Source organism: Salinivibrio sp. ML290, from assembly GCF_001995695.1.
Classification (GTDB): domain Bacteria; phylum Pseudomonadota; class Gammaproteobacteria; order Enterobacterales; family Vibrionaceae; genus Salinivibrio; species Salinivibrio siamensis.
On sequence record NZ_MUEY01000015.1, the window covers coordinates 1 to 57,671 of the forward strand.

Genomic DNA, 57,671 nt, shown 5'->3' on the forward strand with positions numbered 1-57,671 from the left:
AGTAGGACATCGCCAGGCTTTGAATACAATTGATTAAAGCCAAGAGATATAAGTCTTTAGTCATACAGAATTGGTGCGGAGTGGTAGTTCAGTTGGTTAGAATACCGGCCTGTCACGCCGGGGGTCGCGGGTTCGAGTCCCGTCCACTCCGCCACTACTTAGAAACCCTAGCTGAAAAGCTGGGGTTTTTTGCGTTTAAGCCCCAGCATCATTGTGTTGGGGCTTTTTGTGTTTATCGCATGACATCGAGTAGGGCGTTGAGTAAAGGCTCTTTTGCGCGGGAAGCTTTACAACAAAGGCCCAGTTCGAGAGGTTGTACAATTTCTTGGCGTAATCGCTCAACCTTGTCTTTTACTGGGCTGTTATCAATCACTACATCGGGCGCGACACCAATACCACAGCCCAATGCCACCATACTGACAATCGCCTCATGGCCTGCTATTTGTGCGTAGACGTTTGGCTCGATACCTTTACTGGTAAACCATTGATCAGCGAGTTCGCGCGCTGTCCCTGCTTCGGGCAAGATTAATGGTGTGTGCTGCCAGTCAATGGCTTGTAGGTCAATGCCACTGCTGGCCATTGCCGGTGCGATAACCGACAAACTGACTGTATCAATCGGTTGAAACACCAAGCTGGATGACAAGCGTTTGGGTTTAGCGGCAATGGCAATGTCGGCGCTATTGTCTTGCACCTTCTCTTCTGCTTGGGCGGGATCGCCAGTCAGAAGCTGTAGCTCGATATTTGGGTATTGTTGACGAAACCGCGCGAGGAGCTCAGGTAAATGGCTATAGCTTGCAGTGACCGAACAAAAGAGCGTGAGCTTACCGCCGAGCAAAGAGGCATGTTCATTGATACTGGCTTTAGTCGTGTGCCAAAGCTGAAGAATATCGCGTGCGACGGGAAGCAGCGTTTTACCTGCTGGGGTGAGATCGACCGCTTTATTGGTGCGAATAAACAGCGGCTGACCGATATCTTCTTCAAGACGTTGGATGATTCGGCTCAAGGCTGAGGGGCTGACGTGCATCGCTTGTGCGGCCCGGGTGTAGCTTTTGGTGTCACAGAGATGGAGGAAGCCCGTGAGTTGCTTTGCATTCATGATTTTATTGTTGCTTTAATTGCAATGTTATATTGTGAATATATCACTTTAGGCAATATAGTGGTTAGGGTAGTATCAAAAATACGCGGTGAAAACACACCCAATCACGGATTTGAATCAATGGAGCACCCCATGGCGAACTACTTTAATACCCTGAATTTGCGTCAACAATTGGAACAATTAGGCGTATGCCGATTTATGGATCGTGACGAATTTGCCACCGAGGCCGAATTTCTCAAAGGTAAAAAAGTGGTGATTGTCGGCTGTGGTGCGCAAGGGCTCAACCAAGGCTTAAACATGCGCGACTCGGGTCTTGATGTGGCTTATGCACTGCGACAGGCTGCCATTGATGAAAAGCGTCCTTCTTATCAGAACGCGGCTGAGAATGGATTTGAAGTGGGTAGCTACCAAGATTTGATCCCACGGGCAGACTTGGTGATTAACCTTACACCAGATAAACAGCACTCCAACGTCGTCGAAACCGTGATGCCACTGATGAAAGAGGGCGCCGCGCTCGGTTACTCACATGGTTTTAATATTGTCGAAGTCGGTCAGCGTATCCGTGAAGACATTACTGTGGTTATGGTGGCACCTAAGTGTCCGGGTACCGAGGTGCGTGAAGAATATAAACGCGGCTTTGGTGTGCCGACGCTGATCGCTGTCCATCCAGAAAATGATCCTAAAGGTGAAGGCTTTGAGATTGCGAAAGCGTGGGCAGCTGCAACCGGTGGCCACCGTGCTGGCGTACTTGCCTCTTCATTCGTGGCAGAAGTGAAATCCGATCTGATGGGCGAGCAAACCATCCTGTGTGGGATGCTGCAGGCAGGCTCGGTCGTTTGCTATGAGAAAATGATCGCAGAAGGTGTTGATCCAGGTTATGCGGGTAAATTGATTCAGTATGGCTGGGAAACCATTACTGAAGCGCTAAAGTTCGGTGGCATCACTCACATGATGGATCGCTTGTCCAATCCAGCGAAAATCAAAGCCTTTGAGTTGTCGGAGTCGCTTAAAGAACTGATGCGCCCCCTCTATAACAAACACATGGACGACATCATCGCTGGCCATTTCTCCGCGACCATGATGGCCGATTGGGAAAACGGCGATAAAGACTTGTTCACATGGCGTGAAGAAACCGCACAGACCGCGTTTGAAAACTATCCCGGGTCGGATGTAAGCATCAGTGAGCAGGAATTCTTTGATAACGGCATTTTGATGGTAGCTATGGTGCGTGCAGGGGTCGAGCTTGCTTTTGAAGTCATGGTGTCATCTGGCATTATCGAAGAATCAGCGTATTACGAGTCATTGCATGAATTGCCTTTGATTGCCAATACTATTGCGCGTAAGCGCTTGTACGAAATGAACGTGGTCATTTCCGATACGGCTGAGTACGGTAACTACTTATTCGCAAACGTGGCGACACCGCTGCTGCGCGAACACTTTATGCCAACAGTGAGCGCAGATGTGATTGGTAAAGGGCTTGGAGAAACCTCTAACCAGGTCGACAACGCCACCTTAATCGAGGTCAATGACCGTATCCGCAACCACCCAATTGAGTATATCGGTGAGGAATTGCGCGGCTATATGACCGATATGAAACAAATTGCGCTCGACAAATAAAAGCGCGGATCGTTTGAGATAACGCGGAAGAGAAGCCTGGCCTGAGGGTCAGGCTTTTTTATATCTGCGTGGGTTATTCTTGGTTATCTGTCGATTGACCCACTTTTGCTTCCATGGCTTCCAGCTTGGCTTCGAGTTCTGTGAGCTTTTGACGGGTGCGCAGTAACACCTGGGTTTGTACATCAAACTCCTCACGGCTTACTACATCCAGCTTAGTCAGTTGGCCTTGGATGGCTTGGCGCACACGGCTTTCCATATCCGTGCCTAACTCTTTAACAGGCTGAGGCATGGCGTCGTGAATTTGCTTGGCCATTTGCTCAAGTTTTTTGGGGTCAAACATGGAATACTCCTTTATTAACTGTCTTTATTCTATGTAAATACGCACAGCTTGTCGAAAGGATGATAAAAGAAAAGGGCCCGAAGGCCCTTTGGGTTAGTGTGATGCGCGATAGTCTTCATCGAGCTTATCAAGTTCATCGTCTTCGACAAACACAGGCAGTGGTTTGTGCTTGCTGGCCAGGTAGGTGTAAATCACTGGCAGAACGAATAGCGTGAATAACGTACCGATAGCGAGACCCGCTACGATCACAATCCCGATGCTAAAGCGTTGCTCGGCGCCTGCGCCGGTGGCGAACATTAGCGGGATGAGGCCTGCAATCATCGCGGCAGTGGTCATTAAGATCGGACGCAGACGAATTTTGGCCGCTTCTTTTACCGCGTCCATTCGGCTGGCTTGATGATGCAGTTGCTGCTCTTTAGCCACCTCACAGATCAGAATACCGTGTTTGGTAATCAGACCTATCAAGGTTATCAACCCGACTTGTGAGTAGATGTTCATTGATGACAGCCCCCACGCGAGTGCAATTAAGGCACCACAAATCGCAAGTGGCACAGAGACCAAGATCACCAGTGGGTCGAGCAAGGATTCAAACTGAATCGCCAGTACCAGATAAATGATCGCTAAGGCGAACAAGAAGGTGGCATACAGCGCGCTGCCTTCTGTCACGTATTGGCGAGACTCACCGAGGTAATCGTGCTGATAGCCTTTAGGCAATTCTGCTGCCTTGCTTTCGAACCAATCCACCGCGGTACCCATGGTGACACCGGGCGCAGATACCGCACTGATGGTCGCAGCGTTTAGCTGATTAAAGTGCGGGAGTGAGCGAGGCTCCGCGGTGACTTCAATGTCAATCAGCGAGCCCAGCGGAATGGAATCGCCGTTGGCCGCACGAACATAGTAGCTCTCAATGGACTCAGGGTTGAGGCGATATTTACGCTCCACTTGCGGGATCACCTCATATGAGCGGCCATCAAAGTCGATACGGTTGACGTAGCCATCCGCCATCATGGTGCCAATGGTGGCGCCAATATCACGCATCGTCACGCCATATGACCCAGCTTTGTCTTTATCAATGCTGATATTCATGGTGGCCGAATCAAAGTTAAGGTTCAGCTCCGAATAGACGAAGTTCGGGCTAGATTGTACCTCGGACATAATTTCGGCGGTCACTTGATAGAGACTTTCGAAATTATTCGGGGTCGTCACCACAAATTGGATCGGCAAGCCGGAGGAGGCACCGGGCAGTTCTGGCATTTCAAAGGTGGTGACCTTCATACCCGGAATGTCTTTCACTTCGTCAGCCATGCGTTTTACCACTTCGGACTGACTGGCTTCCCGCTCACTCCAAGGCACCAGTGAGGCGATACCAAACGCTTGATTCGATTTCGGCACCCCAGAAAAGACCTGAGAAAAGGCCACTTCTGGTTGTTCGTCGAGCTTTTGGTTCACTTCCGCCATGCTGTTTTGGATGTAATCCAGGTTAGCCGTCGAGGGCGCCGTCCCCATCATGACGACCACGCCTTTATCTTCCGATGGTGCGAGTTCACTGGGGATAAAATTAAATAGCACGGGTAAAGAGGCAAAGACGATGACCGCAAAAGATACCACCACAGGACGGCGTTGCATCACCTTACTAAGAAGATGAGCATACTTGTCGGTCATTCCATCCAAGAAGCGGTGAACGGCAAGCTCAAAGCGACTTGGCTTGGCGTTGGCTTTCAGCATGGTCGAACACATTACCGGTGAGAGTGTTAATGCGACAATCCCGGAGACAAACACAGCCCCAGCAAGCGTTAACGCAAACTCTTTAAACAGCGAGCCGGTGATCCCGCCCATCATGGCGATAGGGGCATACACCGCCGCCAATGTCAGTGTCATGGAGATAACCGGCACGGCAATTTCCCGTGTACCAATAATGGCCGCGCGGAAAGGGGACTCTCCCAGCTTGATATGGCGGTCGATGTTTTCCAATACCACGATCGCATCGTCGACCACCAAGCCGATAGCCAGCACCATCGCCAGCAGGGTCATCAAGTTCAGTGAGAAGCCAATCATTTCCATCACCAGCGCCACACCAATCAGGGATAGCGGAATGGTGATAATAGGGATAATTACCGCGCGGAATGAGCCCAAGAACAGGGTGATCACCACCAACACGATCAGTGCCGCTTCAATGATGGTTTTGATCACCTCATTGATGGACTCATTGATTGCATTAGATGAGTCATACAGCACATTCATCTCGATATTGCTTGGCATGTTGCGCTCAACTTCCGGCAACATATCCATGACGTCAGCGGCAATATTGATGGGGTTAGCCGACGGGGTAGCATTGATCGCGGCGACAACCGCCTCAGAGCCATTGGCCAGTGCACGTACCCGATCATGGCTTTTCTCGAGTGAGACCTTAGCGATGTCTCCGAGGCGTACGACACGACCATCTTGGGTATCCACCACCAAGTTACTCAGTTCTTCAGGAGTGGAGACCTGGGTATCGGCACTGCCGTTATAGATCATAAAGGTACCAATCGCCTGACCGGTGGCCGACTGGTAGTTGTTGGCATCAAGCACGGACATCACGTCGGTGGCCGCCAGCTTAAATGCCGCCATTTTCTCCGGATCGAGCCACACGCGAAGGCCATACTTCACCCCGCCGTAAAGGTCGATTTTGGAAACGCCATCCACGGTAAACAGCTGAGGTTTGACCACGCGTTCGAGGTAGTCGGTGATCTGACTGGAGTCGAGCTCGGGTGAGGTAAAACCAACATACATCACCGCGGTGGTCGAACCGGTCGACATCGATACTGACGGATCTTCGGCTTCAGCGGGGAGCTGAGCACGCACCGAGTTTACCTTGGCGAGAATATCGGCCAAGGCGGCATTAGGGTCGGTATTAAGCTTCATATTGACCGTAATGGTCGAAGAACCAAGCACCGACTCTGAGGTCATAAAGTCAATATTATCAGCTTGGGCCACGGCTTGTTCGAGTGGCGTCGTAATGAAGCCCTGAATCAAGTCGGCACTGGCGCCATAATAGCTGGTTGTGATGGTGACCACGGTATTGGTCATCTCCGGGTATTCCCTGACTTGCATCTTAAATAAAGATTGCAGGCCGAGCAGCGCAATCAGAATACTGATTGACGCGGCTAGCACGGGGCGCCGGATAAAAATATCAGTAAAGCGCATCACATCCTCGTCTTACAATTGAGGTAATTGTTCTGGTGGTGTGAGAGCGTCGTTTTCGACGATTTTCACTTTGGAGCCATTGCTTAATCGCACTTGGCCGGAGGTGACGACCTGATCGCCAGGTTGCAGACCTTCGATAATGCGTGCTTGATGGCCACGACGCTCACCGACTTTGAGCACTTGTTGGAACGCGCGTTTTTCCCCTTCTTCTTCGCGGATCACGTACACACTTTCCCCGTACAAGGTGAAATTAATCGCGGTTTGATCAATCACGATTTGCTCTTCAATGGTGGGCAGAACGATATCGGCACGGGCAAACATCCCTGAGCGCAACTGACCATCGTTATTCGGGATGTTCGCTTCCACCTTGATAAGACCACTCTGGCTGTTGACCGCAGGCTCAATGGCACTGATAGAGCCGATGAATTCCTTTTCAGGATACGCGTCGACAGTAATGCGCAACGGCTGGCTCAGACGGATTTTAGAAATATCTGTTTGTGGCACGGTAAAGCGCAGCTTCATCACCGAGGTATCCTCGAGGCGAGCAATATCCGTACCTGGCTGCAAGTATTCACCTAAGAAAACATCACGCAGGCCAATCACACCATCGAAGGGTGCTTGGATATTACGACGGGCAATGGTGGCTTTCAGTGCGTTAATGTCAGCTTGTAGCGAACGATAATTGGCCTCGGCTTCATCCAGCGCTTCTTTAGAGATAGAACCTTTAGCAAACAGCCCTTGGTAGCGTTTAAACTTGGCTTCCGCCGCCGGTAGGCGCGCTTGGGTGCTGGCTAAATTGGCTTTTTCAACGCTCGAGTCGAGCTCGACCAGGTTTTGCCCACGCTCAACGGTTTGGCCAGACTCAAAATTAATCACATCGACGACACCGGCAATTTGGGTGGTTAAGGTGATCCCTTGGTTAGGCTCAACAAAACCAATGGCGTCAAGCGTTGGTGTCCAAGGCTCAGCCTCAACCGTCACCGCGGTGACTGGGTGGGTGGGCTCTGGCATGTTTGCCATATACTCTGCAATCTTTTGCTGCTTGAACAGGTTAAAGCCAATCACACTGCCAAACAGCAGCAGCGCGAGGATAACCATAAAGAAAAACCATTTTTTCATCGAAGTAAGCTCCGAACGTCGTTAGTGAAGAGAAATTGCATCCCAGCAAGCGTGGATCGCATCTGCGATAGCATGACTGTCCAGGGTTATAACACCCCGAACCTGTTTGCGAGCTAAACAAAAAGCGGGTTCGAGTCCCAAGGTGATTAATACCTCATCATCGAGGGGCTTGAGCACGCCTTGTTGCTTACCTTCTTGAAAGACTTGATAAAGGTCGGAGAAGGCATCTCGCTCCCGCTGAGCGTGTAACTGGTCGTCCCGTGGCAGCGCATCAAACTGGTCTCGAGACAATAGCAGATGATCGCGTTGTAGCATCATGGTCCAAGTATTGCGCCATAAGCGTTCAAACTGACGTTTGAGTGTTGGCTCATCCTTGACCCCTTGCTGGATATGGGTCGCACACTGCATCATCAGGTGTGAAGACAGTTGGCGAAGCAAATCATCCTTGTCTTTGAAATAGCGATAAATGGTCCCTGCAGCGACGTGTGCTTGTGTCGCCACTTGTTGCATTGAGACTTTATCGAGCCCGACCGTCGCGATTAATTGCTCGGTCGCGGCAAAGATTTGCGTACGTTTGTCCATAGATAATGCACCAAGCAATGAATGAACGTTCATTCATTTTAGAGGGTTTTTCGCGCAAATGACAAGCATAAAGTGTAGCAAGCAAAATGCACTCTGCTGCGGTGAGATAGACATCAGTTGGATTCGCTCTACAATGCTCATTCAACCACTGATGAGGTGTTGTCACCATGAAACTTAACCCCGCGCAATCCGATGCCGTACGACATATCTCTGGACCTTGCTTGGTCTTGGCAGGGGCCGGCTCGGGAAAAACACGTGTCATTACCCATAAAATTGCCTATTTGGTTCAGCAATGTGGCTATAAAGCGCGCCATATCGCTGCGGTAACCTTTACCAACAAAGCGGCACGCGAGATGAAAGAGCGGGTAGAACAAAGTTTAGGAAAGCAAGAGTCGCGTGGTTTGATGGTGTCGACCTTTCATACCTTGGGCCTCAATATCATTCGGCGAGAATATAAAACCTTGGGGCTCAAGGCAGGCTTTTCGCTGTTTGATGATCAAGACCAATTAGCTTTGTTAAAAGCCCTGACCGAACAAGAGTTGGATAACGATAAAGATTTGCTCCGTCAGTTAGTGCATACCATTTCCAACTGGAAAAATGCCATGTTGGGGCCGGATGAAGCACTGGCTCAGGCGCAAGGCGAGCGTGATCAACTGTTTGCCGCCTGTTACGCGCGCTACCAAAAACAAATGCGTGCGTATAACGCGCTGGATTTTGATGATCTCATTTTGATGCCGGTCGCGCTACTTAGCCAAAACCAAGCCGTACGCGAGCGGTGGCAAGCGCGCATTCGTTATTTATTGGTCGATGAATATCAAGATACCAACACCAGTCAATATCAGTTAGTGAAGCTGCTAGTGGGTGAGCGTGCACGTTTCACGGTGGTCGGGGATGACGATCAGTCAATTTACTCGTGGCGAGGGGCTCAGCCGAAAAATCTGGTGTATCTTCAGCAAGACTTTCCGCGTTTGCACGTGGTGAAGTTGGAGCAAAATTACCGCTCAACCAGTCGCATCCTCCGCGCGGCCAACATCTTGATTGCCAATAATCCCCATGTATTCGAAAAGACCTTATTTTCTGCTTTACCTGATGGCGATATGCTCAAAGTATTGACGGCCAATAATGAAGAACATGAGGCGGAGCGCGTGGTCGGCGAGCTGATAGGCCATCGTTTTCTCGGACGTACCCAATACAAAGATTACGCCATCCTTTATCGCGGAAACCACCAATCGCGTTTAATCGAAAAAGCGCTGATGCAAAACCGCATTCCTTACAAGATCTCGGGTGGGACGTCGTTTTTCTCACGTGCAGAAATCAAAGATATCATGGCCTATCTGCGCCTGCTCACGAACCCCGATGATGACAACGCGTTCTTGCGAGTCGTTAACACGCCACGACGTGAGATTGGCCCTGTGACGTTAGAGAAACTCGGCAGTTATGCCAACCAACGCGGAAAGAGCTTGTTTGCGGCAAGCTTCGAGCTCGGGCTAAGTCAGCATTTATCGGGACGTGGTTTGGCGTCGCTACAAGCGTTTACCCGCTGGGTGGTAGAATTATCCGATCAAGCCGAGCGAGGCGATACCGTGGCGGCGGTGAGGGCGCTTTTGCGTGACATTCACTACGAAGAGTGGCTGTACGAAACGTCTTCAAGCCCTAAAGTGGCTGAAATGCGGATGAAAAACGTCTCACAGCTTTATAGTTGGATTGTCGCCGACTTAGAAGGTGATAACCCCGATCAGGTCGAACGCAGCTTAAGAGAGGTGGTTCAGCGCCTTACACTACGTGACATGATGGAGCGGGGGGAAGACGATGATGACGCAGACCAAGTCCAGTTGATGACCTTGCATGCCTCCAAAGGGCTCGAATTTCCTTATGTCTACCTGATTGGCATGGAAGAAGGTTTATTGCCGCATCAGTCGAGCATTGATGAAGACAATATCGATGAAGAGCGGCGTTTGGCTTATGTCGGACTGACCCGTGCGCAAAAGGCGCTGACCTTTGTAGTGTGTCGAGAACGGCGTCAATTTGGTGAAGTGATTAAACCTCAGCAAAGCCGTTTCCTGGAAGAGCTTCCTTTTGACGATGTGGAGTGGGAGTCGCAAAGAAAGCCTGTTTCACAAGAAGAGCGGATGGAGAAAGGGCAAGCCGCGATCGCCAACCTAAAAGCCATGCTGGATAAAAACAAATAACGCCGCAAGGGCGGCGTTATTGTCACACTGGCAATGCGCGGCGGTATTAAAGTGCGTCGAGCATGTGCTCGATGGCCGCCACAATCTCATCATCCGAGCAATCCATACACGTCCCTTTGGCAGGCATCGCATTAAAGCCGTTGATAGCGTGCGTGGTCAGCGTTTCCATGCCTTTATCGACACGTGGCCCCCAAGCGGCGGCATCGCCTGTTTTGGGCGCGCCGGCTGCGCCTGTGCCGTGACACGCGGTGCAGTAGGTGTTGTAGACCTGCTCGCCGCTGCGTGGGCCACTCGGCTCTGCGGCGGCGGTTTGCGTTGGCGCTTCGCCGTCAATATACACATCACCAACCGGGGCAATGCGTTCAGCAATAGCGGCTTTTTCTTGCTCAGACACTTCTAGCGCTTGCGCAGCAGAAGCAAATAACAGGGCCGCCACGGTGGCAACCATAATTTGACCTAGACTTTTTCCCTTTGCGCTCACAATGACACTCCCACATTACTGGTGGCTTAACGCCTTTTTTATCTTATTTGCCGCCAACCTAAGGGGGTGAATCAATCAAGGGTGATTCGGTTGCGGCCTGTCAGTCTCGTCTTAACGGATTTGCCAACGTTGCTGGGTTAACTCCGTGTAAAGATTAGGTGATTATAGCGCTTTAGATTGTTACGTTAAACCGTTATAGTAGAGACCTTACTGACGATTTCTACGCAATTTGTTGAAAAAGAGACCAGTCAGTAAAAAAATTAAAAAAAGTGCTAGACGGCTGGTGGTGATATCCGTAATATTCGTCACCGCCAACGGGGCAAGCGCCCGTAGCTCAGTTGGATAGAGTGTTGGCCTCCGAAGCCAAAGGTCACAGGTTCAAATCCTGTCGGGCGCGCCATTCCGGGGATAAAGGAAATTGGCAAAAAATCAGTGGTGGCTGTAGCTCAGTTGGTAGAGCCCTGGATTGTGATTCCAGTTGTCGCGGGTTCAAGTCCCGTCAGCCACCCCATTATTTTCGCTAACAGCGAATATGTCGGTGAATAGCGCAGTTTGGTAGCGCATCTGGTTTGGGACCAGAGGGTCGGGGGTTCGAATCCCTCTTCACCGACCACTATTACAAACCCTAGCCTAACGGCTGGGGTTTTTTTGTTTGGCCCCTATGAACATGTCTTCCCCCCCCCTTCAAGCTTCCCTGTTATGGGACGGCTTTATATCGCTTTGCGAGTACGTGTTGATGATTCTTTTCTCTACGTGGCGACGTTGAGAGAGGATAAAATGCAGAAATTAGAACTCTATCAAGATTCTGATAGATAAAAAGTCACCAATCAGCAATAAAAACCACACCTTTTGATGTGACTGCTATACCTATCATTGTGTGGTTCAAAAAACTGCCTTTCATTTATTAAGTAATCAATTAACTCGACAAATGCGTTTTTTTTGGTGCTTATCGCTGTCATTGTTTACACGCTGTTAAATAACTTTGCTTTATTCTATGCGCGATTTGCTTTAAAACAGGGGAAAGCGTAATACCTTATATCTTTATGATATGAAGTGTATTTTTTGTTTGACGCTTGGGTACACAATCGTAGCCAAGTGAATGAATATTCGAGCCGACTGTGTCATTATGGCATTTTCTGCTGTGATGTTGATTTTTTGTGAAATGTTTGCCAGATTAAATCCGCATCTCTCCGAGGCAAGATCATATCACCTTGTTTTGGTAAGGAAGTCGATCGTCACCTAAGACGATATCAAGGATGAAAAATGTCACTGCTAGAAGTAAATAATCTACGAATAGAGTACCCGTCTCGCCATGGCGTTCACGCCGCCGTGACGTCATTGTCATTAACGATTGAGCGCGGTGAGATTGTAGGCGTGGTGGGTGAGTCTGGGGCGGGCAAGTCCACGGTCGGTAATGCCGTGATTGATTTGCTCAGTCCGCCGGGTCGCATTGCCAGTGGCGATGTGTATCTGGACGGTAAAAAAATCTCCGGGCTAACCCCCAACGAAATGCGCAAAGTGCGCGGTGATAAAATTGGGTTTATCTTTCAAGACCCGATGACCTCCCTGAATCCGCTGTTTACGGTCGAGCAGCAGCTTACCGAAACCATTTTGACCAACTTGAATGTGACGCAGCAACAGGCCTATCAGCGCGCGCTTAATTTAATGGAGCAGGTGGGGATCCCTGAGCCAGAGCTGCGCATCAAACAATACCCCCATCAGTTTTCCGGCGGGATGCGTCAGCGCGTGGTGATTGCGGTTGCGCTGGCCGGGGAGCCGGATCTCATCATTGCCGATGAGCCGACCACGGCGTTGGATGTGTCCATCCAAGATCAAATCCTTAACCTCATCCGCGACTTATGCCAAAAGAAAAATGTTGGCTGTATGCTGGTCACCCATGATATGGGCGTGGTCGCCAATGTGACCGACCGTGTCGCGGTGATGTATCGTGGTGATTTGGTGGAGCTAGGCACCACCCAGCAGGTGTTAGGTGAGCCTCAGCATCCTTACACGCAAAGTCTCATTTCAGCGGTGCCACGCTCTGATATCAAGCTGGACCGCTTTCCGCTGGTCAATTATATCGAGGAAGCCGGTGAAACCCTTGAGCTTGATGTCAAGAATCACTGGCTGGGGCAAAGCCAAGATCAGCGCGCTTACAGCGGTCCGCTACTGCAGGTGAAAGATGTGTCCTTGCGCTTTATTACTAAGGATTCTCTCTTTGCGAGCCGCCGCGAATACGTCCAAGCCTCTGATCATGTCAGCTTTGACGTGGTTGAGGGGGAAACCTTTGGTCTTGTCGGTGAGTCGGGCTCAGGAAAGTCGACCATTGCGCGCGCGATCACCGGGCTTTATCCGCCCAACACGGGGCAAATCATTTTTGAAGATATCGATCTGACTGCGATTAAAAACGAACGCGCCCGACGTCCTATCCGTCGCCAAATGCAAATGGTGTTTCAAAACCCGTATTCATCCATGAACCCACGGATGAAGATATACGACATTATCGCTGAGCCCATTCGTTTTCACCGTTTGGCCGAAAGCGAGTCTCAAATCCGCCAAATCGTCGGCGACTTGCTTGATCACGTTGGCCTGGGTCGCGGCGCAGGGATTAAATATCCGCACGAGTTCTCTGGGGGGCAACGCCAGCGTATTTCGATTGCTCGCGCATTGGCGACGCGTCCGCGTTTACTGATTTGCGATGAGCCGACATCCGCGTTGGATGTGTCAGTACAAGCGCAAATTTTGAACCTGCTCAAAGATCTGCAGGACGAGCTCAATCTCACCATGTTGTTTATCAGTCACGATTTGCCGGTGATTCGCCAAATGTGTGACCGCATTGGTGTGATGCGCAAAGGCCAGCTGTTAGAAGTGGCACCGACAGAGCAACTGTTTACTAACCCACAACACGAATATAGCCGTCAGCTTATCTCATTGATGCCAGAGTTTAAGGGAATGAGCACGGAAGGTTTGCAACCGGCATAGCACGCTATGTCGACGCGGCATTGCGCCGCACCTCATCCATGATGCAAACACAGCAGGGGGCAACCCCTACGCATAAAGGAGCTATGCAATGAAAACAATGAAGAGCAAGATTGCCGTGGCGCTTATGGCCGCCGGCCTGAGCGTTAGTGCCGCGGCTGCAGATATCACCGTCGCGTATGATGCGGATCCGGTTTCACTGGACCCTCATGAGCAGCTTTCCGGTGGTACGCTACAGCTATCACACATGGTCTTCGACCCCTTGGTCCGCTTTACCCAAGAGATGGACTTTGAGCCTCGTCTCGCCACGTCTTGGGAGCGTATCGATAATGAAACCGTGCGTTTCAATCTTCGCGAAGGCGTGACGTTCCATTCCGGAAACGCGTTTACTGCCGACGATGTGGTGTGGACCTTTGATCGTTTGAAATCATCCCCCGACTTTAAAGGGATTTTCACCCCAATCGTTGATATCAAAAAAGTCGACGAGCACACGGTGGATGTGGTGACGGACGGTACCTACCCGCTGGTAGAAAACGTCATGACCTACGTGTTCCCGATGGACAGCAAGTTCTACAGTGGTGAGACAGAAGACGGCCGTGATAAATCTGAGCTGAAGAAAAATGGCTCAACCTATGCGTCGACAAACCTGTCAGGCACCGGGCCGTATGTGGTTGACGAACGTGAACAAGGCGTGGTTGTCGAGTTTGACCGTAATGAGAATTACTGGGACAAAGACAGCGAAGGCAATGTGGATAACATCACGCTGCGTCCGATCAAAGAAGATGCCACCCGCGTCGCGGCGCTGCTGTCTGGTGATGTCGACATGATTGCGCCTGTTTCTCCTAACGACTATCGCCGTATCGAACGTGCCGACGAGCTGCAATTGGTGACCATGCCAGGGACGCGGGTCATCACCTTCCAAATGAACCAGAGTGTGGTGGATGAGTTTAAAGATCCACGTGTTCGCCAAGCGGTGGCTTATGCGGTCAACAACGAAGGTATCGCGCAGAAGATCATGAAAGGGGCGGCCACGCCCGCGAGCCAGCAAAGCCCAGTCGGGTATGCAGGCTATAATCCTGATCTCGAGCCACGTTATGACCTGGCGAAAGCGAAAAAACTGATGGAAGAGGCAGGTTACCCAGATGGTTTCTCAATCACCATGATTGCCCCTAACAACCGTTACGTGAACGATGAAAAAATCGCTCAAGCGGTGGCGGCAATGATGGCGAAAATTGGTATCAAGGTTGACTTGCAAACCATGCCAAAAGCGCAGTACTGGCCTGAGTTTGATAAGTGCGAAGCGGGCATGCAGATGATCGGTTGGCACCCAGATACAGAAGATTCTGCCAACTTCACCGAGTTCCTCACCATGACACGTGATGCGGACACCGGTAAGGGTCAGTATAACTGTGGCCACTACTCGAACAGCGAAGTAGATAAGCTGGTGATGGAAGCCAACTCAGAAACGGATCTGGAAAAGCGTAGTGCGATGCTGCAAAAGGTCGAGAAGATCCTGTATGACGAAGCGGCCTTCTTACCTCTGCACTGGCAAGATCCATCATGGGCAGCCAAAAATAACGTTAACATCGAGCCGATCGTTAACGGTATGAACTTCCCTTACTTCGGCGATCTAGTGGTCGAGTAATGGACTAAAACAGGGCCCCAACCGCTGGGGCCCTGATTATCCAATCGCTTAGAGGCACACATGGTAACGTTTTTAGTCAAACGTCTGGTACAGGCACTGATTGTGATGTTTGTCATCAGTCTGGTGGCGTTTGCTATCCAAGACAACCTCGGCGACCCCTTGCGGGAGCTGGTGGGGCAATCAGTATCAGAAGCGGAGCGTGATGCGCTGCGTGATGAAATGGGGCTTAACGATCCCTTCTTAACCAAATATACCCGCTTTGTAGGCAAGGCCCTACAAGGGGATTTAGGCAATTCTTATTTCTTTAAGCGTCCAGTCGTGGACGTCATTTTAGATAAATTGGTGGCAACGCTAGAACTCGTGGCGGGGGCGGCACTGATCATTGTCGTGGTGTCGATTCCACTCGGGGTGTACTCGGCGATTCACCCCAATAGCATGCTCACCAAGATAATCATGGGCTTTAGTATCGTGGGTATCTCGATACCTGTCTTCTTGACCGCGATTATGCTCATGTATGTCTTCTCGATTGAGTTGGGCTGGCTGCCTTCTTATGGGCGTGGAGAAACGGCCAATTGGCTTGGCTGGGAGTCCGGCTTTTTCACCCTGGATGGCTTAGCGCATTTGGTGCTGCCCTCCGTGTCGCTGGCATCCATCATGCTACCTTTGTTCATTCGCTTGGTGCGCTCTGAAATGCTGGAAGCCTTGGGAACCGAGTATGTGAAATTTGCACGTGCTAAAGGGTTGCCCGAAAACAAGGTTTATTATCAGCATGCGCTGAAGAACACCATGCTGCCGGTGGTAACGGTTGGTGGTGTGCAAATCGGTACCATGATTGCGTACACCATTTTGACCGAGACCGTCTTTCAGTGGCCGGGGACGGGCTTTTTGTTCCTTGAAGCGATTAATCGTGTAGATACACCGTTGATTACCGCTTACGTGATTTTCGTCGGGCTGATCTTTGTGGTGACCAACACCATTGTCGATCTGCTGTATGGCTTGATTAACCCAACGGTTAACTTAACCGGCAAGGAGGCGTAAGCGATGACACAAGCGAATACAACACCAAGTCGTTGGCAGCGCTTCTTGGACTCTGACTTCTTCTACCACTTTAAGCGTGACAAGGTGGCGATCGCTAGCTTCACCATTTTCATGGTGTTCTTATTGCTCGCGGTCTTTGCGCCCTTAGTGTCCCCAACCAATCCCTATGATTTAATGGCGATTGATATTATGGACTCTGAGCTCCCCCCTGTCTGGATGGAGTGGAGCGATCCGCGCTTTTTGCTCGGCACGGATAACCAAGGGCGAGATATTTTGTCGACCATTATTTATGGTTTGCGGATCTCTTTGACCATAGGTTTGTGTGCCGTCGGCCTGCAGTTGATTCTGGGGACGGTGATTGGTCTGAGTGCCGGCTATTTTGGTGGCCGCATTGATAGCTTTTTTATGCGTATCGCCGATATCCAGCTGTCTTTCTCGACCATGATGGTCGCTATTATTGTCTCAGCGATTTTTAAAGCCAGCTTTGGCAGTGAGTTTTATAGCCAATACGCGATTTTAATGCTGGTGGTGATTATCGGGATTGCCGAGTGGCCACAGTATGCGCGGACCATTCGTGCCTCTGTCCTGGCAGAAAAGAAAAAAGAATATGTGGAAGCAGCGCGAGTGATGGGTTTCCGCTCGCCACGGATCATGTTCCGTCATATTCTTCCCAACTGCTTGTCGCCCATCTTGGTGATTTCAACCGTGCAGGTTGCCAATGCGATTATGTCTGAGGCGGCACTGTCTTTCTTGGGGCTGGGGATGCCTGTCGATCAGCCATCACTGGGCTCATTGATCAGCATCGGTTTTAATTACATTTTCTCCGGCGCGTGGTGGATAACCGCCTTCCCAGGCATTGTGCTGGTTTTACTGGTGCTAGTGATCAATTTGCTCGGCGATTGGTTGCGGGATGTCTTTAACCCCAAAATCTACAAAGGGTAAGGAAAATGGCTGCGATCGCAGCCATTTTTTTGATGGCTGTCTGACAGCTTGGTGATCCCTTGCTTGAGTCAATGTGTGACTTTGCTTAAGCTGAGCAGATTAGATTATCAAGGGAGCGACTCATGGGGCGGTGGCGAGGTTTGGCTGTCAGTGTGGTAGCAGTGTGGGCAATTAGTGCGCCAGTGCGCGCAGAACAGAACCCTTGCGCCATTATCGACCGCCAACAAGGCTGGCCAATCATTGGCGAGACATGTGATATCGGACAAGGGTTGTGGGGCAATCAATCTCCGGATCCGCAGAGCACGGCGTTTTGGGTGCAATGCGGCGCCACGCAAGGCGTGCCATCACGCCAATTCTATCAGTCTCTGCGTCAAGGCTTACCGGACTTGCCGTTTCAAGTGCAGGTGCGTGAGGGGCGAGGACGTTGCTTGATTGGTCCGTATCCTAACCTAGACGTGGCTCAGTTGGTGCTAAAGCGGGTTCTTCAATTTGGACCAACCAAGCAGGCGGTGTTAAGACAAACCCGTCAGCCATTGTCGCAACCGGCCGTGATCCGCTTACCACCGCTGTCTCAAACCCAATCGACCTCGGGAGCTGAAAAGTCGGCGCCGATGGAAACGGCGATTACCTTGAGCCATTTTGGCTTACCAGAGCCAGAAGCTGGCGATAAGCAATACACCGAAAAATCCATGAGTTGGTTGCGTGTCCCTTATGCGCAGGCGGCACCCCGCTGTCAACGTGAAGGGATGGTGTTGGCCTCCCAGCAGGAATTGGTGCAAGTGGCGCAGGCGACAGATCAGCTCCCCATGCGCTTACCGTACTGGGTACAAGGCGCCAAGGGCGTAGATGCTCGAAGTGGCAAAGTGGTGACACGTAACGCCGATGCGGCGCTCAATGTCTTGTGTAAAAAGCGGTAGTTGCTATTCGCAATAATAAGACGCCCCGCAGTGCGGGGCGTTTTTTCTCATTCGAAGGCAATTGACTGACTGCCTTTTCGGCTGGCGGAAATACTATGCCGCGGGAGGTTGTTCAGGCAGTGCTAACTTTAGCGCTGTACGTGAGACATCACTCGCGGCTTTTCCCTGATCAAGCTTATCCAACACATCAGCCAAATACGCATAGTCGGTGACGTCGGCACGATACTCCAGGGCTTTCTCAAAGTGGCTGCGCGCATCTTGCCATTTTCCCGACTGCATAAGCAGTTGCCCAAGGGCGCTGTGAAGTACAGGGTTGCGGCTATCTTGCGTGAGCAACTCTTCCAGCATCACCACCGCGGGGTAGTTATCTGGCAATTTTAGCGTCGGGATCAGGGCAATCAAGCGATCATCGGTGCGCTTTTTCAAGGCCTCGCGTAGCAGAATGTAGGCTTCTGAGTCGGCATTGCGCGCCGCCAGATGTTTGACTAACCCCGCTAAGAGTGAAGGCTGGTTGCGTTTGGCTTTAGGGAGTTGGTTCCAATGCGCCAGCAGTCCCTCGGTGCCTTGTTGACTGGCGACATGGGCCATTACACCTAGCTCAGCTCGCTCGTGTAGGGCATCAAATTGCTCATGATCAAGCAGTTGAGCCTTTTTCAAGGTGGGCAGAAGGTTAAGAAGCGCTGACCAATCTTCGAGGTGAATATAGGTGTCTTTTAGCAGCGCCAGCATCACCGGGTTGCGAGGATGCTGACGTTTAATCGCACGCAACGAGGCCAAGGCTTCTTCGTGCTGACCACTTTGGCTATGGAGCTGCGCACGAGTCAGGGCGAGAGCTAAGCTATTGGCGTTAAGATCAGCGGCTTGCTGCAGGTATTGGTCGCGAGCCTGCAGGTTTTGTCGCTGTTGTGCCGCCTCCGCGGCAGCCAATAAGTTATGCATAGGCGCATCGCTGTGAGGCCGGGCTTTGGCGAGGAGTTTTTCGGCTTTTTTCCACTCCCCTTCGCGTAACTTAATTAAGCCAGTTTGGGTTTGTTGGCGCGCTTTGCGTTGCTTACGGCCGGATAACCAGCCTGTTGCGGTGCTGCTGATGGATAAAAGCTTTCTCAGTAGCCACTCCAGTGCCCATAATACCGCGATTAACATGCCAATCAGTACCAACAAGGTGGTAACACTCATTTCCAGTGTTTGTTCTGCCGCGGAGATCAAAACATAACCTTGCTGTCCGGCTAATTGAGGGCCAACCACCAGCCCTGCCGCCAGCACAAGGACGAGCAAAAGCAATCTAATCATGATTGGCCTCCTGTCAGCGGTGCTATGTCTCGACGCAGTCGGGTATTAATTTCATCACTGACTAGCGACTGGCTTTTCAGTTTTTGCGGCAGGTCGACGCCAATGGTTTGTTGGTTCAGCTCGTCAAGCTGCTCGACAAAGCGGCGAGTGGCATTGGCGTCTTGATTATAAAAGCGCAGTGTCCAGTCTTTTCCCATCTCTAGCGCTTCGTGATACAGGGTATCATTGCCTTCATACACGGCGCGCATCGCTTGATCGAGTTTGTTTTTTAAATTTTCTTGCAGGTAGTAACTTTGGGTGGGTGATAACAAGGGCACCACGTTGCCGTCACGTTTGCGGTAGGTGACAAAGTTATCGACAAAGTCTTTGACTGAAGTGGTGAGATTACTTTTCCAGTCATTCACTGACTCAGAGACAATAGGCGTGTCCACCGCCTCGGCGTCGGGAATGACCGCGCTGGCAAGCGGAAGGTTTTCGACCCGCTGTTGCATGCTGGTCAAGCGCAGTACAATCCCATCTCTATCAACCCGTTTCACCGCCTTTAACGCGGTGATATCGTCAGCCATCGCCTGGCGAATCGGCATCAAGGACGGGTCGTTGAGCTGAGCAATGCGGTGATCGGCCGCTTCCATCAGGGCAGTGGCGCTTTGTGCATCTTGTTCGAGCCAAATTTTACGCCCAGCCATTCGGATCAGATAGTCAGCTTCTGCCAGTAACCAGTCATTGGGACGTCGGCCTTTCACTTCAGCGACGGCTTTTTGCAAGCTAGATAAACTGCTGTCTTGCTGGTTCAAACGTGTTTGAGTGGTGGCTTTCAGTTGCTCTCGCGCTTGTTCTGCCGCTTGCTTTTGTTGGTTAAGATCTTGTTCAAGGCGCGAGATATGAGATTGTTGCGCGGATACGGTGTTTTGCAACACGGTGGCTTGCTGGTGGCCATGGTAAAATACCCAGCCACTGGAGCCGAGGGCTAATGCGATGGCGATAGCGCCGAGTAATATGCCGCCACGTCCCCCCGATGAGGTTCGGCTGGCTTTTTCAGGCGCCGGCGCATCTGTCGCGTGGGTCTTGGGTGAAGATGGCGTGGTGGCCTTGCTTTGTTTGGTGTCGGTATTTTTGTTGTCAGTCATCCGAAAGTCCCGTTTTACTTAACCTGAGCAGCGTGTTAACCAGTGCATCATTGGCCACGCTGTCAACGGTCGTAATCGTGTCAAAACCCAGCGCAGTGGCTTGATCTTGAATCCTTTTACTGGGCACCAGTATACGGCATTGGCGCAGCCAGTGCTGTCCGCTCAGTGTGATAAGTTGATCAAAGTAGGCTAATTGTTGGCCACTGGTGATAACGACTGTGTCGATAGCGTCATGCGGCCAGCTTACTACTTGCGATACTAAAGGCTCAATCGCCCATTGTCGCCGATAGGTCTCGCAATAGTGAACTTGTGCGCCTTGTGCTTGTAACGTTTGCCCCATCATATCGCGTCCACTCTCCCCGCGCAGAATCACCACTTGCGTCCCTGTCACGGCACTAAAAGGAGCAAGTGTAAGCATGCCTTCGCTGTCTTCACGGGTGGGGGTCAAGATAGGCTGCCCTGAGACGGCCTGCCACTCGTTGGCAGTGCGTTGCCCAACCGCGACGTAGTGACAGTCAACAGGCCACCCCCCGTTTTGGTGTTGCAAGGCTTGATGAGCAAATGCCACGGCGCGCGGGCTCACTGCGACCAAGATGCTACCGGAAGGCAGTGAGACGAGCAGACTGGCCAGAGACGGTAAGCCTCGCCCCGGCGTAAAACTGACCAGTGGACAGGGGATCGCCGCTAGCCCTTGCTGGGCGAGTAGGGCGACTAACTGACTGCAGTCTGGCTCGGGGCGAACAACAACCGTGGTCATGCGTCGTCTTGATAAAGCTTATCCAAGATTTGACGCGCGCCTTGAGCAAGAAGCTGCTCTGCCAAATCGGTGCCGAGCTGTTCGCCTTTTTCAAGCGGGCCCGTGACTTCGCCACGTAAAATGGTGGAGCCGTCAGGTTCGCCGACCAACGCACGTAGCCAGATTTTATCGCCTTGAATGTCTGAATAGCTACCAATCGGGACCTGGCAGCCGCCCTCTAGGCGGTTGTTCATTGCGCGCTCACATAAGACGCGCTGCGTGGTGCTGGCATCAGACAAGGGCGCGAGCAAGGTGCGAATGCGTTCATCATCAAGGCGACACTCAATCCCTACGGCGCCTTGGCCGACGGCGGGTAGAATGACTTCTGGTGGGATTTCGCTGCGAATGCGTTCATTCAAACCTAATCGTTTTAAGCCAGCGGCAGCGAGGACAATCGCATCGTACTGGCCGTCATCGAGTTTACCGAGGCGTGTCCCCACGTTGCCCCGTAATGTGTTAATGACCAGATCAGGACGACGCTCGCGCAATTGACATTCGCGGCGCAGGCTAGAGGTACCTACCACCGCGCCTTCAGGTAAGTCGTCAATGCTGTCGTAGTGATTGGAGACAAACGCATCACGTGGGTCGCCGCGTTCACAAATCGTGACCAGCCCTAATCCTTCGGGGAATTCAACCGGGACATCTTTCATTGAGTGCACCGCAATGTCTGCGCGGCCGTCGAGCATGGCTTGTTCAAGCTCTTTAATAAACAAGCCTTTACCACCGATTTTCGCCAAAGGCGTGTCCAGAATCACGTCACCTTTCGTGACCATCGGCACCAGTTCAACCGTTAGCCCCGGGTGAGAGCGCTCTAATGCGTCTTTAACAAATTCAGCTTGCCAGAGAGCCAAAGGGCTTTTGCGCGTGGCAATGCGTACAGGCGTTGAGTACATGGTTTGTTTTCCTTCTTGGTTCATAACACCCATCGTAACATTGGCGCTGGACGACTCGTAATCTCTGCCATGCGGTTTGGCGATTTATGACGGCGTTATGGTCATATAGGTGAAAAAATGTGATCGATAGCGTATTATTTGCGCAAATAATGAGATCTGAAGGCGGCAATATGGCTGACTTACGACTAAGGTAGTAGAGCAAAAAAGTTGATATTGGTCTCAAAAAGCACCTATAGTGCGATGTTGATACCACCACACAGGCATCGGGGTTATTGGCTTTACCCGAGTTGTCGAGAGTGTTACATTGATCACGTTTTGTTATCTGCAATTGGGCGGATACGGTGAAGACAGTAACGTCGACCTGTTGACCGGGATGTCAACGAATCTGGATGATTGCCTTGCAAACATACGTAGAACAGCAAACTGAGCGCATAGAAGCGTTTAACCGCGTGAGAATGGATCGCGCGCGGTCCGCGATGAGCCGTCAGGCGCAAGCTATCTTTGATGTGCTGCCAGTGCTTTTACATCTAAATCACCCCGCATTACCCGGGTTTTGTGGCGACAGCGTGCCTTTCGGTATTGCTGATTACGCGCTCGATGAGACACAACGAGAGTTTGTCTCTGATTGCCTGATCCACTCAAACACCCGCTTCTCTTCTTTAACCGCCTGCGTGGAAGGCCGTGAGCGCCATCCGATCAAAGGCATGTATACCATGGGCAGTACCGGCTCGATGGGGCAAAGCCTCACCAGTGATCTCGATATTTGGGTGTGTATCGATGCCTCTGTAACGGCCGCTCAGCGCGATAAGCTTGATGCCAAATGCATGGCGATCTCGGAATGGGCGTTAAGCCAAGGGATAGAAGCCAATTTTTTTGTGGTTTGTGAGGGGCGCTTTCGTCATCATCTCTCCCAAGCGATGACCAGCGATAACTGTGGCACCAGCCAGCATTTCCTTTTGCTGGACGAGTTTTATCGCTCCTCTATGCGACTCGCCGGGCAAAAGCTGTTGTGGTACATGGTACCACCAGAGATGGAAGGCTGTTATGAAGAGTACGTCGACACACTGGTAGCCGAACATGGCCTTGACCGTCGTGATTGGGTCGATTTTGGCGGCCTGCCGACCATCCCGGCCGAAGAATATTTTGGCTCGAGTTTGTGGCAGCTGTATAAAAGCATTGATTCGCCGTATAAGTCGGTGCTCAAAGCGATTTTGCTCGAGGCGTACTCGTGGCAGTATCCCGGCACCCAGCTTTTGAGTGTGGATGGCAAACGCCGCTTCTATGCAGGCTGGGTCGATGTGTATCAATCTGATGCTTATTATCTGATGCTGGAAAAAGTCACCCGTTACTTGGAGTCGATTGGTGACACGCGCCGTTTAGATTTGGTTCGTCGTTGTTTTTACCTTAAAACCCATGAGAAATTGACCCAGTCCCCAGCGACTGGCTCGGTCGCTTGGCGCCGCGAAGTGCTGCGCTTATTGGCGCGTGAGTGGGGCTGGGATGAACAGGCATTGGCGTATCTCGATAATCGTCGCCATTGGAAAGTCGAGGAAGTACAGCACGCCCACAATGAATTGCTTGATGCTTTGATGCAAAGTTATCGGAACCTGATCCGCTTTGCGCGCCGTAACGACATTACATCCGCGATTAGCCCGCAAGACATCAGCATTCTCGCCCGCAAGCTCTACGCGGCATTTGAAGAGTTGCCGGGTAAAGTCACCTTGCTCAACCCGCAAATTTCGCCAGACTTACACGAACCGGATCTCACCTTTATTCAAGTACCGGAGGGGCGGACTAATGCGCCGGGATGGTATTTGTATAAGCACTCGCTTGATCCGGTCGATATCATCGGTCGCGCCCCACTTGAGCACAACAGCTACCTCTCCAAGCTGGTCGCTTGGGCATTTTTCAATGGGCTGCTAACAGAGTCTACACGCCTGGATACCGTGGTACGCGACGCCGATGTTGATATTGATACCTTGTATCAGCTGGTCAGTGATATTCGTAATACCTTCTCGCTCAACCCTCCACGTCCGACGCTGGATGCGTTGTCGAGCCCATGCGAAATCCGTCAGCTCGCCTTGTTTGTCAACCTGGAGCACGATCCAACATCAGCCTACAAAAAGCCGTCGATGCGCTTTGATTTTAAAAATAGCGATATTTTTAGCTATGGCCCTGAACAAACCTGCTTGGTGGGGAGTGTTGACCTCGTTTACCGCAACTCATGGAACGAAGTGCGCACGCTCAATTACCGTGGCGACGATGCCATTTTGGAAGCGCTAAAAACCATGTTGGGTAAAATGCACCAGGATGCGGTGCCGCCTGAGTCAGTCGATGTGTTCTGTTATTCGAGCAAAATGCGCGGTTTAATCCGAAACTTGGTTTACCAACTGGTGGCTGAGTGCATTGAATTACGTTTAAAGCCGGTTGAAAAAGAGAAGCGTCGTCGTTTTAAAGCCTTACGCATCGGCAAGCAAACTCATGGTTTGTTCTTTGAGCGTCGTGGTGTGTCAGTCCAGCGGTTGGAAAACTCGGTCGACTTTTATCGCTGTATTTCCACCAACAAGGTAAACGGCACGCCAGTGATGGTGGTGGATAATCCGCAGGATGTGCATCCGCCGGAAGTCGTGGATGCGTATGCCAGCGAGGGCTTAGTACAGTTTTTCTTTGAAGATTGTACCAATGGTTACAACCTCTATATTCTCGACGAGAACAATCGGGTGGAAGTGTATCGTCAGTGCAGCGGGGATAAAACCGAAATGGTACAGGGCGTAAACCGTTTTTATACCTCGTCCCACGACCGTTACAGCTACAGCGCGAACTTCATTAACTTTAATTTGCCGCAGTTTTATCAGATTGTCACCGATGACGGGGGCGACACCCAAGCCTTGCCCTTTAAATGTGATGGTCAGTGGCAGCCACCACGTCCGCCTTCTCAAGGCGGGTTTACCGGGCAAGTCGCATCATTTAAGTGAGCATAAGCGCCCGAGCCGCGGGCGCTTATGCGTGACCATGTATCACCAAGAAATAGGTTCGCCAGCGTGCTTGCTGCACTCTTGCTGAACTAAATCCATCAGGATCAAGCCGGTTTTGCTGCAAGTCCACTCGCCGTCTTTGAGGGCGAAGTGGAACCCACCACTTTTTGACGCCACCCAAATTTCTTGCATGGGCTCTTGGCGATTAATGATGATCTGGCTGCCATCATCGAACTCCAGCGTCATCACGTTGCCAACGCTCTCATAATCGATGTCGGCGCCTGAGTCATCGATACCTTCTTCAATGGCCTGCATTTGTAAATCGACCAACTGATGATATTCCGTTGTGTTCATCCCGTTACATCCTATTGCTTTTCATGGTTGTGATGCGATTATAGAGGGCATTGACTCGATAATCACTGGCATTCACTATGCGAAAACTCGTCATTTTACTGATGTTCACTGGCATCATGACACTGACCGGCTGTGGCCAACAAGGGCCCCTGTATTATCCGGACCAACAACCGACGCAAAATCAATAACCAACGACGACAGGGAAGAGCACCTTGGACTATTTCAATTATCAGGACGACGGCCAGCTGTGGGCTGAATCACTGCCCTTGACCCAACTGGCCCACGACCACGGCACGCCCTTGTACGTATACTCGCGTGCCACCTTTGAGCGCCATTGGCACGCGTTTGATCGCGCCGTGGGCGACCACCCGCATTTGGTGTGTTATGCCGTTAAAGCGAACGCCAATATTGGCGTATTAAATGTGCTGGCACGCTTGGGCTCAGGGTTTGATATTGTCTCTCAAGGTGAGCTTGAGCGCGTGCTCGTCGCCGGTGGTGATCCCGCGAAAGTGGTGTTTTCTGGCGTGGGCAAAACRGCCGCAGAGATGCGTCGTGCGCTGGAAGTAGGCATCAAGTGCTTCAACGTGGAATCACACTCTGAACTGGACCGCTTAAACCAAGTGGCGGGCGAGTTGGGTGTGCAAGCGCCGATATCGCTGCGTATTAACCCCGATGTGGATGCCAATACTCACCCTTATATTTCTACCGGGTTGAAAGACAATAAGTTTGGCATTGCCTTTGATCAAGCGCTGACGAGCTTCCGTTATGCGGCCAGCTTGCCACACCTTAAGGTCGAAGGTATTGATTGCCATATCGGCTCGCAGTTAACCGAGCTAGCGCCTTTTATTGAATCCACCGACCGTTTGCTGGCGCTGATTGATACCTTGGGCGATGAAGGCATTGCGATTCGCCATCTCGATGTGGGTGGCGGCTTAGGCGTGACCTACAGCGACGAGAAACCGCCGCAGCCATCGGAATATGCCAAAGCGCTGTTGGCGCGTTTGGACAATCATCGTCATCTTGAGCTGATTTTTGAGCCGGGCCGTGCGATTGCTGCCAATGCAGGGGTGTTGCTGACCAAGGTCGAATTCCTCAAGCACAGTGAGCACAAAAACTTTGCCATTATCGATGCGGGGATGAACGACTTAATTCGTCCGTCCCTGTATCAAGCCTATCAAGAGATCATCCCTGTGGTGCCGCGCGACGGTGAACCGCAAACCTATGATTTGGTTGGCCCGGTGTGTGAAACGGGTGACTACTTAGGTAAAAATCGCTCGCTGGTGTTAGAAGCAGGCGATTTGCTGGCGGTGCGCTCAGCCGGCGCGTATGGCTTTGTGATGGCGTCAAACTATAACTCACGCTGCCGTCCTGCCGAAGTGATGGTCGATGGCGACCAGGCACACCTTGTGCGCGAGCGCGAGAACTTGGCGTCGTTATGGCAGCTTGAACAGCGCCTACCAGAATAAGGATTGGCATGCAGGTACAGTTTGCAAAAATGCACGGACTGGGCAACGACTTCATGGTGGTTGACTGTGTCACGCAAAACGCGTTCTTTTCGCCGGATCTGATTCGGCGTCTGGCCGATCGTCATCGTGGCGTCGGCTTTGACCAGCTATTGGTCGTTGAGCCGCCCTACGATCCCGAAACAGACTTCCACTACCGCATTTTTAACCCTGACGCATCGGAAGTCTCGCAATGTGGCAATGGTGCGCGCTGCTTTGCGCGTTTCGTGCGAATGAAAGGCCTGACCAATAAGCATCAGATCAGCGTGAGCACCCAAGCCGGTAAAATGCTGCTGCACATTGAAAACGACAATCAGGTGCGCGTGAACATGGGCGAGCCGGAGTTCACGCCGGGAAAAATTCCGTTTCGTGCCAACTCGCAAGAGAAAACCTACTTAATGCGGGTGGCGGAGCAGACCTTATTTGTTGGCGCCGTGAGCATGGGCAATCCGCATGTGGTGACCGTGGTTGAGGATGTCGACCACGCCGATATGGACACCTTGGGGCCGTTACTTGAAAGTCACGAACGCTTCCCTGAACGGGTCAATGCTGGCTTTATGCAGATCCTTTCCCGCAATGCGATTAAGCTTAGAGTGTACGAACGCGGTGCCGGCGAAACCCAAGCCTGTGGCAGTGGCGCGTGTGCCGCGGTTGCGGTCGGGATTATACAAGGCGTGCTGGATGAGCAAGTAACGGTGAGTTTACCCGGTGGAGATCTACGCATTCGCTGGCGCGGGCCGGGCCATCCCTTATCAATGACAGGCCCAGCGACACATGTATTTGATGGACAATTGCAATTATGAATGATGGGGTAGAAGCCTCGACACTAGAAACCATGCCACTAAGCGACGAGGCGGTGGCGGCGTATTTAAAAGACAATCCAGATTTTTTTATTCGCCACCGCGATTTGCTGACGCAGCTGACCGTGCCACACGGTGAGCAAGGCGCGGTATCGCTGGTGGAAATTCAACTTAAGCGCCTGCGTGAGCGGGTGGCGGAGTTGGAAGAAGACATTACCCAGCTGATGAGCCTGGGGGCGAAAAACGACGCGCTGTTTCGTGCTTTTGCTGAAGCGCATCAAGCACTGTTGCGTGCCAACACGCCACAGGCGGTGCAAGCGGCGTTAACGGCACTTAGCGAGCAACTGCAACTGACCGTTAGCTTACGGGTGTATGCGCCTATCGACGGGCTGCAGACCATGCCGCGTCAGGCGGTGGATCAATTAAAAAGCCATCATTTTGCAGGACGTCGTTGTTATCTTGGGCGCTTGCGCCGTGTGGATGCGGAAGCGGTGATGGCAACGCCACCGGAGCTAGGCTCTTTTGCGCTGGTACCGATTAAAGGGGAGGGCAAAGAGTGGGGACTGTTGAGCTTTGCGAGCGCAGATGGCGGGCACTTTCAACCAGACATGGACACCCTTTTTATCGAACAGCTGGCCTCGCACTTGGCCATTTTATGCAGCCAATGGGCGAAAAAGGGTGAGCGTCAGTGACAGCGGTAACGCCTGACCAAGCTGCTCCCCGTTCACTGACGGTCCCGCTCGACCGCTTTTATCAATATCAGCTCAGCGAGCGGGGCCTTAGTGCCCATACGCAACGCAATTATCAGCGCCAGTTAGATAAAATTGTCGACTTTCTGACCGCGCGAGGTATCGCCCATTGGCAAGATGTGGATGCGGATTGGGTGCGACAAATTTCGAGCCAAGCCAAACGCGATGGCCTTAAACCGGGCAGTATTGCGTTGCGGCTGTCCGCGTTGCGCAGCTTTTTCGACTACCTCGTTCTCACCGAGCAGCTCGCGGCTAATCCGGCCAAGGGGGTCGCCGCGCCTAAGCAAGGGCGTCAGTTGCCGAAAAACCTTGATGTGGATGAAATGAATCAGCTGCTCGAGGTGGATCAAGACGACCCGCTGTCGGTGCGTGATCGGGCGATGATGGAGCTGATGTATGGCGCAGGATTGCGTTTAGCCGAGCTGGTGGCTCTCAACGTGCGTGATGTCTCGGTACGTAAAGGTGATTTGCGTGTCACCGGTAAAGGGGAAAAAGAGCGCATCGTGCCTTTTTCCGGCATGGCCAAAACCTGGGTGATGAACTGGCTGAAAGTGCGTAACCAGCTCCTCAAAGGGCCAGAAGAGGCACTGTTTATCTCTAAACTTGGCCAGCGAATTTCGCACCGTAGCGTGCAAAAGCGTATGGCGGAGTGGGGACAAAAGCAGGCGGTGAATAGCCACATTAATCCTCACAAACTGCGTCATAGTTTTGCCACTCACATGCTGGAGTCGTCCGGGGATTTGCGCGCAGTGCAAGAGCTGCTCGGCCATGCCGATTTAAGTACCACACAAATCTATACCCATTTGGACTTTCAACACTTGGCGAAAGTGTATGACGCGGCGCATCCTCGCGCCCGCAGCACAGGGGCTAGCAAACCTCGCGCAGGCAAAAAAAACAACTCGGAGTCGTGATATGAAATTTTATCGTCGCTTAAACGCGTTTGATGCGGTGAGTTTTGACTTGGATGATACCTTGTACGATAACTGGCCGGTGATCGCACGTGCGGAGGCGGCGCTAAACGACTATTTGAGTGAGCACTGCCCGCCGCTCGCCGCGCTTGATAAAGCGACCCTTGCGGGATTTCGCCGCCAAGCCCGTGATGAGAACCCAGCCCAACGCTTTGATGTTACCGCGATGCGGGTTGCGCAGCTGACGCTTGCCGGTGAACATGTTGGTTTAACCGCGGAGAAGGCGCGCGCACAAGCCCAAGCGGCGACCACCTTCTTTTGCGGATATCGCAGTGACTTTACTCCGCCAGCGCAAAGTTTGGCTTACTTAAAAGCCTGGTCCGAGAAACTGCCATTGGTGGCCATCACCAACGGTAACGTCGACACCGATGCGATTGGCCTGACGCCGTTTTTCCAGCATATTTTCCGTGCCGGTGAACACGGGGCAGCCAAGCCGAGCCCAGAGATGTTTGATAAAGCCGCGCAGGCCTTGGGCATCGCCCCGGCGCGTATTTTACATGTGGGCGATCACTTAAGTTCGGATGTAGCTGGGGCGCGCCAAGCGGGCATGCAAGCATGTTGGATCCGCCCAGAGCGCCAATCCCCCATGATGCATAAAGGGCGCACCTTACCGGATGTGGCGATCGACGATTTATCTGAGCTCGATACCCTTATTCAGCAACGGCACCGCTAATAGGTGCCGCTTGGTTTGCGGACTAGCCAGTTATCAAGGTTAAGCCACCCCGGCCCCCACACACTGACCACCAACAAGATTACGCCCCACATTATGTGGTCATCATAGCCACGCTCCCATAGCAGTGGATAGGAGGCGACCGCGACGATGTTGAACACAAATAACGCCAACGTCATGGGACGCGCGAGCAGGCCCAAAGCAACAAATATCGGCAAAATCAGCTCCGCCGCGGTCCCTAAATAAGCGGCCAGCTGCCACGGCAGCAACGGCACTTGATACTCATACTCGAACAGGTATAGGGTGCTGTCCCAATTTTGGTATTTGATCAGTCCGGATTGAAAAAAAATCCACGCTACATAGACGCGACCCACCAGAAGAAGTAGCGGTTGCAGTGGGGTAAGCGCGCGGGCGAAGGTGTGATTGATTGTGGTTAGCCACATGGCTTACTCCTTAGCATTGCAGGCAGTCGTTGGGGTGGTAAATGCATTCATGGCCGCGAGCTCAGACACACACGCCAGTTGCGCCTGTGACAGGGCGCCTAATGGAGTGAGTGGGCAGGCGTTGAGCACACTGACATGATGGGTATTGAGCGCGTACCAATGCACCTTGTCTTGGTTAGCAACCAGTAATAAAGCTTGCGGCTTCTCGACCACCAAGCCTTCGAACTGCTCGGTGGCGATTGCTTGCCACACGTCACTCACCGCGTAGTCGCTTTCAAATAAACGCGCTTGATGGTTGAGCGGTAAACAAACCTGCGCTTGTTGCTCAGGGCTTAGCAACGCGAGCGCGCTGCCTTCAAACGCCGGAGAGGGAGGGGTGAGAGTGAGCACCACTTGCGCCCACTCAAAACGGGCAAGTTCGGCGCAACACGGCACGGGCTCGATAATATTGGGCAGGGCGCGCAAGGTCGCATCGAACTGTGCGCCATAGTCTTCCATTACCCCGGTTTGCGGGGGATGCACCATCGCATGATGACGCGCTACCGCATCAAAACACGCCTCACCCAGTAGTGCACAGGTCTTGGGATACACGCATTTTAGCGTGTCAATGAGGGTGACCACATAATGGTTACGATAAATCTGCAATCGTTTGTCAGCGGCAAGGCGACCGTCTTTTATCGGCAGCGGCTGAGGGTCATCTCGCAATGTGGCAGCAAAGGCCTGCTGTAGGGTTGCCAGCGTCATACCGCCTCCTTATGTCGAGCCAGTCGGTGGTGGGCTTTGGCCGCTTCTGCTAACAATCGCTCGGGTGCGGGCAAGTCGCTATCCCACTCAATGAGGGTGTGGCGAGGGCCGTGGCGGTCAATCCACTGTTGATAGAGCGTCCATACTGCCTCGCTAACCGGCTGGTTATGGGTGTCTATCCAAATTTCTCCTGCGGGGGTGTGTTTGACGGTAAACCCAGCAAGGTGAATTTCTTTCACCGCATGGGCGGGAATCGCGTCAAGGTAGGTGCTGGCGCTGAAATCATGGTTAAACGCGCTGACATGAACGTTATTTAAATCGAGCAGTAAATCGCAGCCCGTGCGAGCGTGTACTTCGGCGAGAAAGTCCCATTCGTGGTAGTCACCCTGAGCAAAGCTTAAATAGCTCGATGGGTTCTCAATCAGCAGAGGACGCTGCAGCGCGTCTTGAACCTGTTGCACATTGGTGCAAAACACCCGCAATGCCTGCTCGGTGTAAGGGAGGGGGAGTAAATCGTGAAAGTGCTGCCCGTCTATCCGGCTCCAACTTAAATGGTCAGACACAAACAGTGGCTCGACGTGTTTGACCAGTGTACACAATTTGTCTAAATGTGCCCGATCAAGCGGCTCGTCGCTCCCCAGCGACAGCCCCACGCCATGACAGCTGATGGCGTAATCCTCACGTAACCGCATCAGGGGTGAGAAGGCAGGACGGTGGGGACGGAAATAGTTTTCACTGTGAATTTCTAACCAGCCAAGCTTTGGGCGATATTGGTCGAAGTAGGCGAGATGTGGTTGTCTGAGCCCCACGCCGGTCAAAACGGTTGCCTCATCCATGGTTGCTCCTTGTGGTCAAATGACAAAGCCCGGGGTTAGCCCGGGCGCGCCATATCACGATGACGAGGTACTGCCGCCGGCTAAGCGATCGCACAAGCCTTTTGGTACCATCACAAACGCATCTTTTTGGCCGTCTTCGGTGGAGGTGCCCGCGCAGGAGCTGGTGTTGGTGGCGCAGTCATTTTGTCCGGCTTTGGCGACGCCATAGCATTTTTCTTTTTCTGCCGCATGGGCCGGTGCGCTAGTGAGTGTGGTCGCGCCTACGGCCAGCAATCCTGTCACAGCGGCGGCAACCGCTAGGTTAGTATGTTTCATCATGCTTCCTCTTCTTGTTCCGTGTTGGTGTTATCAGCCCACTGATTGGTGGTGGGCATATAAACCAAGATAGGAAAACACTGCGCAATCTTTCACCACTTAAGCGATTTTTTGCGTGCTGGTGGCTAACCTGCTGAATTATTGTTTAAAAAAGTTGCGTCGGGATCGGGCGCGCAATTTAGTGGCGAGCTGGTATAATCGCTAACCAGTGTATAAATACCCAGTAAAATGGCAGGTGGCGATGGACGTATCAACTCTTCTTGACGGACTCAACGACAAACAGCGTGAAGCCGTGGCCGCGCCGCTCGGCAACCATTTGGTGTTGGCAGGTGCTGGCAGTGGTAAAACCCGGGTGCTGGTTCATCGTATGGCTTGGCTGATGAGGGTCGAAGAGGCATCGCCATTCTCGGTGATGGCGGTCACCTTTACCAACAAAGCGGCAGCGGAAATGCGCGGCCGTATCGAGCAATTGATGCAAGGCACCGCCTCTGGCATGTGGTGTGGCACCTTCCACGGCATTTGCCATCGTATTCTCCGTGCCCACTATTTAGACGCCAACCTGCCACAAGACTTCCAAATTCTTGATTCAGACGATCAGCAGCGTTTACTACGTCGGTTAATTAAAGCGCAAAACTTGGATGAAAAACACTGGCCCGCCAAGCAAGCGAGTTGGTATATCAATGGCAAAAAAGATGAAGGCTTACGTCCCAAGCACATTGATACCCGCCATGATCCTGTTGAAAGTACTTGGCTGCGGATTTATCAGGCTTATCAAGAAGCCTGTGATCGCGCCGGTTTGGTGGATTTTGCCGAGATCTTGCTGCGAACGTTAGAGTTATTGCGCGATAAAGCGGTGATCCGCGAACACTACCAAGCGCGTTTCCAGCACATTTTGGTGGATGAGTTCCAAGATACCAACAACATCCAATATGCGTGGCTGCGTATGATGGCCGGCCAACAGGCGCATGTGATGATTGTCGGTGACGACGACCAATCCATTTACGGTTGGCGTGGCGCGAAAGTCGAAAATATTCAGCGTTTTCTGGATGATTTCACCACCCCGCAGACCATTCGTTTGGAGCAAAACTACCGCTCAACCAGTACGATTTTGCAAGCGGCGAACACCCTGATTGAAAACAATGCCGACCGGATGGGCAAAAGCCTGTGGACCGAGGGCAAAGAGGGTGAGCCCATCTCTGTGTATGCCGGTTTTAATGAGCTGGATGAAGCGCGTTTTGTGGTCGGGAAAATCAAAACCTGGCAAGACGAAGGCGGCGCGCTCACCGACAGCGCGATTTTATACCGCAACAACGCCCAATCTCGGGTGCTGGAAGAAGCCTTAATTCAAGCCGGTCTCCCTTATCGTATCTACGGCGGCATGCGCTTTTTCGAACGTCAGGAAATCAAAGATGCGCTGGCCTATTTACGTTTGATGGCGAATCGCAATGACGATGCGGCGTTTGAGCGGGTGGTAAACACGCCCACTCGGGGGATTGGTGATCGCACCCTTGAGACGCTTCGTGGCGCGGCGCGCGATCGTGGCCAAACCTTATGGCACACGGCCGAGCAAATCTTGGCAGAAAAAGCACTGGCAGGACGCGCAGCCAATGCGCTGGGCCGGTTTATCGAGCTGGTCAATGCGCTAGAAGATGACACCCGTGACATGGCACTGTATCAACAAACCGATGCGGTGATCCGTCACTCCGGCTTGCGCGCCATGTACGAGCAAGAAAAAGGTGAAAAAGCGCAAGCGCGTGTCGATAACTTGGAAGAGTTGGTGACGGCTACGCGCCAATTTACGCCTCCTGAAGAGGCGGAAGCGGAAGGGATGACACCGCTGTCGGCGTTCTTGGCCCATGCCGCCCTTGAGGCCGGTGAAGGCCAAGCGGACGAGTTTGATGATGCGGTCCAATTGATGACCTTACACAGTGCCAAAGGCCTCGAATTCCCCTTAGTCTTTATGGTCGGGGTGGAAGAGGGTATGTTCCCCAGCCAGATGTCAGCCGAAGAAGCGGGCCGCTTAGAAGAAGAGCGTCGCCTTTGCTATGTCGGCATGACGCGAGCGATGGAAAAGCTCTATCTGACCTACGCAGAAATGCGCCGTGTGTACGGCAAAGACATGTTCCATAAGATCTCGCGCTTTATTCGTGAGCTGCCCGAGGCCTGCTTGGAAGAAGTGCGGATGCGTGCCAATGTCTCACGCCCTGCCGCAAGCGGTGGTCGTTTTTCCAAAACGCAGACTCAGGAGAACTTTAACCAAACCGGGTTTAGTTTGGGTCAGCGGGTTCAACACCCTAAATTTGGTGAAGGCACCATCATCAACTTTGAAGGCAGTGGCGGACAAAGCCGCGTGCAAGTTGCCTTTAATGGGGAAGGGATTAAGTGGTTGGTGACTCAGTACGCCAAACTGGAAGCGCTTTAAGCTCGACCGGTTAACGCCAAAAAACGCCCAGCCTCGGCTGGGCGTGTTGGTATTTATCCTATCACCTGCGTTTTTCAGCTGCATCGTTAGCCGAACACGCCAGCTTGCCAAACGACCGCGCCACCTAGCAGCAAAAACAACAACGCACACAGGCCATCGATAACCGGGGCGACTTTGGTGAGCACTTGCTGTACGCGACTGCCTGATAGCAGCCAGGCGAGTGACGAAAACCAGCCTAATGAGAGCAGAAACACCACCGCCACGGCCATGGCTTTGCCGCTGGCAGACATGCTGGCCGGCACCAAGGTACTCATCAACGAAATAAAAAACACCAAGGCTTTCGGATTAAAAAGGTTGGTCAGCACCCCTTTCCAAAAGGCTTGTTTTTGGCCGCGTACCGCAGGCGCATCATTGGCGGTTTGCGCCGGTGCTGTGGTGGTGGCGAGCAAGCCTTTAATCGCGCTAAGGCCTAAATACATCAGCACACTGCCCCCTGCCACCTGCACCCACATAAACAGTTGCGGGTGCTGATGTACCAACAGGCTGATGCCGGTAATGCTCAGTATTGTGTGCGCCAAAATACTGAGCGATAACCCCAGCGCAATCGCCAAGCCAGTGGCACGGCCATAACGGGTGGCATTTTGGAGCACCAAGGCAAAGTCGGGCCCGGGGCTGAGCAGCGCAATCATATGCACCCCCGCCAGCGTGGCGAGAATAGCGAACTCATTCATCCTGATTTTCCTGCTGACAAAGGCGTGGTCTCTATCTTGGCCTCTTGCTGTCGTTTCGCCCGATAGGCATCAAAGCTAAATATCGCCAAGGCGGCCCAAATAAAGGCAAAGGTGGTGGCTTTATCTGGGGTAAAGGGTTCGTCATACAAGCCGACGGCGAGTAAAAACATTAAGCTAGGGCCGATATATTGGAAAAAGCCCAATACCGTTAAGGGTAAGCGGGTGGCGGCGCCGGTAAAGCACAGTAAAGGCACCGTGGTGATCAAACCGGCAGCGGCCAGTAGCATATTCAGGCTGATGGGATTATCGAGCAGGTTGGCGCTGGGTGTATCGGCAAACTGCCACAGATAAATCAGCGCAACGGGCAAGAGTGTGCAGGTCTCCACAAACAAACCCGGCACCGCAGGGAGATTGATTTTTTTGCGCAGTAAGCCGTAAATCGCAAAACTGGTGGCCAGCACCAACGCAATCCAAGGCAGTGAACCAAAGGTGATCAGTTGTACCAATACCCCTACCAACGCTAGCGCGGCGGCAAGCCACTGTAGACGGCGGAAACGCTCACCAAGAAAGATCATCCCCAGCGCTACGTTCACCAGTGGATTAATGTAGTAGCCAAGGCTGGCATCCAGCATGCGGTTATTGACAATCGCCCAGATAAAAATCAGCCAATTACAGCCAATAAAGCAAGAGGTGAGCATCAACATCAACAGCTTTTTCGGCTCGCGGACAATCGGCTTGAGCTGATAAAAACGACGGGTGAAAAAAAGCAGCAATGCCAAAAAAACAAACGACCACAATACCCGGTGCGCCAAAATTTCCGGCGCCGGAATATGGTTGACCGTTTTAAAGTACATGGGGGCGATACCCCACATAATGTAGGCCGCAAGGGCCAATAACACGCCTTGGCGTGTACGTTTTGGATCAGGAATCACAGCGCAGTCTCGTTATAAGTGTCGGTCAGGGATGAACACGAACGTGTGCATGTTGCCTAGATGTAACAAGTTGTAAGGGCGGGCGCAAGCACCTTTCTCTGTGCTCAGGGTTTCATCGCTTACGGGGTGTCGGTAGAATGAGCGCCAGTTTGAGTAATGAGCTTGATTATGTCCGCCACCCCCGCCCATGCCGATGCGTCAACCGAAACTGACGTCGCTACCGCTGATCCTGCCATGAGTCCTGCCCATCAGGTACTCAAAGCGGTGTTTGGTTATCACCAGTTCCGCGAGGGTCAGCAAGCGGTGATTGATGCGGCGATTGCGGGGCGTGACGCCTTGGTGATTATGCCGACTGGGGGAGGGAAGTCTCTGTGTTATCAGATCCCCGCGTTGGTGCGCACTGGCTTGACCGTGGTGATTTCACCTTTGATTTCATTGATGAAAGATCAGGTTGACCAGCTTAATGCTAATGGTGTTGCCGCGGCGTGCTTAAACTCAGCGATGACGCCTGAGGCGCAAGCGGACACCTTGCGCGCGTTAAATCAGGGGGAGGTGAAGCTACTTTATGTATCGCCTGAGCGCGCGTTAGGGCGCGACTTTATCCATCGCTTAACGGAGTGGCAACTGGCGTTGATTGCGGTCGACGAAGCGCACTGTATTTCCCAATGGGGCCATGACTTTCGCCGCGAATATGCCTCTTTAGGCCAGCTCAAACAGCACTTTCCTGACGTGCCGGTGATGGCGCTGACGGCCACCGCAGATGCCACCACGCGCGAGGATATTTTATCCCGCCTTGCCCTGCACGATCCCTTGGTACATCTGGGTAGCTTTGACCGCCCTAACATTCGCTACACCTTGCTGGAAAAGCACAAACCTTTGGCGCAATTGGTACAGTTTCTGAGTGGTCAACGCGGCCAATCAGGGATTGTCTATTGTAATAGTCGTAAGCGGGTTGAGCAGGTCACTCAAAAACTGTGTGATAACAATATGCTCGCCGCTGCCTACCATGCGGGAATGACCACCGAGGCGCGCGGCTCCGTGCAAGAGGCGTTTCAACGTGATGATGTCAACATTGTGGTGGCGACCGTAGCATTTGGGATGGGGATCAATAAGCCCAATGTCCGCTTTGTGGTGCACTATGATGTGCCGCGCAATATTGAATCTTACTACCAAGAAACCGGCCGAGCAGGGCGAGATGGATTACCGGCTGAAGCGGTGTTGTTGTACGACCCCTCCGACATGGGATGGCTCCATCGCTGCTTGGAAGAAAAGCCGGATGGGCCCCAAAAGCAGGTCGAAAGCCATAAACTGATCGCGATGGGCGCGTTTGCTGAAGCGCAAACCTGTCGCCGTTTAGTGCTCCTAAACTACTTTGGCGAGAATCGCCAAACCCCTTGTGGCAACTGTGATATTTGTCTCGACCCACCCACCCATTTTGATGGCACCGAACAAGCACAAAAAGCGCTGTCGTGCGTGTACCGTGTTAACCAAAGCTTCGGGGTTGGATATGTGGTGGAAGTGTTGCGCGGGATGCAAAATCAGCGCATTAAAGATCATGGTCACGACAAGCTCTCTACCTATGGCATCGGGCGAGAGTGGAGCCATGAATACTGGGTGAGTATTATTCGCCAATTGATCCACCGCGGTTATCTGGTGCAAAACATTGCCCGTAGTTCGGTGCTGCAGTTGACCGAACAAGCGCGACCATTGCTGCGCAGCGAGATTGCCCTCGAGCTGGCGGTGCCGCGTATTGGCCTCAGCCCTCGCACCAAAGCCAACAAGCTGAGCCAGCGCCATTACGATAAAAAACTGTTTGCCAAGCTGCGTAAGTTACGGAAAGCCATTGCTGACGAAGAAGATATTCCGCCTTACGTGGTATTTAACGATGCCAGTTTGATGGAAATGGCCGAGATGCTGCCGTCATCTCAAGCAGAGCTCCTGGCGGTGAGTGGCGTGGGGCAGCGCAAGCTAGAAAAATTCGGCGATGCATTTTTGGACTTAATTGATGATCATCTCAGTGTGAGTGAATTTGGTTATGGCACCGAGTAACTGGCAACTGATGGCGTCCGACGGCGCCTTGGCGTTTTATCAGCCGCAGCTGGATGCGGATAATGCTAAAGAAGTCTGTCAGCCATTGTTAGAAACCCTCGCAGCCTCTGTGCTTGAGTGGCAACAAGACGCTGACATGATGACTTGGCTGATTGATTTTGAAGGCACTCGGCTAATGCTCAAAGCGGCGCATTATACCCAGAGCGTGTGGTTGGAGCCGTTGGACAGCGACGGCGATGAGGTGATTGCGTTTTTACATCGCTGGTGGACGCGTCATCCGCCTCTCTAAATTGCACTGGCACCGTCGATTGATTGCTGTATAATTCGCCACCTCGCGCTACCTGCAGACAGGTAGCTAAGTCTTTTGGGTTCCCTCGCCCCCAATAACAAAAAGGTGCACTATGAGCCACTTTTCTCTTGCTCAGCAGCGTAAAGCGCTGGGCTACCTCGTGATTTTTCATTTACTGATCATTGCCTCCAGCAACTACTTGGTGCAGATCCCCTTTACGGTATGGGGGTTTCATACCACGTGGGGAGCGTTTACCTTTCCGTTTATTTTCTTGGCGACGGATTTAACGGTCAGGATCTATGGTCCAGCATTGGCACGCCGTATTATCTTGCTGGTCATGGTACCTTCGCTGCTGATTTCTTACGTATTATCCGTCTTGTTTTACCAAGGCAGCTATCAAGGCATGGAACAGCTGGGTACGTTTAATCTCACCGTTGCGCGAATTGCGATTGCCAGCTTTATGGCTTATCTGCTCGGCCAGATCTTAGATATTCATGTGTTTAACCGGTTACGCCAGCAACGCCAATGGTGGGTCGCGCCGAGTTGTTCTACCTTGTTTGGTAATGCGTCAGACACGCTCGCGTTCTTTGCGATTGCGTTTTACCAAAGCCAGGATGCCTTTATGGCCGAGCATTGGGTTGAAATTGCCTTGGTAGACTATGCCTTTAAGCTGATTATTAGCTTGGGGCTGTTTATTCCTATGTATGGGGTGTTACTCAACTTGATTATTCGACGAATCACACAGGTGACGCCGTCGGCGACGGTACAGCAAACGTCCTAATTAGTAGCAGAATAAAGAGTCGCATCGCGGCTCTTTTTTTACATCAATGCGGGGAGGTGAGATGGAAATTCGTGCTGGGCACTTAGAGGAGGCGGTAACGGTACTTAACAGCGTGCCCGAGTTGGATGCGGGTGTATCCTTGGAGCAATGCCACGCGCGATTAGCCGGACGCAAGGCATTGGTATTGGTGGGATATCTACACGGTGAGCCTGTGGGGGCGAAAATAGGCTATGCCACCAGTGAGACCCAGTTTTATAGCTGGCTCGGCGGAGTGACCAAAGCGGCCCGTGGCAAAGGGGTGGCGAAAGCGCTACTCAAGGCTCAAGAAGCGTGGGTTGATGAGTCGGGTTATCAAACGCTTGCGGTTAAATCACGCAACCGCTTTACCGCGATGGTGTGCATGCTGGTTTGTCATGGCTATCAGATTGTGGCGTTGGAGGAAAAGGGTCAGCCTGCTGACTATCGCCTTTATTTTGAGAAGCAGATCAATAATTGAGCAGTGAATGCAAAATAATCGCATTTTCTTCTTGATGAACGATAATGAGAATGGTTATTATTAACTTGCACTCAGGGCAAGCCCACATGCTTAACCCTGAAGGCACGACATTGCTCACATTGCTTCCAGTGTATTAGCGGGGCGCTTATCAGACAGTGATTAAGTTAGCCTATTTTTGCTAGGCGACACCTCTCGGGTGTCGCTTTTTTCTTTTCTGGGCAAGGGCTTTTCGAACCTGGGTTGTTGGTGTGATTGCTGTGGGTGCAATGACAGTTTGATGACAGTGAGAGAGTCTGCGCACAAGATCAACAAATGAAAAAGATTCTCAATTAAGTGTTGAAAACGGCAATGAGAATGGTTATTGTTAACTTGTCTTCAGGGCCAAGCCCACATGCTCAGCGCTGAAGGCACGACATTGCTCACATTGCTTCCAGTGTATTGGGGCCAGCAAACTGTTACTAAGACAGCTTTGATTTTGCGCTCACTTGTTATAGCGACGCCCATCTCGGCGTCGCTTTTTTCTTTTCTCTTCTTTGTCTCTTTGTGGATGAGCGTGGCTTAGGCGAGCTCAACCAATTTTTTTACCATACGATTGATACCAACGGCCGCATCAGTGACGGATGTCGCGAGCATATAGGCGGGGGTGGAAAGCAGATGGTGACGTTGGTCTAACACATAATCCGATACCGGACACTCTATATGTTCACCCCCCATACGGTTAAAGGCGGCGGCGATATCAGGCTCATTACCAATGGTGCCTTTGACGCCTTTCGGGTAGATCTGCGGGATCATAATAGGGGCAATACACATATAGCCAGCAGGCTTCTCGGAACGGGCAAAGGCCTGACACACCGCAAACATATCTTGGTGCACCTGAACCGGATCGCCATTGTAGGCAAAATCCGACAAGTTTTTCGCTGCCCCAAAGCCCCCGGGAACCAGTAAGGCGTCGAAGTCATCGGCGTTCAGATCGGTCAGCGGAAGAATATCTCCACGTACAATGCGGCTGGCTTCAGTGAGCACATTACGCGTTTCGCTCATCGCCTCGCCAGTACGATGGTTAATGACATGGTGCTGATCGATATCTGGCGCAAAGCACTGCCATTGGGCATCGTTTTGCTCAAGGGCAAGTAGGGATAACACAGTTTCTTGGATCTCGGCACCGTCAAACACGCCGCAGCCAGATAAGATCACAGCAACCTTTTTCATGACGCTCTCCTTGTATCGGCATTTACAATATTGCAATCAGAGTGGGCAATGCATAAAGCATCGTCTACGCTTAATGGCGTTTGACAGTGTCGCATTGGCCAAGGGCTTATGCGAAATAGTAGTCAAGATCGCAAGATAAATTGGTGATTATCTCCGCAGTTTGTGATGACTTTCTCTGCAACCTTTGACACCGATAGCGATTTCTTTTTCCACACCACAGGATCCTTTTTCGATCAAGATCCAGATCCTGGTTTTTTATTTAAGTTGATGTTTTTATTTAATAAAAAATCAATTTTTCATGCTTGTTTAGACAAAATCAAAATCCTATAAAATAATTACCAACAAAGTTATCCACAGATTGGCGACCTTGTGGGAAAAACCATGGTTAACAGGGGTCGAGACTCGTGGCATGCTTAACGGCTAACGTGTTTAACTGGCGATCAAGATTCTGATATGGCAACTCTTCCCGACAATCCGTTAATCCTTGTGGATGGCTCTTCGTATCTTTACCGGGCATACCATGCGTCTCCCAATCTCACTAATAGCCAAGGCGAACCCACTGGCGCGGTGTTTGGGGTGGTGAATATGCTGCGCAGCCTGTTGCGACAGTACCCGCATTCGCATGTGGCGGTGATTTTTGATGCCAAAGGGAAGACGTTCCGTGACGACATGTACGAGCAGTACAAAGCCAACCGTCCACCGATGCCAGAGGATCTACGCGGGCAAATTGAACCTTTGCACAAGATTATCAACGCGATGGGCTTGCCTTTACTGGCGGTAGAGGGCGTGGAAGCCGACGATGTTATCGGCACGCTCGCCACTCAAGCCTCGAAAGCGGGGATGCCGGTGCTTATCAGTACGGGTGATAAAGACATGGCGCAGTTGGTGGATGAGCATGTCACCTTAATCAACACCATGACTAATGTGGTGATGGATCCTGAGGCGGTGCGTGAGAAGTATGGTTTCGGCCCTGAGCATATTATTGACTATCTGGCTCTGATGGGCGACAAAGTCGATAATATTCCTGGCGTACCGGGTGTGGGCGATAAAACCGCGACCGCGTTGATTGCCAATCTAGGTGGCTTGGACGATATTTACGCCAACCTTGATAAGATTGCTGAGCTCAGCTTCCGCGGCGCCAAAAGCATGGCGAAGAAATTGACTGAGCATCGAGAAGCCGCTTACCTGTCATATCAACTCGCTACGATTAAATTGGATGTAGCGCTCGATTTCACCCCTGAACAGCTGGTCAAGCAAGCGCCTGATAATGACACCTTGGTGACCATGTATCGTGATTTGCAATTCCGCCGCTGGCTCAAAGAGCTGGATGAAGGTGATGCGCCGGAAGAAGTGGTGTCTGATGAACCTATCTCGCAAGCGGCCACGATTGACCGTAGTGGCTACCAAACGCTATTAACGCGGGACGCACTAGACACTTGGCTGAAGAAAATTCGTGACGCTGAGGTGGTGGCGGTCGATACCGAAACCGATAGTCTCAACTATATGGAAGCCAATCTGGTTGGGATTTCATTTGCCGTCGCGCCAGGTGAAGCGGCCTATGTACCCGTGGCTCATGATTATCTGGAAGCGCCCGCGCAGTTATCGCTGGATGAAGTGCTGGAGGTGTTGCGTCCTTGGTTGGAAGATCCTTCAGCCGCGAAAGTTGGCCAGAATCTGAAATATGATGCCAGTGTGTTTGCGCGTCACGGGATCACCTTAAAAGGGCTCGCCTATGACACCATGCTGGAATCGTACGTCTATAACAGTGTGGCGGGACGTCATGACATGGACAGCCTCGCTGAGCGCTACTTGCAGCACACCTGCATCAGCTTTGAAGAGATAGCGGGGAAAGGCAAGAAACAACTGACCTTTAACCAAATCCCTCTTGAGCAAGCGGCACCTTATGCGGCGGAAGATGCCGATATTACGTTGCGTTTGCACCAATACCTGATTGGTAAAGTCACCAGTGACGAGAAACTGAAAACTATCTTTGAGTGCTACGAGATGCCGCTAGTCAGTGTGTTGTCGCGTATGGAACGTCATGGAGTGCTAATCGACAAAGACAAGCTGGCGACCCAATCAGAAGCGTTACATACTCGTTTGATTGAGCTTGAGCGTGAAGCGTTTGAGATTGCTGGTGAGGAGTTCAACTTAAGCTCGCCCAAGCAACTACAAGCGATTTTGTTTGAGAAAATGGGCCTGCCGGTGGTAAAGAAAACTCCATCAGGCAGCCCCTCAACCAATGAAGAAGTGCTGCAAGAGCTCTCACTCGACTACCCGCTGCCAGCGCGGATTTTGGAATACCGTGGGTTGGCAAAACTCAAATCGACTTACACGGACAAATTGCCGCGCATGATCAATGCGCAAACCGGCCGCGTGCATACCTCGTATCATCAAGCCGTTACTGCAACAGGGCGCTTATCGTCCACCGATCCGAACTTACAAAATATCCCTATTCGTAACGAACAGGGTCGCCGTATTCGAGAAGCCTTCACCGCGGAACCGGATCACACGATTTTGGCGGTCGATTACTCGCAAATCGAATTGCGGATTATGGCGCACTTATCCGGTGATAAAGCCTTGCTAGAAGCCTTCCGTGAGGGCAAAGATATTCACGCCGCCACCGCAGCGGAAGTGATGGGGGTAAGCCTCGATGAAGTCACCAGTGAACAGCGTCGCCGCGCCAAAGCAATCAACTTTGGCCTGATTTATGGCATGAGTGCCTTTGGCTTATCTCGTCAATTAGGGATTGGTCGCCATGAAGCACAAAGCTATATGGATACTTACTTTGAGCGTTATCCAGGCGTGAAGGCCTACATGGACCGCACCCGTGAACAAGCAGCGGAAAAAGGCTATGTGGAAACCATTTTTGGTCGTCGCCTCTATTTGCCAGAAATTAAATCGCGTAATGGCATGCGTCGTAAAGGGGCAGAGCGCGCGGCAATCAATGCGCCGATGCAAGGAACCGCCGCCGATATTATCAAGCGTGCGATGATACTGGTTGATCAATGGATTCAAGCCAATGCGGCGGATGATGCTCGCCTAGTGATGCAAGTTCACGATGAACTGGTGTTGGAAGTCAAAACGTCATCAATGTCCAAAGTTGAAAGCCAAGTACGGAAATTGATGGCATCAGCGGCTGACTTGGATGTCCCTTTGATTGCCGAAGCCGGTTTCGGGGATAACTGGGGAGAAGCCCACTAAGTTCAGGGTTTTTATTGACCTTTCTGTCGTTTTATACCGAAAGCCGATATTTTTATCGGCTTTTTTTTGGTCACTATCCACCTGATCTTTGGCGTTTTTACTCTAAATCGCCTTATTTTTATGAAAAAAAATTACGTAAGATACTTTTCAATACTGAGTGATTGATATACAGTTAACAACGTAGGGTACAGAGGTAAGATGTTCTATCTTTCAGACCTTTTGTTTCACGTTATTGGATTTGGCTGATTCAGCAGCCCCAGTCAGGATACTGACTGGGGCTTTTTTTATTGGCTAATCGTCAACGCGATGAGTCGACCCTGCCACTGCCTTTTTTGTGTTTTGCTGATTCGCATCATCCCATTCTTTTCAAAAAAATTAGAGTAATTACTTTAATTATGGCTGGAGGCTTGGTTATAATGCGCACAGCTTCTTGTTCTTTATGTGTCTATGGGGGCTGATTGAGCTCGCTTACGCACAAAGATTCGCCGACTCTCGTATTGAGGGTCGGCTTTTTTTTATCTGCGTAAGCGACAGGTGGGCCCTACCCGTCCAAGAGGGTTAATCGGTTGGCTTTGGGTCGTCTGCGATCACCGGGGGTGTTTGTTGATACCAAGCGTCTAGTTTACGGCGCAATTTGTCGACGCCCATCCCTTTGAGCGATGAGTACAACTCGACCTCAACATCCCCGCAAAAGGCCAGTGACGCTTCGCGGATTTTCATCAGTTGCTGCTTACGTGCCCCTGATTTCAATTTGTCGGCTTTGGTCAGTAGCACTAACACCGGTAAGTGAGATTCAACCGCCCAGTAAATCAGTTGCTGATCCAAGTCTTTCATCGGATGACGAATATCCATCAAGACCACTAATCCGCCAAGTTGATCACGTTTTTGTAAATATTCCCCCAGTGAACGCTGCCACTTCTCTTTCATTTCCAACGGGACTTGGGCATAACCATAACCAGGTAGGTCGACAATGTGACACCCTTCGTCCACTTTAAAGAGGTTAATTAATTGTGTGCGCCCGGGTGTCTTACTGGTCTTTGCTAGGCTCTTTTGGTCACAAAGACGGTTAAGGGAGCTAGACTTACCGGCGTTGGAACGGCCAGCAAACGCAATCTCTATCCCCGTATTATCAGGAAGATGGCGAATGTCGGGTGCGCTGGTAACAAACTGGGTGTTACGGTAATTAAGTGATTGCTCCACTGTTAACTCCGTCTCGTCTTGGTGTAGTAGACTGATTACTTTTGTGTGAATTTGTGTAAAATAACCGTGCTCGGTTTTTGATCGGTAATTGTACCATGACGGTAACTAAGTAGTGGTACTGGAAGCTTGATAATTATAAACGGAATGTCATGAAGAAATTAGCGCTAATATTGACTCTCCTCGCCAGCACTTCAGTCTGGGCCCAAGGAGATGCTGAAGCGGGCAAAGCAAAATCCAATACCTGTGTCGCCTGTCACGGTGCTGACGGTAACAGTGTTTTGCCTGATTACCCAAACTTGGCGGGTCAGCACGCCAACTATCTAGAGAAACAACTGAAAGAATTTAAGCTCGGCGCGCAAAGCGGCGGTGAGCAGGGGCGTTATAACGCTGTGATGGCTGGTATGGTGGCACCGCTCTCTGAGCAGGACATGGCAGACTTAGCGGCTTACTATGCAACCTTAACACCCAAGCCTGGCACCACGCCCGAAACGGCCATCGAAGTAGGCCGTCAGCTCTACATGGCGGGCGATCCGGAGCGCGGTATTGCAGCCTGTACAGCCTGTCATGGTCCTCGCGGGAATGGCACCCCTTCTTCTGGTTTCCCGAAAATTTCTGGCCAGCCTGCGAAGTATCTAGCCAGTCAGTTGAAAATGTTCCGTGCCGGAGAGCGTCATAATGATATGAACAAAATGATGCGCTCGGTTGCGGCGAAACTGACGGACAAGGAAATTGATGCACTGTCTAACTACTTAGGCGGGCTCCACTAATAACCGAGCTGTCCAACGAAAACGGTGGCGTAATGTACGCCACCGTTTTTTTTATCTCTTCCATTTATGCGACAGTCTATGACGCTTGGCACGTATTTTGTCAGCACATCACTGATAGCGACAACGGCGACCTTCTGCGTAAGAGATTGGCTATTCTCTTGCAAGAAAAACACGTCATTTTTTGAAAGACATATTTTATGTTCATTTAAAATCAGTCAGTTACCTCTGTGTCTTGTTCCCTGATTCAATGTTTTATGGCTGGCATTCTAGGCAGTCGCGCTCATTGCGATATGCTACCACTATCAACAGGACGTTGGTCTTAAGGACAAGTGATTGAGCCAAGCAAGGCACATGAGCACCAGGACGGTCTGACCACAGGATGTGGATGTTGCCAAGGTAGGCGCACAAGGACGACGTGACACAGGATGTGTGGTGGGTGTCGAACGACAAGGACGCAGGAAGCGACTGACACGCAGGTATGCGACCCACGATAACAGGACGTTGATACTAAGGCGCCAAGCGCCATGAGTCAGGGATGAACAAGGTACCAGGACGGACACTATCCGCTTATTATCGCAAGCGCGATACGCGACAGGCTTTATGCCTGTCGCTTTTTTATTGACCCACTTTCTGCTACATTCGCGCCAGCATTTGGCATAGATGAATGATATGCAGCACTGCCCTTTATGTGAGCACACAACTACCCATCTTTATCACACCGACAAACGCAGAGCGTACCTTCAGTGCGCGGCGTGCGCGTTGGTGTTTGTTGAGCGCCAGGCATTGCTCGCGCCTGAAAATGAGAAAGCTATCTATGACTTACACCAAAATCACCCTGAGGATGACGGTTATCAGCGTTTTTTATCGCGTGTGATCAACCCTTTACTCGACCGCTTATCGGTGCCAGCAAAGGGGTTAGATTTTGGTTGTGGTCCTGGGCCTGTCTTGGCCAGTATGCTGCGAGACGCAGGGCATGATGTCGCCTGCTATGATCCCTTCTATGCGCCACAAACCGACGTACTGGATGCACATTATGACTTTATTACCTGTACGGAGGCCATCGAGCATTTCTATTGGCCAAAGGTGCAATGGCAGCAGTGGTTATCGATGCTCAAGCCGGGGGGTTACTTGGGCATCATGACCAAGCTGGTTAAAGATCCAGACGCTTTTTCACGCTGGCACTATAAGAATGATCTGACGCATGTCAGCTTTTTTAGCCGATATACATTCCAGTTTTTAGCTCACCAAGCGGGGTTGGAACTGACGTTTATCGGCAACGACGTAATTTTAATGAGGAAACCAGAGTCATGACGCGTAAAAAGAAAACGCGCCGCGTAGGATCGGAAGGCCCGGCGCAATACGTAGATAAGAATCAGAACGAGCAAGACCGCATTGCGCGAATGCTGAAAAAGCAAAAAAAGCGTAAAGGCAAAAAAGCCGGCTCGCGTCATTCAGAAGAAGACAACAAGCAAGTGCGTCGCAGCGGTGGCAAAAAAGACCCGCGCATAGGCAGTAAAAAGCCGATCCCATTGGGTACGGATGCAGAAAAACCTAAGCAACCCAAGCTCACACCAGAGCAAGAGCTCGCCAAGCTTGAGCAAGATCCACAATTGAACGTGTTGTTGGATAGAATCGAAAATGGCGAGAAATTAGGGGCGGGTTTACAAGCTTATGTGGATGAGAAGCTGGATCGGATTGAGGTGCTGATGGATAAACTGGGCCTGCTTGCCGACGATAATGAGTTGGATGATGACGACGACCTGCTGGCTAAATTTGAGCAACAGGACGATTAACAAGGAGTAACCGGTGCAGGAGTGGATCTGGATATTGGCAGGACTTGGGGCGCTCATTATTTTAGCGCTATCGGTTTACGCAGGCGTATTGCTGGCGAAGTTAAAGCGACAAACCAAGTGGCAAGCCGAGATGAAAGAGGCAGCGATCAACCAACGCAATGACAAAATCATTGAGAGTGTTGATGTGATTGCGTTTGCCGCACTACAGAATCAATGCGATTTATCGGAGGCTGCGATCCGCCTTTACATGATCATGGATCATCTACAAGGCGATAAACGGGTTGCGTTTGATAGCCGCTACCCGGCCTTGTTTGAACTGTATGAGGCGGTAAAAGATACCCCTCGCGGTGAGGCAAGGAAGGGATTGAAAAAGAATGAGCGCATGCGACTCGACTTAGACCGAGCCAAACATGAAGCGCGTTTGGAAGAGGCGATAAAAGTTGAGCTTGCGGAAATCCTCGCCTTCACCGGCGCGCGTCACATCCCTGATCATATCCTCACGCACTAAGTGTGACTGCCTGGAATGCAGCCTATCGTGGCTGCTTTCCTCTGTCATTTTGCCTCAATACCCTTATAATTATTGGGCGAAAATCGATCTCACCGACACTTTCGCAACACCAGTGCGGGTAGTGCTAAACACCTTACTCAAGGCTGTGGCACACTAGACGCTGTTACTCCTTTCCTAAGCGCTTTTGCGGAATGTAAGCCATGTCATCACCACAAATCATTTGGGATCAAGCCCTTATCAATAAGTACAACTATTCAGGGCCCCGTTATACGTCGTATCCGACGGCACTCGAATTTCATGAGGCGTTTGCGCCCGCGGAATTTGATATGGCGTGTAGTCAGTACCCTGAGCGCCCGTTGTCGTTGTATGTGCATATCCCGTTTTGCCATAAACTTTGTTATTACTGTGGCTGCAATAAAGTGGTGACACGGCACCAACACAAGGCGGATGAGTATCTAGATGCGCTTGAGCACGAAATCCGTCAGCGTGCTTTCTTGCTGGGTTCACGTCGAGTGACTCAGCTGCATTGGGGCGGTGGCACGCCCACCTTTCTCACCAAGGCGCAAATCTCCCGCTTAATGGGATTATTGCGTCAAGAGTTTGGTTTTGAGCGCGATGCGGAAATCAGCATTGAAGTCGACCCGCGCGAAATTCCACTCGATATGCTCGATCACCTGCGGAGCGAAGGTTTCAATCGCATCAGTATCGGGGTGCAAGACTTTGATAAAAAAGTGCAGCAGCTGGTCAATCGCGAGCAAGATGAAGACTTTATTCACGCCTTGGTTGAACGTGCCCGTGAACTGGGCTTCCGCTCCACCAACCTCGATTTGATTTATGGCTTGCCCAGCCAATCTCCAGAGGGGTTTGCCAAAACCTTAGCGCAAGTTTTGACGATGCGTCCGGGTCGACTCTCAGTGTTTAATTACGCGCACTTGCCTAATTTGTTCGCGGCGCAGCGCAAAATCAAAGAAGAGGATTTACCGTCTCCGGACGCCAAGCTCACCATGTTACAAGACACCATCAATACGTTAACAGGGGCAGGTTATCAGTTTATCGGGATGGATCACTTTGCTCTGCCTGATGATGAGCTGGCGGTGGCGCAGAGAGAAGGGCGTTTACATCGCAACTTCCAAGGCTATACCACGCAAGGTGACTGTGATCTGCTCGGACTCGGCGTATCGGCGATTTCGATGATTGGTGATTGTTACGCGCAGAACCAAAAAGAGATGAAAGCGTATTATCAGCAAGTGGATGCTGAACGCCATGCACTGTTTAAAGGCGTGATGCTTGAGGCGGATGATCGCATTCGTCGTGATGTCATAAAAGCGCTGATGTGTAACTTCACCTTAGAAAAAGCGGACATTGCGACACGTTACCAGATAGATTTTGATCAGTATTTTGCTGAAGATCTGGCGTTACTGCAGTGCTTTATTGATGACGAGTTGGTGCAAGTGACCGATCAAACGATTACGGTGACCAAAACAGGCCGTATGCTGATCCGCAATATCTGTATGAGCTTTGATGTTTATTTGCGAGATAGAGCGCGTCAGCAACAGTTTTCGCGGGTGATTTAGCCTAAAAAAACCGCCAAATGGCGGTTTTTTTACGGCGCGAGGCTCGTGTGGAGAGGCTCTACGGCGACCTAGCGTGTTGCCGCGTGGGCTGTCAGTGCGGCTTTCTCGCTATCAGACAAGAAAGCAATCGAAAGACCATTTTCTTGCAATGTGGTGATTTGCGCAGGGGTTAAGCCTGCGGCAGGGGCAGCCACTTCATACTCATAGGGCAGCTCAATGCCTTCTACCGCTGGGTCGTCGGTATTCAAGGACGCCAAAATGCCATGGTCGAGGAATTGACGCACAGGATGTTGTGCGAGATCGGCAATGGTGCTGGTTTGGATGTTTGACGTCAGGCAAGTTTCGATACCTATCTGGTGTTTAGCCAAATAATCCATCAGCGCTGGGTCCTCTATTGCCTTGACCCCGTGACCGATTCGGGTGGCGCCGAGCTCATTGATTGCCTGCCACATACTGGCGGCGCCAGCGGCTTCGCCCGCGTGTACGGTGACTTGCAGATCGCTGGCCCGTACTTTGGCAAAGTGCTCGGTGAATTGGTCACCTGGTTGGCCCAGCTCATCACCGGCCAGATCGATGGCGACTAAGTGTGATTTTTGCGTCAGTAGCGCATCGAGCTCGGCCATACATGCTTGCGTGCCGAAAGTACGGCTCATGATACCAATCAAGTTGGTTTTCACGCCAAAGTCGCGGCTACCCGCCTGCACACCATCTACCACGGCTTCTACCACCCCTTCGAGGGGGAGCTGATGCTTCAGCGCCATGTAGTAGGGCGAAAAGCGCAACTCGGCATAATCAATTTGAGCGTTTAAGGCATCTTCTACGTTTTCGTAGGCGACGCGGCGGACGGCATCTAAATCACCTAATACTGCCACGCCCCAATCGAGCTTAGACAGGAACGCGACCAAATCGGGTTCGGTCTCAACCACTTGCACATGTGGGCGCAATGACTCGATATCAGTAGCGGGTAGCGGCATCGCAAATTTTTGCCCTAATGCCAAAATGGTTTCGATACGAATATTGCCGTCTAGGTGGCGGTGTAAATCCGTCACGGGTAAGTCTTTTCTTATCATCATCGGTTCCCAGCAGGTGAGTTGGGGCTCAGTATAGCGAGTGACCTGCTCATCGTCAGTAGTCAGTGTGTCGATGGCGTGACAGCTATCGCGTGGGGAGCTTGTCCGTTACCCGTTCTGTTGGTTGCTCGGTGAGGGGCAGCGGTTTGGCAAACAAGAAACCTTGTGCAAAATGGCAACCGATGTCGCGCAGACGCTCGGCTTCTTCCTGGGTCTCTATCCCCTCGGCCACTAGGTGTACATCCATGCCACGTGTCATGGCAACCACGGCTTCAATGATGCGTTGGTTGGTGCTGTTTTCAGTCATCGAGTGAACGAAGCTGCGATCAATCTTAAGGCTATCAAACGCCATTTGGTGAAGGTATGCCAGCGATGAATAGCCGGTGCCAAAGTCATCGATAGCAATTTTAATTCCCAGCGCACGGATTTTGGTTAACCCTGAAGTTGCCAAGTGTTCGTGGCTCATCAGCTGTGACTCAGTGATCTCCAAGGTTAAATTATCCGCTGGCAGTTGAGTACGATCCAGCACGCTTTGCAGTTTGTCGATAAAGTCGGCCGACAGTAGCTGACGAGCGGATAAGTTCACGTGTAGCTGATAATTGGCTGGCCATAAGCCTTTTTGAATCTGCGCCACGGTGTCATAGGCGGCTTGCTCAAGTACCTGCATGCCGATTTGATTAATCAAGCCACTTTGTTCGGCCACGGGAATGAATTCAGCCGGGGAGACCATGCCGCGTGTAGGGTGGCGCCAGCGCACCAAGGCTTCTGCGCCGCAGAACCGGCCATCAAGCAAGCGGACAAAGGGTTGATAATAGACCTCAAACTGGTGATGCTGAACGGCGTGATGAAGCTCGAGGAGAAGCCGTGATTGCTCTTGAATCCGTGCCTGCATATTGGCTTCAAAGTACACGTACATCGCTGTTTCACTGCGTTTGGCTTCACTCAATGCGAGACCAGCGTGATCAAGGCCTTCATAGATGGCATCGCCAAAGGTGTAGCCAAAGACTACGCCCGCACATGCGTCGACCAGGACATCATCGTTGCCAATGGTGACGGGGCGCTTAAATAAACTCAATAACTGATCGACCAATGCCTCTGATTGCGTTCGGTTAGTGGTATTGGGCGCGAGAACGGCGAACTCATCGCCACGTACGCGTGCCAGTAGCATCCCAGAGCCATCGGAGAGGGCGCTGAGTCGATCGGCAATCGCGCATAAAAGCGTGTCCCCGCCTTCTTGTCCCAGGCTGTCATTAATATTACGAAAGCCATTGATCCCCAAAATCACCAAGGTATTGGGAGCGTGATAGCGTAAGCCAGCGGCCTGTTCAATCAAGCCTTCTCGCGTATAGAGTTGCGTGAGGTTATCTTGGCGGACTTGTTGACGCAGCGCATTGAAAGAATGCTGCAATTTGACCGACATATTATTAAACGCTTCTTTGAGTATCGCGATTTCCCGCAGGCTTGCGGGTGTATTGATGCGGTAAGTCAAGTTGCCGGATGCCAGTTTGGCTGCCGCTTCAGCGGTGTCTCTCAATGGGCGAGTCAGTTGGCGTATAATGAAATACACCACCGCAAGCCCGACCAGTGCCATGGCTACCACCAGATAAATACTGATTTCTTGCTGGCTAAGAAGGTTTTTTAACAGTAGCTGGTCGGGCAGTGCGACCACCACATACCATTGATGCTGAAAGGGAGCGGGCATTGCCACTTTTTTAATGGTGCCATAAAAATGGCCCTTATCGGCAATATCGAAATTAAAGGGCTTGCCTAAACGGCTGGGGTCGGGCGGCCACGCATTTGCGACCTGGCTAATCGTATTGTCGAGGACTGGATTATGGGTAATTGCAGGAAAGTGCAAGATATTGCTGGGACTTTCTTGGCCACTGTGGGCGACCATCCGACCCTCATCGTCGACAATAAATAATGCCCCCCCGAGCTTTTGTTGACGCTCGCTGAGGAAGCGGTTAAACGCATTGAGCTTGATGTCGCTGGCGACCACGCCCCACACATTATCATTGACCATCACCGGGGCGATGGCCGATAAGGAGACTTCACCGACTTCATCGGCATCACGATAAATGTCGGTCCAGCGCGGCTGCTCGCGATTAAAAGCAGGAATGTACCATGGGCGGATGCGTGGGTCGTAATGGTTGTCTTGGTAGATGACGTTAGCGTTTGGCGTGCGGCCATCAAAAATACGCAGTGTGCCTTGGGTCGCGTCACTCTGCTCCATCAAAATATACTGACCCGCTTGGCTTTTACGGTAGCCAAAATACGTCCCTTCGGCATCCACCCCGATACTGAGGACCTGCATGTAGGGCATGGCTTGGTAGAGGGAAGTGTAGCTATTGAGAAGATAATCACGCAGCCCTGAGTCGGTCATTGGCGTATCGCCAAGTCGGGCGGCAAGGCTGTCGGCGACAAAGATGTTGGCATTAAAGGGGTGAGCAAGATACTGGCGCAAGTCCCGCTCAATACCGACCGAGTAGTCTTCGAGTAATAACTTACCGACAAATTGTGAGCTGGAGCGATAGTGGTTGTTGATGGTAATAATGATCACGACCAACGTCAGTGTCAGGACGAGAAACACGGGGAGCATCACGGCAGCGCGTATCGACAATGGACGTAAGTTTCTCATCAGGACAACAACTTCACTCTTATCAGAAAAATAACACGATTGTTGGATTTTACCTCAATCTCTTTACTTAAATTTAGCAGAGGTTCAAAGAGTGTCAGTTTCAATAATGAGTTACGACTCAATATTTAGCTCTTTGAGTTTGCGTGTCAGGGTATTACGTCCCCAACCTAAAATTTTAGCCGCCTCTTGTTTGTGGCCATGAGTGTGCTTGAGCGCCGACTGCAACAAGATGCGTTCGACGCTGGGTAGCGCTTGTTGCAAAATGCCGTGTTGTCCTTGTGTTATCGCATCTTGGGCCCATTGGGTGAGGGCTTGCTGCCAATCATGTGCTTCACTGTCGGCCACAGTGCTGGGCTGGTTGAGCAGCTCCCTTGGGAGATCGGAGGGAAGCACTTCCTTACTGCTGGCCATCACGGTCAGCCATCGGCAGGTGTTTTCTAGCTGGCGGACGTTACCCGGCCAAGGTAACTGGCTCATCATGGTTTCTGTGTCTGGGTGGAGTTGCTTGGCTTCGACATCCAGCTCTTTGGCGGCGCGGGCAAGAAAATGCTGACATAGCTGGGGAATATCTTGGCGCCTATCTTTGAGTGAGGGCAGATGAACGCGGATCACGTTCAAGCGGTGAAACAGGTCTTCTCGGAAACTGCCTTCTGTCACCAAGCGTTCGAGATCCTGGTGGGTAGCCGCGATAATGCGCACATCCACATCGACCGCCGCGTGACCGCCGACCCGATAGAATTGGCCATCCGCTAGCACACGCAGTAAACGCGTTTGCACATCCAATGGCATATCGCCAATTTCATCGAGAAATAACGTCCCCCCATTGGCTTGCTCAAAGCGTCCTTGCCTGACCGCGTTGGCCCCAGTAAATGCCCCTTTCTCATGACCGAACAGCTCGGACTCAATCAAGTCTTTGGGGATGGCGGCCATATTCAGGGCGATAAAGGCTTGATTGGCCCGCGGACTATGACGATGTAGCGCTTGGGCGACTAGCTCCTTACCCGTGCCCGACTCACCATTGATTAACACCGAAATCGAGGAGCGTGACAGCCGGCCAATGGCACGAAACACCTCTTGCATCGCGGGGGCCTCGCCGATGATCTCTGGTGTCTGCGTTTGCGGCTGTTGTGACGTTTGTTGCTTTTGCTGCTCTTTATAGTGGGCCAGTGCGCGCTCAACCAGAGCCAGCGCTTCATCAATATCAAACGGCTTGGGCAGGTATTCAAACGCGCCTTTTTGGTAGGCGTTAACCGCGGCATCTAAATCCGAGTGCGCGGTCATGATGATCACGGGTAAGTCAGGGTGTTGCTCTTGTACCGCTTTTAGCAGCGCCAGCCCATCGCTACCTGGCATGCGAATATCGGAGACCAACACATCAGGGCGACGTTCATGCAGGGCACTGAGTACATTTTCAGCATTGCTAAACGTATCGCAGGTGAGGCCGGCGGCACTGAGGGTGCGTTCCATCACCCAACGAATGGAGCTGTCATCATCAACAATCCAAATGGTCCCTTTACTCATGTGGCGTGTCCTTTTCAATGATTGGCAATTGGATGGTGAAGCAGGTATGGCCTGGCCAGCTATTCACGTCAATTTTGCCTTGATGCTGATCGATTAAATGATGGGTGATAGCGAGTCCAAGCCCATTGCCGTCAGCCTTGCTCGTCACCATGGGGTAAAACAAGGTGTCCTGCAGATGCGGCGCGATCCCAGGCCCATTGTCGATGATTTCAATTTGCGCGACCACTCGGTGACGCTCGCCATGGATCACGGTTTGAAAGCCTGTACGCGTGCGGAGCGTCAAACAGGCGTCAGGCTGACCGCGTATGGCATCGGCAGCATTGGTGGCGACGTTGAGAATCGCTTGCTCAAGCTGCTCAGGATCCATCTCAAAATCGGGTAAGCTGGGGTCGTAATCGCGAATGATCTGGATGCCTTCGTGGTTATCGAGGCTGATCAATTGGCGGACTTTTTCCAACACAACGTGAATGTTTTGTCGTTGGCGCAACCCAGGGCGCTGTGGCCCCAGTAAACGGTCGACCAAGTTTCGCAATCGGTCGGCTTGCTCGATAATAATTTGCGTATATTCAGTCAAGTTCGCATCAGGCAGCATCTTTTCTAGCAACTGTGCCGCCCCGCGTAAGCCGCCGAGCGGGTTTTTTATTTCATGTGCCAAGCCGCGTACCAACTCTTTTGCCGCTTGTTGTTGCGCTTTTTGGGTAAGCTCCTTACTGATCCTTTGTTGTTGGCTGACCACATTCACTTCCAGTAACAGCCGTCCCTCATCTTCTTGATCAAACAACGGACTGGCGCTGAGTTGCACCTTTTGTGGCTGGCCGTCCACCACCCAGGTCACATCACTGTCCGTCAAGCTTTGCCCGGCACGAGTGGTGTTGGCAATTTGTCCCCAGTCGACGCTGGCGTGCTGAATCTGCGCGGTGAGCGGTTGTGTCAGCAGGCGCCTGGCACTTTGGTGCATCAGCTGCTCGGCGGCCGCGTTGACGTACTGAATACGCCATTGGCTATCCACCACAATGATCGCGGTGAGAAGATGATCGAACAGTTGAGCGGGGGTCATCCGTGTTGCGTCCTTGTTTGCACTGTTTTGGTGCATTGAGTGTAATCGAGATCCTTGCTTGATGCAGCTTGCACTGCCGGGTTTGTGAATTCATCGGCGTTGCCGCGGATTAATCATGCGTTCGATGTGGCTGATTCACATGGGCGCGATGCAAATACACCTGATGCTCAGAGGATGATGCAATTACCTTGCCGCTTTCTAAATAGCGGACTTGAAAACGATGGGTGCCCCTGTCTATCGGGCTGAGGTGCCATTGTAGTGTGAGCTGTGAGGCGCTGCGCGTCTGCTTAGGGTGAGCCTGAACGGGGTTACCGTCCATCACCAGCTGGACCTGGTCGCTTGGGGAAGCCGCCGGAGCAAGGGTGGCTTTTACTGAAACCTTACCGGGATTACTACGTAACGTCGCGCCATCACTGGGGTGAACCAGTGTGATCGCCACGTTTGATTGACTGGCGGGCTGGGTGGTTGTCTGCGGCGGTTGCGTTAACGATGGCGACACCGGCGAGGGAGCATAATGCCGCACTTGGTGGGGCGCATTGGGAGGCTGATCACTGATATGCCACTGTCCGTTTTGATCCCTCCATTGGTAAATCGTGCCAGCCTGGCAGGTGACAGTGAGGCTGAACACGATGATGGCTATCCAGCGCATCGCTTACCCTTCTTTTTCTGCAGATATGGACCATGATAAGCCACATCGTGCGGGTAAAAAGCACAAAAAAGCCCACCTGCGAGGTGGGCAACAATTTGCGTTGTTTGCGCGCTTATACCGAGTAGTACAGCTCGAATTCTACGGGATGCGTGGTCATTTGGATGCGCTCAACGTCTTCGCCTTTCAGC

General features: G+C 51.7%; 51 protein-coding genes and 4 tRNA genes (1 of these 55 running past the window's edge). 30 read left to right on the forward strand and 25 right to left on the reverse strand.

Annotated elements, in window-relative coordinates; all coding sequences use genetic code 11:
- Positions 1–77 precede the first annotated feature (77 nt).
- Positions 78–154, forward strand: a tRNA-Asp gene (locus tag BZG23_RS12885).
- A 78-nt stretch (positions 155–232) separates the two neighbouring features.
- On the opposite strand, the gene ilvY is transcribed toward BZG23_RS12885, so the two are convergent.
- Entirely contained in the window at positions 233–1,096 is an 864-nt protein-coding gene (gene ilvY, locus BZG23_RS12890; protein WP_077607180.1) for an HTH-type transcriptional activator IlvY, read from the reverse strand.
- Between the two features lie 132 nt (positions 1,097–1,228).
- Between ilvY and ilvC the strand changes: the two genes are divergently transcribed.
- Positions 1,229–2,713 (forward strand): ketol-acid reductoisomerase, encoded by a 1,485-nt coding sequence (gene ilvC / locus BZG23_RS12895; RefSeq protein WP_077607181.1) that lies wholly within the window; start codon positions 1,229–1,231, stop codon positions 2,711–2,713.
- A 73-nt stretch (positions 2,714–2,786) separates the two neighbouring features.
- Here the strand turns inward: ilvC and ubiK are convergent, their stop codons facing one another.
- The 4 genes from ubiK to BZG23_RS12915 all read right to left on the reverse strand — a co-directional run bounded on the left by ubiK (position 2,787) and on the right by BZG23_RS12915 (position 7,940).
- Entirely contained in the window at positions 2,787–3,053 is a 267-nt protein-coding gene (gene ubiK, locus BZG23_RS12900; protein ID WP_077457451.1) for a ubiquinone biosynthesis accessory factor UbiK, read from the reverse strand.
- 93 nt (positions 3,054–3,146) lie between these two features.
- Positions 3,147–6,239 carry a multidrug efflux RND transporter permease subunit gene (locus BZG23_RS12905; RefSeq protein WP_046074486.1) on the reverse strand — a complete coding sequence of 1,031 codons (3,093 nt, stop codon included), beginning with the start codon at positions 6,237–6,239 and terminating at the stop codon, positions 3,147–3,149.
- Between the two features lie 12 nt (positions 6,240–6,251).
- On the reverse strand, positions 6,252–7,358 hold the full coding sequence (locus BZG23_RS12910) for an efflux RND transporter periplasmic adaptor subunit (protein ID WP_046074485.1): 1,107 nt from the start codon (positions 7,356–7,358) through the stop codon (positions 6,252–6,254).
- 21 nt (positions 7,359–7,379) lie between these two features.
- The gene (locus tag BZG23_RS12915; RefSeq protein ID WP_077579524.1) at positions 7,380–7,940 is read right to left on the reverse strand and encodes a TetR/AcrR family transcriptional regulator; all 561 of its coding nucleotides are present in this window, start codon (positions 7,938–7,940) and stop codon (positions 7,380–7,382) included.
- Between the two features lie 167 nt (positions 7,941–8,107).
- Between BZG23_RS12915 and rep the strand changes: the two genes are divergently transcribed.
- The gene (gene rep / locus BZG23_RS12920) at positions 8,108–10,129 is read left to right on the forward strand and encodes a DNA helicase Rep (protein WP_077607182.1); all 2,022 of its coding nucleotides are present in this window, start codon (positions 8,108–8,110) and stop codon (positions 10,127–10,129) included.
- A gap of 46 nt (positions 10,130–10,175) precedes the next feature.
- On the opposite strand, the gene BZG23_RS12925 is transcribed toward rep, so the two are convergent.
- A complete protein-coding gene (locus BZG23_RS12925) occupies positions 10,176–10,610 on the reverse strand; it encodes a c-type cytochrome (RefSeq protein WP_046074482.1) in 435 nt (144 codons plus the stop codon).
- Between the two features lie 323 nt (positions 10,611–10,933).
- Between BZG23_RS12925 and BZG23_RS12930 the strand changes: the two genes are divergently transcribed.
- From BZG23_RS12930 to BZG23_RS12965, 8 genes are all read left to right on the forward strand, one after another.
- Positions 10,934–11,010: transfer RNA gene (locus BZG23_RS12930), tRNA-Arg, on the forward strand.
- A gap of 35 nt (positions 11,011–11,045) precedes the next feature.
- Positions 11,046–11,121, forward strand: a tRNA-His gene (locus BZG23_RS12935).
- A 25-nt stretch (positions 11,122–11,146) separates the two neighbouring features.
- Positions 11,147–11,223: transfer RNA gene (locus tag BZG23_RS12940), tRNA-Pro, on the forward strand.
- Positions 11,224–11,873: 650 nt separating this feature from the next.
- Entirely contained in the window at positions 11,874–13,592 is a 1,719-nt protein-coding gene (locus tag BZG23_RS12945; protein WP_046074481.1) for an ABC transporter ATP-binding protein, read from the forward strand.
- 88 nt (positions 13,593–13,680) lie between these two features.
- Positions 13,681–15,234 carry an ABC transporter substrate-binding protein gene (locus BZG23_RS12950; RefSeq protein ID WP_077607183.1) on the forward strand — a complete coding sequence of 518 codons (1,554 nt, stop codon included), beginning with the start codon at positions 13,681–13,683 and terminating at the stop codon, positions 15,232–15,234.
- A 60-nt stretch (positions 15,235–15,294) separates the two neighbouring features.
- Positions 15,295–16,272, forward strand: coding sequence for an ABC transporter permease (locus tag BZG23_RS12955; RefSeq protein WP_046074479.1), 978 nt, complete (start codon positions 15,295–15,297; stop codon positions 16,270–16,272).
- 3 nt (positions 16,273–16,275) lie between these two features.
- Positions 16,276–17,214 carry an ABC transporter permease gene (locus tag BZG23_RS12960; protein WP_077579522.1) on the forward strand — a complete coding sequence of 313 codons (939 nt, stop codon included), beginning with the start codon at positions 16,276–16,278 and terminating at the stop codon, positions 17,212–17,214.
- Positions 17,215–17,336: 122 nt separating this feature from the next.
- Positions 17,337–18,131: a hypothetical protein gene (locus tag BZG23_RS12965; protein WP_077607184.1), complete on the forward strand. Its 795-nt coding sequence runs from the start codon at positions 17,337–17,339 to the stop codon at positions 18,129–18,131.
- 93 nt (positions 18,132–18,224) lie between these two features.
- On the opposite strand, the gene BZG23_RS12970 is transcribed toward BZG23_RS12965, so the two are convergent.
- From BZG23_RS12970 to hemC, 4 genes are read right to left on the reverse strand one after another with little or no spacing between them, the layout of a single operon-like run.
- On the reverse strand, positions 18,225–19,421 hold the full coding sequence (locus BZG23_RS12970; RefSeq protein ID WP_046074476.1) for a heme biosynthesis HemY N-terminal domain-containing protein: 1,197 nt from the start codon (positions 19,419–19,421) through the stop codon (positions 18,225–18,227).
- Positions 19,418–20,548, reverse strand: a complete 1,131-nt coding sequence (locus tag BZG23_RS12975; RefSeq protein WP_077607185.1) for a uroporphyrinogen-III C-methyltransferase — start codon at positions 20,546–20,548, stop codon at positions 19,418–19,420. The genes BZG23_RS12970 and BZG23_RS12975 overlap by 4 nt, the downstream gene beginning before the upstream one ends.
- Positions 20,541–21,305, reverse strand: coding sequence for a uroporphyrinogen-III synthase (locus BZG23_RS12980; protein ID WP_077607186.1), 765 nt, complete (start codon positions 21,303–21,305; stop codon positions 20,541–20,543). The genes BZG23_RS12975 and BZG23_RS12980 overlap by 8 nt, the downstream gene beginning before the upstream one ends.
- The gene (hemC, locus tag BZG23_RS12985) at positions 21,302–22,237 is read right to left on the reverse strand and encodes a hydroxymethylbilane synthase (protein ID WP_046074500.1); all 936 of its coding nucleotides are present in this window, start codon (positions 22,235–22,237) and stop codon (positions 21,302–21,304) included. Before hemC ends, BZG23_RS12980 begins: the two co-directional genes overlap by 4 nt.
- Before the next feature lie 389 nt (positions 22,238–22,626).
- Between hemC and BZG23_RS12990 the strand changes: the two genes are divergently transcribed.
- Positions 22,627–25,212, forward strand: coding sequence for a class I adenylate cyclase (locus tag BZG23_RS12990; protein ID WP_077579519.1), 2,586 nt, complete (start codon positions 22,627–22,629; stop codon positions 25,210–25,212).
- A 42-nt stretch (positions 25,213–25,254) separates the two neighbouring features.
- On the opposite strand, the gene cyaY is transcribed toward BZG23_RS12990, so the two are convergent.
- Complete coding sequence (cyaY, locus tag BZG23_RS12995; protein ID WP_046074472.1) at positions 25,255–25,566, reverse strand: iron donor protein CyaY; 312 nt, start codon at positions 25,564–25,566, stop codon at positions 25,255–25,257.
- Between the two features lie 77 nt (positions 25,567–25,643).
- Between cyaY and lptM the strand changes: the two genes are divergently transcribed.
- Genes lptM through BZG23_RS13025 form a run of 6 tightly spaced genes read left to right on the forward strand, consistent with a single transcriptional unit; the run spans position 25,644 to position 30,258 of the window.
- Positions 25,644–25,754 (forward strand): LPS translocon maturation chaperone LptM, encoded by a 111-nt coding sequence (gene lptM / locus BZG23_RS16505; protein WP_046074471.1) that lies wholly within the window; start codon positions 25,644–25,646, stop codon positions 25,752–25,754.
- Between the two features lie 24 nt (positions 25,755–25,778).
- Positions 25,779–27,032, forward strand: a complete 1,254-nt coding sequence (gene lysA / locus BZG23_RS13005; RefSeq protein ID WP_077607187.1) for a diaminopimelate decarboxylase — start codon at positions 25,779–25,781, stop codon at positions 27,030–27,032.
- 8 nt (positions 27,033–27,040) lie between these two features.
- Positions 27,041–27,871 carry a diaminopimelate epimerase gene (gene dapF / locus BZG23_RS13010; RefSeq protein WP_077607188.1) on the forward strand — a complete coding sequence of 277 codons (831 nt, stop codon included), beginning with the start codon at positions 27,041–27,043 and terminating at the stop codon, positions 27,869–27,871.
- Positions 27,868–28,560, forward strand: coding sequence for a DUF484 family protein (locus tag BZG23_RS13015; RefSeq protein ID WP_077607189.1), 693 nt, complete (start codon positions 27,868–27,870; stop codon positions 28,558–28,560). The genes dapF and BZG23_RS13015 overlap by 4 nt, the downstream gene beginning before the upstream one ends.
- Positions 28,557–29,528 (forward strand): tyrosine recombinase XerC, encoded by a 972-nt coding sequence (xerC, locus tag BZG23_RS13020; RefSeq protein WP_046074467.1) that lies wholly within the window; start codon positions 28,557–28,559, stop codon positions 29,526–29,528. The genes BZG23_RS13015 and xerC overlap by 4 nt, the downstream gene beginning before the upstream one ends.
- A gap of 1 nt (position 29,529) precedes the next feature.
- A complete protein-coding gene (locus BZG23_RS13025; protein WP_077607190.1) occupies positions 29,530–30,258 on the forward strand; it encodes an HAD-IA family hydrolase in 729 nt (242 codons plus the stop codon).
- Here the strand turns inward: BZG23_RS13025 and BZG23_RS13030 are convergent.
- Genes BZG23_RS13030 through BZG23_RS13045 form a run of 4 tightly spaced genes read right to left on the reverse strand, consistent with a single transcriptional unit; the run spans position 30,255 to position 32,593 of the window.
- Complete coding sequence (locus BZG23_RS13030; RefSeq protein WP_077607191.1) at positions 30,255–30,698, reverse strand: DoxX family protein; 444 nt, start codon at positions 30,696–30,698, stop codon at positions 30,255–30,257. The genes BZG23_RS13025 and BZG23_RS13030 overlap by 4 nt on opposite strands.
- A 3-nt stretch (positions 30,699–30,701) precedes the next feature.
- Positions 30,702–31,442: an HvfC/BufC N-terminal domain-containing protein gene (locus BZG23_RS13035; protein ID WP_077607192.1), complete on the reverse strand. Its 741-nt coding sequence runs from the start codon at positions 31,440–31,442 to the stop codon at positions 30,702–30,704.
- Positions 31,439–32,278, reverse strand: coding sequence for an MNIO family bufferin maturase (bufB, locus tag BZG23_RS13040; protein WP_077607193.1), 840 nt, complete (start codon positions 32,276–32,278; stop codon positions 31,439–31,441). The genes BZG23_RS13035 and bufB overlap by 4 nt, the downstream gene beginning before the upstream one ends.
- A gap of 54 nt (positions 32,279–32,332) precedes the next feature.
- Positions 32,333–32,593 (reverse strand): BufA1 family periplasmic bufferin-type metallophore, encoded by a 261-nt coding sequence (locus BZG23_RS13045; RefSeq protein WP_046074463.1) that lies wholly within the window; start codon positions 32,591–32,593, stop codon positions 32,333–32,335.
- A gap of 241 nt (positions 32,594–32,834) precedes the next feature.
- Here BZG23_RS13045 and uvrD point away from each other — a divergent pair, with 241 nt between their 5' ends.
- On the forward strand, positions 32,835–35,015 hold the full coding sequence (uvrD, locus tag BZG23_RS13050; protein WP_069360776.1) for a DNA helicase II: 2,181 nt from the start codon (positions 32,835–32,837) through the stop codon (positions 35,013–35,015).
- A gap of 86 nt (positions 35,016–35,101) precedes the next feature.
- Here the strand turns inward: uvrD and BZG23_RS13055 are convergent, their stop codons facing one another.
- Positions 35,102–35,746 carry a LysE family translocator gene (locus BZG23_RS13055; RefSeq protein ID WP_077607194.1) on the reverse strand — a complete coding sequence of 215 codons (645 nt, stop codon included), beginning with the start codon at positions 35,744–35,746 and terminating at the stop codon, positions 35,102–35,104.
- Entirely contained in the window at positions 35,743–36,675 is a 933-nt protein-coding gene (gene rarD / locus BZG23_RS13060; protein WP_077479965.1) for an EamA family transporter RarD, read from the reverse strand. The genes BZG23_RS13055 and rarD overlap by 4 nt, the downstream gene beginning before the upstream one ends.
- 237 nt (positions 36,676–36,912) lie before the next feature.
- Between rarD and recQ the strand changes: the two genes are divergently transcribed.
- The 4 genes from recQ to BZG23_RS13080 all read left to right on the forward strand — a co-directional run bounded on the left by recQ (position 36,913) and on the right by BZG23_RS13080 (position 40,293).
- Positions 36,913–38,727, forward strand: coding sequence for an ATP-dependent DNA helicase RecQ (recQ, locus tag BZG23_RS13065; protein WP_198532176.1), 1,815 nt, complete (start codon positions 36,913–36,915; stop codon positions 38,725–38,727).
- Positions 38,714–39,016, forward strand: coding sequence for a DUF3630 family protein (locus BZG23_RS13070; protein ID WP_077607195.1), 303 nt, complete (start codon positions 38,714–38,716; stop codon positions 39,014–39,016). Before recQ ends, BZG23_RS13070 begins: the two co-directional genes overlap by 14 nt.
- Positions 39,017–39,128: 112 nt before the next feature.
- Positions 39,129–39,797 carry a 7-cyano-7-deazaguanine/7-aminomethyl-7-deazaguanine transporter gene (locus tag BZG23_RS13075; protein WP_046074459.1) on the forward strand — a complete coding sequence of 223 codons (669 nt, stop codon included), beginning with the start codon at positions 39,129–39,131 and terminating at the stop codon, positions 39,795–39,797.
- A 61-nt stretch (positions 39,798–39,858) separates the two neighbouring features.
- The gene (locus BZG23_RS13080) at positions 39,859–40,293 is read left to right on the forward strand and encodes a GNAT family N-acetyltransferase (protein WP_077607196.1); all 435 of its coding nucleotides are present in this window, start codon (positions 39,859–39,861) and stop codon (positions 40,291–40,293) included.
- A 558-nt stretch (positions 40,294–40,851) separates the two neighbouring features.
- Here BZG23_RS13080 and elbB read toward each other — a convergent pair.
- Positions 40,852–41,502 carry an isoprenoid biosynthesis glyoxalase ElbB gene (elbB, locus tag BZG23_RS13085; protein WP_046074457.1) on the reverse strand — a complete coding sequence of 217 codons (651 nt, stop codon included), beginning with the start codon at positions 41,500–41,502 and terminating at the stop codon, positions 40,852–40,854.
- A 453-nt stretch (positions 41,503–41,955) separates the two neighbouring features.
- On the opposite strand from elbB, the gene polA reads away from it, so the two are divergent.
- A complete protein-coding gene (polA, locus tag BZG23_RS13090; protein ID WP_077607197.1) occupies positions 41,956–44,706 on the forward strand; it encodes a DNA polymerase I in 2,751 nt (916 codons plus the stop codon).
- A 198-nt stretch (positions 44,707–44,904) separates the two neighbouring features.
- Complete coding sequence (locus tag BZG23_RS16950) at positions 44,905–44,952, forward strand: hypothetical protein (RefSeq protein ID WP_438616993.1); 48 nt, start codon at positions 44,905–44,907, stop codon at positions 44,950–44,952.
- 312 nt (positions 44,953–45,264) lie between these two features.
- Here BZG23_RS16950 and yihA read toward each other — a convergent pair whose 3' ends face one another.
- Positions 45,265–45,906 (reverse strand): ribosome biogenesis GTP-binding protein YihA/YsxC, encoded by a 642-nt coding sequence (gene yihA / locus BZG23_RS13095; protein ID WP_077607198.1) that lies wholly within the window; start codon positions 45,904–45,906, stop codon positions 45,265–45,267.
- A gap of 149 nt (positions 45,907–46,055) precedes the next feature.
- Here yihA and BZG23_RS13100 point away from each other — a divergent pair, with 149 nt between their 5' ends.
- From BZG23_RS13100 to hemN, 5 genes are all read left to right on the forward strand, one after another.
- Positions 46,056–46,673 (forward strand): c-type cytochrome, encoded by a 618-nt coding sequence (locus BZG23_RS13100; RefSeq protein ID WP_046074454.1) that lies wholly within the window; start codon positions 46,056–46,058, stop codon positions 46,671–46,673.
- A 669-nt stretch (positions 46,674–47,342) separates the two neighbouring features.
- Positions 47,343–47,984 carry a class I SAM-dependent methyltransferase gene (locus tag BZG23_RS13105; RefSeq protein WP_077607199.1) on the forward strand — a complete coding sequence of 214 codons (642 nt, stop codon included), beginning with the start codon at positions 47,343–47,345 and terminating at the stop codon, positions 47,982–47,984.
- Complete coding sequence (gene yihI / locus BZG23_RS13110; protein WP_046074452.1) at positions 47,981–48,466, forward strand: Der GTPase-activating protein YihI; 486 nt, start codon at positions 47,981–47,983, stop codon at positions 48,464–48,466. The genes BZG23_RS13105 and yihI overlap by 4 nt, the downstream gene beginning before the upstream one ends.
- 13 nt (positions 48,467–48,479) lie before the next feature.
- Complete coding sequence (locus BZG23_RS13115; RefSeq protein ID WP_046074451.1) at positions 48,480–48,974, forward strand: DUF2489 domain-containing protein; 495 nt, start codon at positions 48,480–48,482, stop codon at positions 48,972–48,974.
- A gap of 200 nt (positions 48,975–49,174) precedes the next feature.
- Complete coding sequence (gene hemN, locus BZG23_RS13120; protein WP_077607200.1) at positions 49,175–50,548, forward strand: oxygen-independent coproporphyrinogen III oxidase; 1,374 nt, start codon at positions 49,175–49,177, stop codon at positions 50,546–50,548.
- 68 nt (positions 50,549–50,616) lie between these two features.
- Here hemN and add read toward each other — a convergent pair whose 3' ends face one another.
- The 6 genes from add to glnA all read right to left on the reverse strand — a co-directional run.
- Positions 50,617–51,618: an adenosine deaminase gene (gene add, locus BZG23_RS13125; RefSeq protein WP_077579490.1), complete on the reverse strand. Its 1,002-nt coding sequence runs from the start codon at positions 51,616–51,618 to the stop codon at positions 50,617–50,619.
- 85 nt (positions 51,619–51,703) lie between these two features.
- On the reverse strand, positions 51,704–54,256 hold the full coding sequence (locus BZG23_RS13130; protein ID WP_077607201.1) for a bifunctional diguanylate cyclase/phosphodiesterase: 2,553 nt from the start codon (positions 54,254–54,256) through the stop codon (positions 51,704–51,706).
- Positions 54,257–54,367: 111 nt separating this feature from the next.
- Positions 54,368–55,777, reverse strand: a complete 1,410-nt coding sequence (gene glnG / locus BZG23_RS13135) for a nitrogen regulation protein NR(I) (protein ID WP_077607202.1) — start codon at positions 55,775–55,777, stop codon at positions 54,368–54,370.
- Entirely contained in the window at positions 55,770–56,834 is a 1,065-nt protein-coding gene (gene glnL, locus BZG23_RS13140) for a nitrogen regulation protein NR(II) (RefSeq protein ID WP_077607203.1), read from the reverse strand. Before glnL ends, glnG begins: the two co-directional genes overlap by 8 nt.
- Before the next feature lie 109 nt (positions 56,835–56,943).
- Positions 56,944–57,483: a DUF4124 domain-containing protein gene (locus BZG23_RS13145; protein ID WP_077607204.1), complete on the reverse strand. Its 540-nt coding sequence runs from the start codon at positions 57,481–57,483 to the stop codon at positions 56,944–56,946.
- Between the two features lie 112 nt (positions 57,484–57,595).
- Positions 57,596–57,671, reverse strand: the 3' portion of a protein-coding gene (gene glnA, locus BZG23_RS13150; protein ID WP_046074445.1) for a glutamate--ammonia ligase. It continues 1,334 nt past the right edge of the window; only the last 76 of its 1,410 coding nucleotides appear in the window; its start codon lies beyond the right edge, outside the window; it ends in the stop codon at positions 57,596–57,598.

What these genes read in the sequence shown, in the direction of transcription:
- hemC (WP_046074500.1), bottom strand. Translation starts at nt 22,237, where the DNA reads ATGTACTCAACGCCTGTACGCATTGCCACGCGCAAAAGCCCTTTGGCT.
- BZG23_RS13100 (WP_046074454.1), top strand. Translation starts at nt 46,056, where the DNA reads ATGAAGAAATTAGCGCTAATATTGACTCTCCTCGCCAGCACTTCAGTC.
- ilvC (WP_077607181.1), top strand. Translation starts at nt 1,229, where the DNA reads ATGGCGAACTACTTTAATACCCTGAATTTGCGTCAACAATTGGAACAA.
- BZG23_RS12960 (WP_077579522.1), top strand. Translation starts at nt 16,276, where the DNA reads ATGACACAAGCGAATACAACACCAAGTCGTTGGCAGCGCTTCTTGGAC.
- BZG23_RS12980 (WP_077607186.1), bottom strand. Translation starts at nt 21,305, where the DNA reads ATGACCACGGTTGTTGTTCGCCCCGAGCCAGACTGCAGTCAGTTAGTC.
- BZG23_RS13145 (WP_077607204.1), bottom strand. Translation starts at nt 57,483, where the DNA reads ATGCGCTGGATAGCCATCATCGTGTTCAGCCTCACTGTCACCTGCCAG.
- BZG23_RS13035 (WP_077607192.1), bottom strand. Translation starts at nt 31,442, where the DNA reads ATGACGCTGGCAACCCTACAGCAGGCCTTTGCTGCCACATTGCGAGAT.
- BZG23_RS13025 (WP_077607190.1), top strand. Translation starts at nt 29,530, where the DNA reads ATGAAATTTTATCGTCGCTTAAACGCGTTTGATGCGGTGAGTTTTGAC.
- BZG23_RS12915 (WP_077579524.1), bottom strand. Translation starts at nt 7,940, where the DNA reads ATGGACAAACGTACGCAAATCTTTGCCGCGACCGAGCAATTAATCGCG.
- lptM (WP_046074471.1), top strand. Translation starts at nt 25,644, where the DNA reads ATGCGAAAACTCGTCATTTTACTGATGTTCACTGGCATCATGACACTG.
- BZG23_RS13080 (WP_077607196.1), top strand. Translation starts at nt 39,859, where the DNA reads ATGGAAATTCGTGCTGGGCACTTAGAGGAGGCGGTAACGGTACTTAAC.
- BZG23_RS13015 (WP_077607189.1), top strand. Translation starts at nt 27,868, where the DNA reads ATGAATGATGGGGTAGAAGCCTCGACACTAGAAACCATGCCACTAAGC.
- BZG23_RS13070 (WP_077607195.1), top strand. Translation starts at nt 38,714, where the DNA reads ATGGCACCGAGTAACTGGCAACTGATGGCGTCCGACGGCGCCTTGGCG.
- BZG23_RS12970 (WP_046074476.1), bottom strand. Translation starts at nt 19,421, where the DNA reads ATGATTAGATTGCTTTTGCTCGTCCTTGTGCTGGCGGCAGGGCTGGTG.
- BZG23_RS12990 (WP_077579519.1), top strand. Translation starts at nt 22,627, where the DNA reads ATGATTGCCTTGCAAACATACGTAGAACAGCAAACTGAGCGCATAGAA.
- BZG23_RS12950 (WP_077607183.1), top strand. Translation starts at nt 13,681, where the DNA reads ATGAAAACAATGAAGAGCAAGATTGCCGTGGCGCTTATGGCCGCCGGC.
- ubiK (WP_077457451.1), bottom strand. Translation starts at nt 3,053, where the DNA reads ATGTTTGACCCCAAAAAACTTGAGCAAATGGCCAAGCAAATTCACGAC.
- rep (WP_077607182.1), top strand. Translation starts at nt 8,108, where the DNA reads ATGAAACTTAACCCCGCGCAATCCGATGCCGTACGACATATCTCTGGA.
- BZG23_RS12965 (WP_077607184.1), top strand. Translation starts at nt 17,337, where the DNA reads ATGGGGCGGTGGCGAGGTTTGGCTGTCAGTGTGGTAGCAGTGTGGGCA.
- polA (WP_077607197.1), top strand. Translation starts at nt 41,956, where the DNA reads ATGGCAACTCTTCCCGACAATCCGTTAATCCTTGTGGATGGCTCTTCG.
- ilvY (WP_077607180.1), bottom strand. Translation starts at nt 1,096, where the DNA reads ATGAATGCAAAGCAACTCACGGGCTTCCTCCATCTCTGTGACACCAAA.
- elbB (WP_046074457.1), bottom strand. Translation starts at nt 41,502, where the DNA reads ATGAAAAAGGTTGCTGTGATCTTATCTGGCTGCGGCGTGTTTGACGGT.
- BZG23_RS13055 (WP_077607194.1), bottom strand. Translation starts at nt 35,746, where the DNA reads ATGAATGAGTTCGCTATTCTCGCCACGCTGGCGGGGGTGCATATGATT.
- yihI (WP_046074452.1), top strand. Translation starts at nt 47,981, where the DNA reads ATGACGCGTAAAAAGAAAACGCGCCGCGTAGGATCGGAAGGCCCGGCG.
- dapF (WP_077607188.1), top strand. Translation starts at nt 27,041, where the DNA reads ATGCAGGTACAGTTTGCAAAAATGCACGGACTGGGCAACGACTTCATG.
- BZG23_RS13030 (WP_077607191.1), bottom strand. Translation starts at nt 30,698, where the DNA reads ATGTGGCTAACCACAATCAATCACACCTTCGCCCGCGCGCTTACCCCA.
- BZG23_RS12905 (WP_046074486.1), bottom strand. Translation starts at nt 6,239, where the DNA reads ATGCGCTTTACTGATATTTTTATCCGGCGCCCCGTGCTAGCCGCGTCA.
- BZG23_RS12945 (WP_046074481.1), top strand. Translation starts at nt 11,874, where the DNA reads ATGTCACTGCTAGAAGTAAATAATCTACGAATAGAGTACCCGTCTCGC.
- BZG23_RS12955 (WP_046074479.1), top strand. Translation starts at nt 15,295, where the DNA reads ATGGTAACGTTTTTAGTCAAACGTCTGGTACAGGCACTGATTGTGATG.
- uvrD (WP_069360776.1), top strand. Translation starts at nt 32,835, where the DNA reads ATGGACGTATCAACTCTTCTTGACGGACTCAACGACAAACAGCGTGAA.
- cyaY (WP_046074472.1), bottom strand. Translation starts at nt 25,566, where the DNA reads ATGAACACAACGGAATATCATCAGTTGGTCGATTTACAAATGCAGGCC.
- BZG23_RS13075 (WP_046074459.1), top strand. Translation starts at nt 39,129, where the DNA reads ATGAGCCACTTTTCTCTTGCTCAGCAGCGTAAAGCGCTGGGCTACCTC.
- glnL (WP_077607203.1), bottom strand. Translation starts at nt 56,834, where the DNA reads ATGACCCCCGCTCAACTGTTCGATCATCTTCTCACCGCGATCATTGTG.
- add (WP_077579490.1), bottom strand. Translation starts at nt 51,618, where the DNA reads ATGATAAGAAAAGACTTACCCGTGACGGATTTACACCGCCACCTAGAC.
- BZG23_RS13105 (WP_077607199.1), top strand. Translation starts at nt 47,343, where the DNA reads ATGCAGCACTGCCCTTTATGTGAGCACACAACTACCCATCTTTATCAC.
- recQ (WP_198532176.1), top strand. Translation starts at nt 36,913, where the DNA reads ATGAGTCCTGCCCATCAGGTACTCAAAGCGGTGTTTGGTTATCACCAG.
- BZG23_RS12975 (WP_077607185.1), bottom strand. Translation starts at nt 20,548, where the DNA reads ATGACTGACAACAAAAATACCGACACCAAACAAAGCAAGGCCACCACG.
- BZG23_RS13045 (WP_046074463.1), bottom strand. Translation starts at nt 32,593, where the DNA reads ATGAAACATACTAACCTAGCGGTTGCCGCCGCTGTGACAGGATTGCTG.
- BZG23_RS12910 (WP_046074485.1), bottom strand. Translation starts at nt 7,358, where the DNA reads ATGAAAAAATGGTTTTTCTTTATGGTTATCCTCGCGCTGCTGCTGTTT.
- glnG (WP_077607202.1), bottom strand. Translation starts at nt 55,777, where the DNA reads ATGAGTAAAGGGACCATTTGGATTGTTGATGATGACAGCTCCATTCGT.
- hemN (WP_077607200.1), top strand. Translation starts at nt 49,175, where the DNA reads ATGTCATCACCACAAATCATTTGGGATCAAGCCCTTATCAATAAGTAC.
- BZG23_RS13130 (WP_077607201.1), bottom strand. Translation starts at nt 54,256, where the DNA reads ATGAGAAACTTACGTCCATTGTCGATACGCGCTGCCGTGATGCTCCCC.
- bufB (WP_077607193.1), bottom strand. Translation starts at nt 32,278, where the DNA reads ATGGATGAGGCAACCGTTTTGACCGGCGTGGGGCTCAGACAACCACAT.